Annotated in this window: 59 protein-coding genes, 3 tRNA genes and 2 pseudogenes (1 of these 64 running past the window's edge); 27 read left to right on the forward strand and 37 right to left on the reverse strand. The window is 43.0% G+C overall.

From position 1 onward, the window contains the following. Positions 1–100: 100 nt before the first annotated feature. The 11 genes from mrdA to DQN48_RS06095 are packed head-to-tail and all read right to left on the reverse strand — an operon-like array spanning position 101 to position 8349. The gene (gene mrdA, locus DQN48_RS06050) at positions 101–1879 is read right to left on the reverse strand and encodes a penicillin-binding protein 2 (protein ID WP_013023471.1); all 1779 of its coding nucleotides are present in this window, start codon (positions 1877–1879) and stop codon (positions 101–103) included. Continuing rightward, the gene (locus tag DQN48_RS06055) at positions 1876–2349 is read right to left on the reverse strand and encodes a hypothetical protein (protein ID WP_041913185.1); all 474 of its coding nucleotides are present in this window, start codon (positions 2347–2349) and stop codon (positions 1876–1878) included. The genes mrdA and DQN48_RS06055 overlap by 4 nt, the downstream gene beginning before the upstream one ends. Further along, positions 2298–2759 (reverse strand): N-acetyltransferase, encoded by a 462-nt coding sequence (locus DQN48_RS06060; protein WP_013023473.1) that lies wholly within the window; start codon positions 2757–2759, stop codon positions 2298–2300. The genes DQN48_RS06055 and DQN48_RS06060 overlap by 52 nt, the downstream gene beginning before the upstream one ends. Next, on the reverse strand, positions 2743–3360 hold the full coding sequence (gene yihA, locus DQN48_RS06065) for a ribosome biogenesis GTP-binding protein YihA/YsxC (protein ID WP_013023474.1): 618 nt from the start codon (positions 3358–3360) through the stop codon (positions 2743–2745). Before yihA ends, DQN48_RS06060 begins: the two co-directional genes overlap by 17 nt. Continuing rightward, on the reverse strand, positions 3357–3851 hold the full coding sequence (gene lptA, locus DQN48_RS06070; RefSeq protein WP_013023475.1) for a lipopolysaccharide transport periplasmic protein LptA: 495 nt from the start codon (positions 3849–3851) through the stop codon (positions 3357–3359). The genes yihA and lptA overlap by 4 nt, the downstream gene beginning before the upstream one ends. A gap of 2 nt (positions 3852–3853) precedes the next feature. Then, complete coding sequence (locus tag DQN48_RS06075) at positions 3854–4399, reverse strand: hypothetical protein (RefSeq protein WP_013023476.1); 546 nt, start codon at positions 4397–4399, stop codon at positions 3854–3856. Further along, positions 4380–4877 carry a KdsC family phosphatase gene (locus tag DQN48_RS06080; protein ID WP_013023477.1) on the reverse strand — a complete coding sequence of 166 codons (498 nt, stop codon included), beginning with the start codon at positions 4875–4877 and terminating at the stop codon, positions 4380–4382. The genes DQN48_RS06075 and DQN48_RS06080 overlap by 20 nt, the downstream gene beginning before the upstream one ends. Continuing rightward, positions 4874–5470, reverse strand: coding sequence for an imidazoleglycerol-phosphate dehydratase HisB (hisB, locus tag DQN48_RS07785; protein ID WP_013023478.1), 597 nt, complete (start codon positions 5468–5470; stop codon positions 4874–4876). Before hisB ends, DQN48_RS06080 begins: the two co-directional genes overlap by 4 nt. Next, positions 5471–6397 carry a septal ring lytic transglycosylase RlpA family protein gene (locus DQN48_RS07790; protein WP_049762236.1) on the reverse strand — a complete coding sequence of 309 codons (927 nt, stop codon included), beginning with the start codon at positions 6395–6397 and terminating at the stop codon, positions 5471–5473. Positions 6398–6429: 32 nt separating this feature from the next. Then, entirely contained in the window at positions 6430–7539 is a 1110-nt protein-coding gene (locus DQN48_RS06090; protein WP_013023480.1) for a lytic transglycosylase domain-containing protein, read from the reverse strand. Between the two features lie 45 nt (positions 7540–7584). After that, positions 7585–8349: a TatD family hydrolase gene (locus tag DQN48_RS06095; RefSeq protein WP_013023481.1), complete on the reverse strand. Its 765-nt coding sequence runs from the start codon at positions 8347–8349 to the stop codon at positions 7585–7587. 152 nt (positions 8350–8501) lie between these two features. Between DQN48_RS06095 and ribE the strand changes: the two genes are divergently transcribed. Beyond that, positions 8502–9113, forward strand: coding sequence for a riboflavin synthase (ribE, locus tag DQN48_RS06100; protein ID WP_013023482.1), 612 nt, complete (start codon positions 8502–8504; stop codon positions 9111–9113). A gap of 2 nt (positions 9114–9115) precedes the next feature. Beyond that, complete coding sequence (locus DQN48_RS06105; RefSeq protein WP_013023483.1) at positions 9116–9385, forward strand: EscU/YscU/HrcU family type III secretion system export apparatus switch protein; 270 nt, start codon at positions 9116–9118, stop codon at positions 9383–9385. 98 nt (positions 9386–9483) lie between these two features. Here the strand turns inward: DQN48_RS06105 and DQN48_RS06110 are convergent, their stop codons facing one another. Beyond that, positions 9484–10302, reverse strand: a complete 819-nt coding sequence (locus tag DQN48_RS06110) for a sulfite exporter TauE/SafE family protein (RefSeq protein WP_013023484.1) — start codon at positions 10300–10302, stop codon at positions 9484–9486. A 105-nt stretch (positions 10303–10407) separates the two neighbouring features. On the opposite strand from DQN48_RS06110, the gene DQN48_RS06115 reads away from it, so the two are divergent. From DQN48_RS06115 to DQN48_RS06130, 4 genes are read left to right on the forward strand one after another with little or no spacing between them, the layout of a single operon-like run. Continuing rightward, positions 10408–11244 (forward strand): NAD(+)/NADH kinase, encoded by an 837-nt coding sequence (locus tag DQN48_RS06115; RefSeq protein WP_041913380.1) that lies wholly within the window; start codon positions 10408–10410, stop codon positions 11242–11244. A gap of 25 nt (positions 11245–11269) precedes the next feature. Next, positions 11270–12778, forward strand: a complete 1509-nt coding sequence (locus DQN48_RS06120) for a DNA repair protein RecN (protein ID WP_013023486.1) — start codon at positions 11270–11272, stop codon at positions 12776–12778. 2 nt (positions 12779–12780) lie between these two features. Beyond that, positions 12781–14097, forward strand: a complete 1317-nt coding sequence (locus tag DQN48_RS06125) for an NFACT family protein (protein ID WP_013023487.1) — start codon at positions 12781–12783, stop codon at positions 14095–14097. Positions 14098–14110: 13 nt separating this feature from the next. Next, the gene (locus tag DQN48_RS06130) at positions 14111–14398 is read left to right on the forward strand and encodes a hypothetical protein (RefSeq protein ID WP_013023488.1); all 288 of its coding nucleotides are present in this window, start codon (positions 14111–14113) and stop codon (positions 14396–14398) included. Positions 14399–14668: 270 nt separating this feature from the next. On the opposite strand, the gene carA is transcribed toward DQN48_RS06130, so the two are convergent. From carA to DQN48_RS07910, 5 genes and pseudogenes are all read right to left on the reverse strand, one after another. Continuing rightward, positions 14669–15790, reverse strand: coding sequence for a glutamine-hydrolyzing carbamoyl-phosphate synthase small subunit (carA, locus tag DQN48_RS06135; RefSeq protein ID WP_013023489.1), 1122 nt, complete (start codon positions 15788–15790; stop codon positions 14669–14671). After that, complete coding sequence (locus DQN48_RS06140) at positions 15790–16338, reverse strand: DUF507 family protein (RefSeq protein ID WP_013023490.1); 549 nt, start codon at positions 16336–16338, stop codon at positions 15790–15792. Before DQN48_RS06140 ends, carA begins: the two co-directional genes overlap by 1 nt. A 63-nt stretch (positions 16339–16401) precedes the next feature. Next, the gene (locus DQN48_RS06145) at positions 16402–18321 is read right to left on the reverse strand and encodes a transglycosylase domain-containing protein (RefSeq protein ID WP_013023491.1); all 1920 of its coding nucleotides are present in this window, start codon (positions 18319–18321) and stop codon (positions 16402–16404) included. Beyond that, a complete protein-coding gene (locus DQN48_RS07905) occupies positions 18318–18866 on the reverse strand; it encodes a CZB domain-containing protein (RefSeq protein WP_373973438.1) in 549 nt (182 codons plus the stop codon). The genes DQN48_RS06145 and DQN48_RS07905 overlap by 4 nt, the downstream gene beginning before the upstream one ends. Next, positions 18843–19628 (reverse strand): annotated as a pseudogene (locus DQN48_RS07910) (methyl-accepting chemotaxis protein); the annotation flags it as partial. The gene DQN48_RS07905 and the pseudogene DQN48_RS07910, both read right to left, overlap by 24 nt. A gap of 135 nt (positions 19629–19763) precedes the next feature. Between DQN48_RS07910 and fur the strand changes: the two are divergent. After that, positions 19764–20216, forward strand: a complete 453-nt coding sequence (gene fur / locus DQN48_RS06155) for a ferric iron uptake transcriptional regulator (RefSeq protein ID WP_013023493.1) — start codon at positions 19764–19766, stop codon at positions 20214–20216. Here fur and pseI read toward each other — a convergent pair whose 3' ends face one another. The 5 genes from pseI to flgH all read right to left on the reverse strand — a co-directional run bounded on the left by pseI (position 20217) and on the right by flgH (position 24164). Further along, a complete protein-coding gene (gene pseI / locus DQN48_RS06160; RefSeq protein ID WP_013023494.1) occupies positions 20217–21248 on the reverse strand; it encodes a pseudaminic acid synthase in 1032 nt (343 codons plus the stop codon). Continuing rightward, complete coding sequence (gene pseH / locus DQN48_RS06165) at positions 21202–21744, reverse strand: UDP-4-amino-4,6-dideoxy-N-acetyl-beta-L-altrosamine N-acetyltransferase (protein ID WP_013023495.1); 543 nt, start codon at positions 21742–21744, stop codon at positions 21202–21204. The genes pseI and pseH overlap by 47 nt, the downstream gene beginning before the upstream one ends. 2 nt (positions 21745–21746) lie before the next feature. Next, complete coding sequence (locus tag DQN48_RS06170) at positions 21747–22592, reverse strand: hypothetical protein (protein ID WP_148213331.1); 846 nt, start codon at positions 22590–22592, stop codon at positions 21747–21749. 184 nt (positions 22593–22776) lie between these two features. Continuing rightward, on the reverse strand, positions 22777–23469 hold the full coding sequence (gene pseF / locus DQN48_RS06175) for a pseudaminic acid cytidylyltransferase (RefSeq protein WP_013023497.1): 693 nt from the start codon (positions 23467–23469) through the stop codon (positions 22777–22779). Next, entirely contained in the window at positions 23469–24164 is a 696-nt protein-coding gene (gene flgH / locus DQN48_RS06180) for a flagellar basal body L-ring protein FlgH (RefSeq protein WP_013023498.1), read from the reverse strand. The genes pseF and flgH overlap by 1 nt, the downstream gene beginning before the upstream one ends. A gap of 59 nt (positions 24165–24223) precedes the next feature. Here flgH and DQN48_RS06185 point away from each other — a divergent pair, with 59 nt between their 5' ends. The 9 genes from DQN48_RS06185 to purH all read left to right on the forward strand — a co-directional run bounded on the left by DQN48_RS06185 (position 24224) and on the right by purH (position 34388). Continuing rightward, the gene (locus DQN48_RS06185) at positions 24224–24667 is read left to right on the forward strand and encodes a GatB/YqeY domain-containing protein (RefSeq protein WP_013023499.1); all 444 of its coding nucleotides are present in this window, start codon (positions 24224–24226) and stop codon (positions 24665–24667) included. Positions 24668–24915: 248 nt separating this feature from the next. Beyond that, positions 24916–26598, forward strand: a complete 1683-nt coding sequence (ilvD, locus tag DQN48_RS06190; protein WP_013023500.1) for a dihydroxy-acid dehydratase — start codon at positions 24916–24918, stop codon at positions 26596–26598. Between the two features lie 8 nt (positions 26599–26606). After that, entirely contained in the window at positions 26607–28295 is a 1689-nt protein-coding gene (gene ilvB / locus DQN48_RS06195) for a biosynthetic-type acetolactate synthase large subunit (RefSeq protein WP_013023501.1), read from the forward strand. Beyond that, the gene (ilvN, locus tag DQN48_RS06200) at positions 28295–28768 is read left to right on the forward strand and encodes an acetolactate synthase small subunit (RefSeq protein WP_013023502.1); all 474 of its coding nucleotides are present in this window, start codon (positions 28295–28297) and stop codon (positions 28766–28768) included. Before ilvB ends, ilvN begins: the two co-directional genes overlap by 1 nt. Positions 28769–28792: 24 nt before the next feature. After that, entirely contained in the window at positions 28793–29788 is a 996-nt protein-coding gene (gene ilvC / locus DQN48_RS06205; protein WP_373973440.1) for a ketol-acid reductoisomerase, read from the forward strand. 8 nt (positions 29789–29796) lie between these two features. Further along, complete coding sequence (ilvA, locus tag DQN48_RS06210; protein ID WP_013023504.1) at positions 29797–31053, forward strand: threonine ammonia-lyase IlvA; 1257 nt, start codon at positions 29797–29799, stop codon at positions 31051–31053. A gap of 66 nt (positions 31054–31119) precedes the next feature. Continuing rightward, on the forward strand, positions 31120–31953 hold the full coding sequence (locus DQN48_RS06215) for a flagellar hook-basal body protein (protein ID WP_041913381.1): 834 nt from the start codon (positions 31120–31122) through the stop codon (positions 31951–31953). Beyond that, on the forward strand, positions 31953–32852 hold the full coding sequence (gene miaA, locus DQN48_RS06220) for a tRNA (adenosine(37)-N6)-dimethylallyltransferase MiaA (RefSeq protein WP_013023506.1): 900 nt from the start codon (positions 31953–31955) through the stop codon (positions 32850–32852). The genes DQN48_RS06215 and miaA overlap by 1 nt, the downstream gene beginning before the upstream one ends. A 3-nt stretch (positions 32853–32855) precedes the next feature. Then, complete coding sequence (purH, locus tag DQN48_RS06225; RefSeq protein WP_013023507.1) at positions 32856–34388, forward strand: bifunctional phosphoribosylaminoimidazolecarboxamide formyltransferase/IMP cyclohydrolase; 1533 nt, start codon at positions 32856–32858, stop codon at positions 34386–34388. An 18-nt stretch (positions 34389–34406) separates the two neighbouring features. On the opposite strand, the gene dxs is transcribed toward purH, so the two are convergent. From dxs to nikR, 9 genes are read right to left on the reverse strand one after another with little or no spacing between them, the layout of a single operon-like run. Next, a complete protein-coding gene (dxs, locus tag DQN48_RS06230) occupies positions 34407–36293 on the reverse strand; it encodes a 1-deoxy-D-xylulose-5-phosphate synthase (protein ID WP_013023508.1) in 1887 nt (628 codons plus the stop codon). Further along, positions 36290–37072, reverse strand: coding sequence for a flagellar assembly protein FliH (gene fliH / locus DQN48_RS06235; protein ID WP_013023509.1), 783 nt, complete (start codon positions 37070–37072; stop codon positions 36290–36292). The genes dxs and fliH overlap by 4 nt, the downstream gene beginning before the upstream one ends. Continuing rightward, on the reverse strand, positions 37056–38087 hold the full coding sequence (gene fliG / locus DQN48_RS06240; RefSeq protein WP_013023510.1) for a flagellar motor switch protein FliG: 1032 nt from the start codon (positions 38085–38087) through the stop codon (positions 37056–37058). The genes fliH and fliG overlap by 17 nt, the downstream gene beginning before the upstream one ends. Before the next feature lie 18 nt (positions 38088–38105). Next, positions 38106–39806, reverse strand: a complete 1701-nt coding sequence (fliF, locus tag DQN48_RS06245; protein WP_013023511.1) for a flagellar basal-body MS-ring/collar protein FliF — start codon at positions 39804–39806, stop codon at positions 38106–38108. 30 nt (positions 39807–39836) lie between these two features. Next, complete coding sequence (gene hisC, locus DQN48_RS06250; RefSeq protein WP_013023512.1) at positions 39837–40934, reverse strand: histidinol-phosphate transaminase; 1098 nt, start codon at positions 40932–40934, stop codon at positions 39837–39839. A 9-nt stretch (positions 40935–40943) separates the two neighbouring features. Continuing rightward, positions 40944–41735, reverse strand: coding sequence for a histidinol-phosphatase (locus DQN48_RS06255; protein ID WP_013023513.1), 792 nt, complete (start codon positions 41733–41735; stop codon positions 40944–40946). Then, positions 41732–42061, reverse strand: a complete 330-nt coding sequence (gene rsfS / locus DQN48_RS06260; RefSeq protein WP_013023514.1) for a ribosome silencing factor — start codon at positions 42059–42061, stop codon at positions 41732–41734. The genes DQN48_RS06255 and rsfS overlap by 4 nt, the downstream gene beginning before the upstream one ends. Continuing rightward, entirely contained in the window at positions 42058–42612 is a 555-nt protein-coding gene (gene nadD / locus DQN48_RS06265; protein WP_013023515.1) for a nicotinate (nicotinamide) nucleotide adenylyltransferase, read from the reverse strand. The genes rsfS and nadD overlap by 4 nt, the downstream gene beginning before the upstream one ends. Then, entirely contained in the window at positions 42612–43058 is a 447-nt protein-coding gene (nikR, locus tag DQN48_RS06270) for a nickel-responsive transcriptional regulator NikR (protein ID WP_013023516.1), read from the reverse strand. Before nikR ends, nadD begins: the two co-directional genes overlap by 1 nt. Before the next feature lie 493 nt (positions 43059–43551). On the opposite strand from nikR, the gene DQN48_RS06280 reads away from it, so the two are divergent. Then, complete coding sequence (locus DQN48_RS06280; RefSeq protein ID WP_148213332.1) at positions 43552–44040, forward strand: hypothetical protein; 489 nt, start codon at positions 43552–43554, stop codon at positions 44038–44040. On the opposite strand, the gene DQN48_RS06285 is transcribed toward DQN48_RS06280, so the two are convergent. The 4 genes from DQN48_RS06285 to DQN48_RS06300 all read right to left on the reverse strand — a co-directional run bounded on the left by DQN48_RS06285 (position 44018) and on the right by DQN48_RS06300 (position 46293). After that, positions 44018–44962 (reverse strand): alpha/beta fold hydrolase, encoded by a 945-nt coding sequence (locus DQN48_RS06285; RefSeq protein WP_013023518.1) that lies wholly within the window; start codon positions 44960–44962, stop codon positions 44018–44020. The genes DQN48_RS06280 and DQN48_RS06285 overlap by 23 nt on opposite strands. A 48-nt stretch (positions 44963–45010) precedes the next feature. Continuing rightward, on the reverse strand, positions 45011–45424 hold the full coding sequence (locus DQN48_RS06290; protein WP_013023519.1) for a hypothetical protein: 414 nt from the start codon (positions 45422–45424) through the stop codon (positions 45011–45013). A gap of 151 nt (positions 45425–45575) precedes the next feature. Further along, positions 45576–46187 (reverse strand): phosphatase PAP2 family protein, encoded by a 612-nt coding sequence (locus DQN48_RS06295; RefSeq protein WP_013023520.1) that lies wholly within the window; start codon positions 46185–46187, stop codon positions 45576–45578. A gap of 29 nt (positions 46188–46216) precedes the next feature. Next, a tRNA-Arg gene (locus tag DQN48_RS06300) sits at positions 46217–46293 on the reverse strand. A 123-nt stretch (positions 46294–46416) separates the two neighbouring features. Between DQN48_RS06300 and rpsU the strand changes: the two genes are divergently transcribed. The 7 genes and pseudogenes from rpsU (at position 46417) to fic (ending at position 54591) form a co-directional block, all read left to right on the forward strand. Next, positions 46417–46629 (forward strand): 30S ribosomal protein S21, encoded by a 213-nt coding sequence (gene rpsU, locus DQN48_RS06305; protein WP_013023521.1) that lies wholly within the window; start codon positions 46417–46419, stop codon positions 46627–46629. An 81-nt stretch (positions 46630–46710) separates the two neighbouring features. Next, complete coding sequence (gene fabG / locus DQN48_RS06310; protein WP_013023522.1) at positions 46711–47454, forward strand: 3-oxoacyl-ACP reductase FabG; 744 nt, start codon at positions 46711–46713, stop codon at positions 47452–47454. Positions 47455–47791: 337 nt separating this feature from the next. Beyond that, positions 47792–51314: pseudogene (locus tag DQN48_RS06315) on the forward strand (DUF7149 domain-containing protein); the annotation flags it as partial. A gap of 410 nt (positions 51315–51724) precedes the next feature. Beyond that, positions 51725–53137, forward strand: coding sequence for a TaqI-like C-terminal specificity domain-containing protein (locus DQN48_RS07845; protein ID WP_425348501.1), 1413 nt, complete (start codon positions 51725–51727; stop codon positions 53135–53137). Further along, a complete protein-coding gene (locus tag DQN48_RS06320) occupies positions 53130–53405 on the forward strand; it encodes a hypothetical protein (protein ID WP_041913188.1) in 276 nt (91 codons plus the stop codon). Before DQN48_RS07845 ends, DQN48_RS06320 begins: the two co-directional genes overlap by 8 nt. Before the next feature lie 167 nt (positions 53406–53572). Continuing rightward, the gene (locus DQN48_RS06325; protein ID WP_013023525.1) at positions 53573–53986 is read left to right on the forward strand and encodes a hypothetical protein; all 414 of its coding nucleotides are present in this window, start codon (positions 53573–53575) and stop codon (positions 53984–53986) included. 71 nt (positions 53987–54057) lie between these two features. Next, positions 54058–54591 (forward strand): protein adenylyltransferase Fic, encoded by a 534-nt coding sequence (fic, locus tag DQN48_RS06330; protein ID WP_013023526.1) that lies wholly within the window; start codon positions 54058–54060, stop codon positions 54589–54591. Between the two features lie 20 nt (positions 54592–54611). Here fic and DQN48_RS06335 read toward each other — a convergent pair whose 3' ends face one another. Next, entirely contained in the window at positions 54612–55640 is a 1029-nt protein-coding gene (locus tag DQN48_RS06335) for a bifunctional 3,4-dihydroxy-2-butanone 4-phosphate synthase/GTP cyclohydrolase II (protein WP_013023527.1), read from the reverse strand. 469 nt (positions 55641–56109) lie between these two features. On the opposite strand from DQN48_RS06335, the gene DQN48_RS07705 reads away from it, so the two are divergent. The 3 genes from DQN48_RS07705 (at position 56110) to DQN48_RS06350 (ending at position 56592) form a co-directional block, all read left to right on the forward strand. Continuing rightward, entirely contained in the window at positions 56110–56286 is a 177-nt protein-coding gene (locus DQN48_RS07705) for a hypothetical protein (protein ID WP_158303474.1), read from the forward strand. A gap of 148 nt (positions 56287–56434) precedes the next feature. Then, a tRNA-Gln gene (locus DQN48_RS06345) sits at positions 56435–56509 on the forward strand. 6 nt (positions 56510–56515) lie between these two features. After that, a tRNA-Met gene (locus DQN48_RS06350) sits at positions 56516–56592 on the forward strand. Between the two features lie 207 nt (positions 56593–56799). On the opposite strand, the gene DQN48_RS06360 is transcribed toward DQN48_RS06350, so the two are convergent. Beyond that, positions 56800–57384, reverse strand: the 3' portion of a protein-coding gene (locus DQN48_RS06360) for a family 6 glucosyltransferase (RefSeq protein ID WP_081441298.1). 339 nt of this gene lie beyond the right edge of the window; only the last 585 of its 924 coding nucleotides appear in the window; the start codon falls outside the window, past its right edge; the stop codon is at positions 56800–56802.

Below are 57384 nucleotides of genomic sequence, written 5' to 3' on the forward strand. Positions count from 1 at the left end.
TTAAACACAATCCAAAGCCCCATAAGCCAAAGCACTTGATTCAAATAAGCAAAATCCTCACATCACCCCCCAAAAGCTCAAATCATTCCAAATAGCAGATTTAATTCAAATAACCCAATTCTTTGAGGGCATTTGCCATGCGGGCCAAAATCACCCCCGCCTTCCCGCCGGCTTCTCCATGCTCGATAAAAACCGTGATGGCATACTTGGGTTTTTTATAAGGGACATAGCCCGTGATCCATGCATGTGAGCGGTGGTAATAGGGCATGTCACTTTCCTTGATGCGCACCTTGATATTTTGGGGGATGGAGACCACCTGCGCAGTGCCAGTTTTGCACGCCAATGGCATGAGAGCGCTTTGGGTGCCTTTGTGCGCTGTCCCTCTCTCAGAGCTGCAGGCCTGATACATCCCCTCTTGAATGAAGCGCAGTTTGGATTTTTGGAAGTCATTGAAGACATTTTTGCTAGTAAAATCACTTTCCTTGTCTTGGAAGATTTTGGCAAAATGCGGAGTGGGCAGCTCTCCTCCAGCAATGAGGGCTGTGTAGCGCACAATCTGCATGGGCGTGACAAGAAAGGACCCTTGGCCAATGGAGGTGATGACCGTATCGCCAAGATACCAGGGCTGGCCTTTGGACATCTTCCATTCTGGGCTTGGCAAGATCCCGACAAATTCATTGGGCAAATCCACCCCTGTTTTTTCTCCAAATCCCATGATGGAAAGCGTGTTTGCGATGTTTGTCATGCCTGCTTGCTGGGAAAGCTTATAAAAATACACATCCACTGATTCTCTAAGAGCCTTAATCACATCGGTTTTGCCATGTCCATCAGATTTCCAATCTCGAAATCTCCTGCCACCAAGCTCAATATAACCTGGTGCATCAATAAGAGTGTGTTCATTGATGCCCGCATGCTCCAAAAGTGCTAGGGCCATCCCCATCTTAATGACAGAGCCTGGGGCATACAATCCATTAATAAGCTTGTTTAGCAGGGGATTACTTAGATCTTCTTGCAGGGAATTCCATTTAGCATAGCTAATCCCGCCTACAAAATCATTGAGATCATATTCAGGATAACTCCCTGCCACAAGTAGCTCGCCGCTTTCTATATTCATCACAAGCACCGCACCATTCTTGCCACTAAAGGCCTCATCTGCGATTTTTTGGAGGCGCATGTCAAGTGTGGTAGTGAGATCATTGCGATTCACGCTATCATTTTCATAGCGTACAGAAATCATACGATTGTGCGAATCCACAATGACGATGCGCTCTCCAATCCTGCCCTGCAAAAAAGTATTATACTTGCGCTCAAGGCCTGTTTTTCCCACGATGCCCGTGTATTTACTCACCATATTTTTGCTGATATCACCCTCATCACTAGCCCCCACATAGCCAATCACATGAGATGCACTGCTAGCATAGGGATAATAACGCTTGCTTGCAGGCTCAATAAAGATTTTGCTATTTTGCACAAGGAAGGGATATTTTTTTTGCATCAGATTATAATCCACAAATTTCACCACCTTAATAGGAATGTGATTGTAGGCAGATTTTTCTTTGTTGTAGATTTTGGTGATTTCAGAGGCATTGAGGCTAGGGAGATATTTTTGCAAAAAATCAATCTGCCCCTCAAGCTGGGTAGGACTTAGATGAGGGTCTAGTGCGATGGAAAACCCCATCTGATTCATGGCCACCAATGCTCCATTGCGATCTTTGATTAGGCCGCGAAAGGGCACATCAATATCCTTGCGGGTGATGTTTTTTTGCGCGAGCTGGGTGTAGTATTGGTTGGACTGGATGCTGATGGCAAAAATGCGCATAAGCAGCACCATCCAGACTGCCACAAAGCCAATGACAATAATCTTGATGCGAAAATTCATCTTTTCCATAATATAATCACGCTTTCGGCGAAAAAATACCAAAAAATGACAAAATCAATACTAATGGGTCGATGACCACTGAGCACAGAAAAAGCCTGCAAAAAGAAAAAATAAAAAACATAGGGCAAAAACACATAAATGAGATTGAAAAAATACCCCTCTTCATGCAAAACCAGCTTCAATCGATGGACCAAATAAAACAAAAAAACAAAAAGCAAAAACAAAACACCAAGAAGGCTGGATTTTTCTACTTCAAAAAATAAAGTACATACAAATACACAAAAAAGGCCGATAAGATTTCTTTGCCTGGTATCTTGGATATATTTGGCAAATAGCACTCCAAGCAGGGGGGGCAGAATGGTATCAATGCTACTAAGCGTGATATAAAACACATAAAACAACAAAAAGGCAAGATTTTTTAGCAGGTTTTTAATAATGCTATTTCGTGACATGTGGGAAAATGTTTGCATGCTACACAGTCCATCCAGATTTTTTGATAGGGGATTTTTTCCTTGGCGATTTCTTCAAATCCCATTCTTTTAAAGAGATTGGGACGATAGGTCAAGACCAAAAAATCTTGAATCCCAAGGCTTTTCCCCTCTGCGATATTTCTTGCCACAAGTCCTTGTGCGATGCCTTGATTGCGATAATCTTGTGCTACAACAAGACTTCGAATCTCTGCAAGGCGCGGGGTGTAGATATGCAGCGCGCAAAAGCCAATGATTTTGTCATTATCTAGCGCTAGATAATAAGAGCGGATATTCTGTGCCATCTCTTCTGGGGATCTTGGCAAAATCAAACCCTGCTTGACCTCATCGCCGACTAGGTCTTGCATCTCTTGCAAATGAGATAAGAGTGGCTTTTTATAGATGATATTCATAATCAAAAACCCTCTTAAAGATTTCTTGCATCACCCTCTCTCTGCCACCTTGACTAGAGCGAAGCAGGGTAGAATCTGTGCTCATCAATAAGCCCCTTTGAGCTAGTCTTGTGCGCTCATTGGCATTGAGCTTGTCGCATTTGGTATAGATTTTTAGCACGCTCTGATCCCCGCGGCATCTCTGCTCTAGGATCTGGGAGACAGACTCATCGATGGGCAAATCCACATGACGACCATCAATGAGATGGAGAAAAAGCTTGATGGAGCTTCGATATTGCAAAAAATCCCATAGATTTTTTTCCCATTCCCTTTTGAGATCCTTGCAGACCTTGGCATAGCCAAATCCAGGCAAATCCACAAAACGAAAAAAAAACTCCCGCCCCTCATGCTCGCATCGCATCAAAAAAAAATTAATCAACTGCGTCTTTCCGGGTGTGGAGGAGCATTTAGCAAGTTTTGCATGATTTGCCATGAGATTGATAAAGGTGCTTTTGCCCACATTGCTGCGCCCCAAAAATGCGATCTCTGCAAGATCCTCTGGCGGGCAATCCTGGAGCTTTTTTGCGGAGGTAAGAAATGTTGCTTGCTTGATTTTTATCACGGCTTTTTGCCACTATCTTGTTTATTTTTTTGCAGCTCATCAAGATCAAAAACCAACTTGGCTGGCTTATTTTTGCTCCCCACTACATTCATAGAGCCGCTTTGATTATTGATCTTTATCTCATCCCCAGCTATACTGCTTTCCTTGCCCTCTTCTCTGGCCTTGGCGTTGCCGATGAGATGATACTCTTGGCTTTGGGCATTGTAGCGCAGGGAATTTGCCCTACCCCTAATCTTCCTGCCATCAGGAGTGGTGATGAAAAAATCCACATCCCCCTGCGCAAAAACCTCTTTGAGCTTATTGTCTTTGGTGGTGTAAATAGTGACCTTTTGGGCCTTGAGATGATCCTGACCCTTTTTCACATCCACATTCCCCTCTACCACACTAATCCCCTTTTGATTGTCTGCCATGAAATGATCAGCCACCACTTCTAGCTTCTCTGCAGCCACGCAAGAAAGCAGGGACAGAAAAATTCCTATCAACCTCTTCATGTTTATCTTTTCTCTTCTAGATGGATCTTTGCTCTGATGTTTTGAGCCAAAAGCTTTTCATTTTTCTTATCAAAAACAATATCCCTACCCCGCACGACACCCTGAGAATCGCGCAGCAAGAAATCCCCCTTGCCATGAAACACCTCTGTTTTGGCATTCAAAACCCCTTTGGCAGAAAAAAATGAAATTCCATCGCTACGCTTATAATCCACTCCATTATCAAAGCTATAGACATCTTGCTTACGGATGATATGCTTTGCTGCAAGATCCTCAAAAAGCCCCTTTTCTAGACTGCGGGAAATGGATACATTATTAAAGCTCTCATGATCCTTATACTGGGTACCCTGCTCACCCATGATGATGGCATCAGTGATATCTTTTTTGATCTGATACATCTTAAAACCCTTCACTTCAATCTTTGCGATGTCTACATTATCGGTGTCCATAAACACATCTCCACGCGGATCAAAAGAAAGTAGAGCAATGATGACAAGCAACAAAATCCCCACAAAAAACAGCGAAATGGAATTATTTTTTAAAAAACTCAAGCACCTTATCCTCTAAATTTTCCTGCACAATCAGCCAATCAATCATCTCGCGCACCGCGCCGCTGCCACCCTCTCTAGATAAGATTTTGTGCGCATGCTTTTTGAGGATCTCAGAGGCATTAGCAGGCACAAAACAAAATCCGCAAGCAAGAAACATGGGCAAATCATTCAAATCATCTCCCATGCAAGCAATCTGCTCTTTTTTGAGCTGGTATTTTTGCTGCAGGGATGCAACTACATTGCGCTTATCTTCCACCCCCAAGTGGCACTCCTGGATGCCAAGCTCCCTAGCACGCTGCTCCACAGCCCTACTCTCCCTCCCAGAGATCAAAGCTACTTGGCGCCCGAGCTTAAGCCAGCAAGCAATGCCAAGTCCATCTTTGACACAAAATGCCTTGCTCTCTTTGTTATCATTCCCATAGTAGAGCCTCCCATCTGTGAGGGTGCCATCCACATCCAAGCAGATCATTGTAATCATAGCGCACCTTTTGTACTGGGGATGAGGATGCGCTCATTTTTGCTCATCGCTCTGCGCAAAGCCAGGGCAAATGCCTTGAATCCTGCCTCGATGATGTGATGGAGATTGTGTCCACGCTTGAGAGCGAGATGCATGCTGATACGGCTCTGCATGGCCAACGCACGGAAAAACTCCTCAATAAGCTCGACATTAAAATCCCTGATATTCCCCTGCAGGATTTGCTCGCCTAGATTTTTGCGTGCAAGATCAAAATGCAAAAATGCTCGATTGCTCAAATCCAGATCACATTCCACACAGGCCTCATCCATCACCACGCTAGCATTACCAAAGCGCTCCACCCCGCTCAAAGGGTACAGGCATTCCCCAAGCAATGTACCAATAACAATCCCACAATCCTCTATGCTATGATGATAATCCACCCCAAGATCGCCGATACATTGCAATTCCAGATCCATTAAAGAATGCTTAGCTAAGGCCTCAAGCATATGATCAAAAAATGCAATATCTGTAGCAATGCGCGCTTGACCGCTGCCATAGATCCTAAGCCCTGCTTTGATTTTTGTCTCTTTTGTGTTGCGCTCTAAATACTTCATTTATTCCCTTATTATGATTGGATTTTCCAATCCATTGCTCAAACCAAAATCCATGGCCTCATCCTCACTCTTGAAACCTCGCACAAACACGCGGTAAAGTCCGCTATCAAGTCTGGCATCAGCTTGATAGTTTTTGGAATTTCCTAGCAGCTTTGCATAATGCTCTTGGGTCTGCTTTGCACCGCTTTCCTTGCGAAATACCCCCACTTGCAACGCAAAAAGCCCGCCTTCAACGGTTTCCTTGCTATCCCCAACCTTAAATTCTTTCTCCAGCGTGCTAGAGGATTTTTTCAAATCTTTTTGGAAGTTTTTCTCATAATTCTTAGCCACCAGCCCACCAAAGCCAATGACCTCTAGGCGCACCTGCGCAGTGCCTTTGTTGACCATGCCAATATCATGTGCTGCTGCATTGCTCAAATCAATAATCCTGCCATCCACAAAGGGGCCGCGATCATTGATTCTAACAATGGTGATTTTACCATTTTCTTTATTGTAAACCTTGACAATTGTATTCATGGGCAGGGTTTTGCTTGCGGCCGTATGTGCATACATATTGTAAGTTTCCCCATTGGAGGTTTTTTTTTCATGGAAATTAGGACCATACCAGCTAGCGATTCCATCAAAGATATCTCCTACATCCACACGACTGGGATAATACCATCTGCCAGCGATTTTGTAAGGCATCATGGTGGCGCGCTGGATTGCTGGGGATTCCCTCATGCCCACCATCATCGAAGAATTTTTCTCAAACATCTCAACAGGAATATTTCCACCCCCAAAGCTAGCGCTATAATCCCCATAGGACTGATTGGCAAAATTTGCAGTATAGCCCTTTTTCTTCCACTCCTTATAATCCTCAAAATCACTAAAAGCCCCCACCCCACCTTTGTAAGAACTTTGTGGCGCACAACCTAGAAAAAAAACCATCCCCACAAAAATCCACAAAGCAGATTTTTTCACTAGAGCCCCTTATTGGCAAGCTTTTTATATTCTTCTCTCACAACAGGGATGATAATTTTTTGATTTACCTTCAAAAAGACTTTTTCCATTTGGTTGGCAAGCTTAATTTCTTGCACACTGACTTTGTATTTTTTGCTAAGTCGATTTAATGTATCGCCCTTTTTGATTTTGTGCAACACAAAGATGCGATTGGGATTTTCATCAGGCGTATAGGCCTGCTTGAAATAAGAAAGCTTCTCATAGGGGATGTAGACGGTATAATCTCCCTTGCCTGGGGGAAGAAAGTTGTAGCGAAATTGGCGATTGTATTTTTTTAGCTCAAGGAGTGACATATCTAGCTGGCTGGCGATGTATTCTAGCATCGTTCCAGATTTGATCTGCACACCCACAATGCTATCTGCTGCACCGCGATTGAGTAGGTATTTCTTATCGCTATTTTGCAGGCGCTCATAATTATTAAATGCCAAAGACATCTCCAAAATCATGCGGATGTACTCGCGCGTCTCCCTGGGGAGGTATTTTTTTTCTTCGCTAAGCAGTGTCTCAATGTCTGTGGTCCCTGCTTTTTTAATCGCCTTTCGCAGATTACCGATGCCACAATTATATGCCATCGCTGCCAAATACCACTCGCCCGTATTTTTGTAAAGATAGCGCAAATACCTTGCCGCAGCCTGGGTGCTCTTGATGGGATCGCGACGCTCATCTAGATAGTCATTGATCTCTAAGCCCAAGATCTTGGCAGTCTTTGGCATGATCTGCCAGATTCCTGCGGCCTTTTTAGAGCTATATGCGCGCAAGGAAAATCCAGATTCTGCCATTGCTAGAAATAAAAATTCTTGGGGAATTCCTGATTCAACCATGATGGAGCGCAACACAGGGATGAACTCATAACCATTGTCAAATTGTTCCAGAAAAAAATCCCACTTGGTATGCAGGCGATTAGAGGTAGAAAAACTCTTCTCCTGCAACTTGGTTAGATACGCTCCACTCACACCAAAAGAATTGAGCACTCCCTCGCTATAGCGATCATAGCTGATGCGATTAAAATCCGCAAAAACCCCGCTAGATGCTAGGCAGAATAAAACAAAGATTCTTGAAAATTTCCTCATAGAACTCCTTGAAATGAAGCCAGCATTTTAACGGTTTTTTGCTAACTAGGAACCAAGGCCAAAAATTCTTTGTGCATTTTGCGTGCTAATTTGCTCTAGCTCTGCAAGACAAATGCCCCTCACTTCTGCGATTTTTTGGGCGATAATGGGGATGAGAGAAGGCTCGTTGCGCTTGCCTCTAAATGGTACTGGAGCCAGATAGGGTGCATCTGTTTCTAACAAAATCCTATCTTCTGGGATCTTTGGCAGCACTGCAGTGATTTTCTTGGCATTTCCAAAGGTGCAAATCCCCCCAATGCCATAATAAAAATTCTTGCTAAGATTTAGCAAAATCTCATCGGCATTGTAGCAATGCAGCACCCCACGCGCATCCTCATACTCCCTCAAAATCTCATACACATCCTCGCTTGCCTCGCGAACATGCAAAATCAAGGGCTTATCTAGCTCTAATGCAAGCTTTATGTGTGCACAAAAAAGCTCTTTTTGTGCATTTTTATAAGCCTCTACCCCCTCTTCTGGCACTCGGAAATAATCCAGCCCGCATTCTCCAATAGCTAGACATTTGGGATGCTTGGCATATCCTATGAGATCCCCTAGCTCCCCTTTGTTTATGTCGCAGGGATGAATGCCCACTGCAAAAAATACACAATCATATCGCTCTGAGAGCGCCAAGGCTTGGGGCAGCTCTAGGGGATTGGCCCCTGGGATGAGGAAGCGCTCCACCCCCTTACTCCTAGCCCTAGCAATCACCTCATCCACATCAGGCACAAAGCACACATCATTGAGGTGGCAATGCGTATCCACAAACATATCTCTTCTCTCCTTTCTTGCTTAAAAGCCCTCTTATCTACGCCCTCTGATATTAGCCCCAGATTTCTTCGTAGAGGAAATCCCTAAAGCCAAGGGGTTTAATTTTCTTTATTTTGGTTAAAATGCCCAGCAATTGTAACAGAAGAGTAAGAATGTTTAATGGACTCATCCAAGAGATTGCTAAAGTCAAGGAATTCAAAAATAACATCCTCAAATTAGAAGCAGCCCATCAGCCAGGAATTGGGGATTCCATCGCAGTAAATGGGGTGTGCCTCACTGTCATAGAATGCTTTGAAAAAGGCTTTGCATTAGAACTTAGCGCGCATACCCAAAAGACAATCGCGCTAGAAAATTACCAAAAACAAGTGCATATCGAGCCAGCGCTAAGCCTGCATACAAGGATTGATGGGCATCTTGTGCAGGGGCATGTTGATGGGGTGGGAAGCATCAAAAAAATCACCAAAAAAGCCAATCAAATAGAGATGCAAATTAAGGCCCCAAAAGAAATCCTAGCCCTTTGCATTCCCAAGGGATCCATTTGCATCGATGGGGTGAGCCTCACCATCGCGGGGATTTCAGAGGATTTTTTTGAACTTGTCCTCATCCCTCACACCTTCTCCCAGACACTTTTTCATACCTACAAAATAGGAAGGCGCGTGAACATAGAAACCGATATGATTGTGCGCAGTATTGCCACGCTTATGCAAGGCAAGACAAAGACCACAACCTGGGATGCCCTAGATTCGTTTTTGCTAAGTTACTAGCCATGAAAAAAGCTGCTGCACTCGCCTATGCCCCCTATCAAAATTCCGCTCCCAAGGTCGTGGCCTCAGGCAAGGGAACCATCGCAGAGCAAATCATCCAAAAAGCCAGAGAATATGATGTGCCACTATTTAGTAATACAGCATTGGTAGATTCCCTCATTGGCATAGAGATTGATAGCCAAATCCCTCCAGAACTCTATCAGGGCGTGGTAGAGGTATTTATCTGGCTGGAGCATTGCGAGAAAAAAGCTCAAGCAAGCCATAATCCCTGATGGAGCCACTGGGTTTTTGAGGGAGAGTGTTTTAGCGCAGGGAGCTTGGTGGATTCCTCTGCCTTGACCCAAGCAAATCCCAGCACAAGCGCAACAAATCAAGTAGAGAGTTTTTGGAGGAAGGGGAGGTTTTTTTGGATGAGCGGGGAGGCTTTTTGGAGGAAATGCGAGCCCGTGACTAGGATCGAAAAAATATAAATGAGTGTCAATATGACCTTATGAGATTTTGATGAGATTTTTTGGATGAGATGAATCCCGATGCTCACTCCCACCATGGCACTGATGCCAACGACCATCCCAATATGCAAAACCTCCTCATCAATCACGCCATGGCGGAAAAAAGAAATCGCTCCAGAAACAGAAGAACAAATGATAAAAAACAAAGACAATACGCTAATTTTTTTGGCATCAAATCCTAGAAAATACATCAAAATCGGAATCAAAATCAGCCCTCCGCCAATGCCAAGAGAAATGGCAAAGACCCCAGTGAATGCCCCTGCAAAAATCATCACACTGGCATAGCGAAGTTTTTGATCGCGGAATTCTGTTTCTTTGAGCTTGTGACTGGATTTTTTTGTGAGGAATTTATAAAGGGAGATACACATCAAACACAAAAAAATAAAAGTCAGTAAGACTTCGCTCAAAACCTGCAGCACCAAGCCGCTAAAACTCGCACCAATCATGCCCCCAATGCCCAAAAAAATACCATCACGCAGAGAAAATAGGCGTTTTTTGTAGTTGATAATAGACCCAAAAGTAGAGGCAAAAATCATCTGAAATACAGAAATTGCCACAGCATGATGCATGCTAAAACCAAGGCTCGTCATCACCGGCACAATCACCGTCCCACCCCCCAATCCAAAAAGCCCAGAAGTGATTCCAGAAAACACCCCCACAAGCATGTACAAAAAATCCATATTTCCTCGCTTCCTGGTATAAAAAACGCGCGAGATGTACTATAGTGATTGTTTTTGAATGGATGGCATAATTTGCTACAATTGCACAAAAATTCTTGGATCAAGATGCAAAAAAGTATTCGCATAATTGGCGTGGTTTTACGGCCCAATACCCCCCATATCATCGATTTGTTTTCCCAAATCCAAAAAGCCTTTGAAAAAGAGGGGATAAAGGTACTGCTAGAGCGTACAGAGATTAGCAAAAATGTCGCTTCGCTGCCATTTTCTGAGATGGTGAAGCAAGTGGATGCAATGTCTTCTCTTGGCGGGGATGGGACACTCATCTCGCTAATGCGCAGGCTCTATGGCTGCAACCTCCCTGCCTTTGGCATCAATATCGGGAATCTTGGCTTTTTGACAGCGACCAATCCTGATAGCATCTCTTCCTTTGCCAAAATCTTGAAGAATGGGGATTATAAAATCAATGCCCATATGCTGCTAGAGGCACAAATTGGCACACATCACAGCATTGCTGTGAATGAATTTTTGATTTCCAAAAATAATTTTCTTGGGGGGTGCTTAAGAATCCATGCCTTCATTGATGAACAGCAATTCAATACCTATCGCGCAGATTCCCTAATCATCGCCACTCCCACAGGATCCACTGCCTATAATATCAGCTCTGGAGGGTCAATTGCTTATCCTTTGTGCAAAAACATCCTCCTCACTCCCGTCGCAGCCCACACACTCACCCAGCGCCCCATGGTATTGCATGATAGCTGCAATCTCAATTTTAGGATCGATCCACAGGGCTCACTCATCACTGATGGCCAAGAAAAAATCCCCCTTACCAAAGAAGACACTCTCTCCATCCACGCTGCAAAGCATCCAGGCTATCTCATCCAGGCTCATGACTACAATTATTTCCAAATCCTCAAAGAAAAATTCCAATGGGGGCAATAAATGGGACAACAAATAAGAAAAACCAATGATTGAATACATCAAAATCAAAGAAAATATAGTGTTTGAAAACGTGGAGCTAGAGCTCTTTGCAGGGCTCAATGTCTTTAGCGGAGCTAGCGGGAGTGGAAAGTCGGTTTTTATGGAGTCACTGCTGGGGGTTTTTGGACTTAGGGAGAGCAATGCCAAAAGCATCCAAACCCTCATCTCTGGGATTCCTTGGGAGGGTGAGGAAGAGCTGGTTTTGCACATCCAAAAAAACCCAAAAACCAGATACAACCTCAATGGCAACATCATCGCAAAAAAAACCCTACAAAACATCCTAGCTCCAGCAATCAAACATATTTCGCTCAAAAATGCCGCAGAATTGCGAGCGCAAAATCTACTAAAAACACTAGATTGCCTCATCATCCATCACCAAAAAGGCTACAAAGAATTGCTAGATTGCCTAAAGAAAAGCTTTTGTGCGTATAAAAATTGTCAGAGTGAGTATCAAGATTTGCTAAAAAAAGAGCAAAATCTGCAGGAATTAAGGGAATTAGCATCCTTTGAGATCCAAAAAATCTCATCCATCAACCCTAAAATTGGAGAATACGAAAAACTCATGGAGCTAAAGAAATCCCTCTCCAAAAAAGAAAAACTCCAAGATAAGATCGCCTATGCACTGCAGGCTTTTGATCATCTAGATTGCATCCATGATGCGCTGCAGGCCTGTGAGATAGAACTTCCTCATTTTAGTGATTCCCTGCTTGAGGCAAAAGAAATTCTGCAAGAGCAAAATAACAAACTCCAAGATCTTGAAGGCATAGAGCCCGAAGAGCTTTTAGAGCGTATCTCAAATCTCGCCTCTCTCAATCAGCGCTATGGAAGCATAGAGGGTGCACTTGCACATCTAAAAACTCAAAAAGAAAAACTCAAAGATTATGAAAATCTAAGCTTCCACAAAGAAGAGCTAGAAAAACAATGCCAAGAGCTAGAAAAACAATGCCAGCAAACTGCCAAAGAAATCACAAAATGGCGGGGGCAGTTTCTAGAGCTTTTCAAAAAAGAGCTTGAAAAAAACTGCCAAACCCTAAAGCTCCAACACCTAGCAGTCTCCCTCATCCCCTGTGCCATAACAGAAAATGGGACTGAAGAGCTAGAAATCAAGCTCAAAGAGAGTCCTGTGCAGAATCTAAGCATGGGAGAGTACAACCGCCTGCGCCTAGCCCTAATCTGCCTAGATTGTGCCTATAATCAAAATACTGGGATCTTGGTGCTTGATGAGATCGATGCCAATCTTAGCGGAGAAGAGAGCGAGGGCGTGGCAAAAATCCTAAAAATTCTTTCCCAAAGCTATCAGGTCTTTGCAATCTCCCATCAGCCGCATTTGCCCGCCCTTGCCAATCATCACTATCTGGTGTACAAAACACCAAAAGGAAGTCAAATCAAAGAGTTAAATCTAAAAGAAAGAATCCAAGAGGTGGCTAGGATGATTAGCGGGACAAATATCACAAAAGAGGCACTAGATTTTGCTAAAAAGCACCTGGGGGGCTAGGGATGCAGCTCTCTTGGCTCAAAAATATCGCAAGGCTTTTCAAAGAATATCAAGAAATCACACATATTAGGCGCATTGAAGATAATTTTTTTTATATAAAACTTGATGGAGAGGGTTTTTATTTTGATCTTAGCAAGCAGAAAAATCAGATTTTTCTAGCGCCTGAAATCTTGAGCAAAAAAGTCTATCAGGCCCCTTTTGACATCCTGCTCCAAAAGCTTTGCACGCATGCAAAGCTAAAGGATTGCTCTATTGATGGGAATAATCGAATCTTGATTTTTTCCTGTGTGCAAAATAATGCTTACAAGAGCTTTGCTTTTTTTCTGCATTTTGAATTCACTGGCAAGCACACCAATGCCATCATCACAGACCAAAATCACAAAATCCTAGAGGCATTGCGCCACATCAACCCCTCCAAAAGCTCACGCGAAATCAAAGTGGGACAAATCCTAGAACCCCTCTTCCAAAGAGAGGGACATTTCCCAGATCTCCCCTATGATAAGGACTCTCTTTTTGAGCAATTGAGGCAAAATTACGCACAGATGCTAGAAAAACAACTAACAAGCAAAAAACAGACACTCTTAGGGCAACTCACCAAAAAAAGCACCAAGCTAAAAGATTTGCTAAGCACACTCCCAGAAAAATCTACACTTTTAGAAACCGCAAAAAAACTTAGCGATGAGGCTACGCTGCTGCTTGCAAATCTCCACAAAATCCCCCCCTATGCCACAGAAATAACCCTGCAAGATTTCTGCCAAAATCCCATCACCATCACCATAGAAAAACCCTATGCCTCACCTCAAGACCTGGTGAATGCAAGATTTTCCCAGAGCAAAAAAATCACACAAAAAGCAAAAGGAATTGCCATCCAGCGCCAAAATCTTGAGGATAAGATAAGGTTTTTGGAGCGTGAGATTGATTTCATCACACACACCAATGCACTAGAAAATCTCCTCATCCTCAAACCACAAAAGCAAAACAAAAAGAAAGAACACAAGTTTGAGAGTTTTTTCATCCAGAATTTCAAGATTTCTTTGGGGAAGAATCAAGCAGAAAATCAAGAACTCCTAGAAACTGCCAGGGCAAATGACATTTGGCTACATATCAGAGACATCCCATCCTCACATATGATCATCCACTGTGGCAAAACAAAAGTGCCCCCACATGTCATCAAAAAAGCCGGAGAAATCCTTGTGGGGCTTGATTGTGTTGGAAAAGGGAATTTTGAAGTCGATTATACCTTGAGGAAATTTGTAAAAATCAAAGAAAGGGCCAATGTGGTGTATGCAAAACACCAAACCCTGAGTTACAAAAAATAATCAAGGAGTTCCCATGGCAATCTCTCCGATTGGAAACATCACCTACATCAACCAAAATACTCAAGCCACTGCCGCAACAATCCGCCATGATATCACACCTGGGGTTTCACAAGAATTTGAAGACAAGCTAAAAAATATCGAGGAAACCCGCCCAACTGAAGATGCAAACAAGATTGACAAAGACACCCAGAGACAAAATCAGCAAAGCTTCCAAGAGCAAGGCAAGGGTGAAAAAAATCCATCAGAAGAAGAGACACAGACCTCCTCCCACACCTCTCATCTCCTAGATGTCAAGGCCTAACCCATCTCTGATGGAAATGTGCAGGCTCAGTGAGGGGGGCACTCAAGACATGAAAATCAAGCGTGGGGAAACAGGTGGCAGCATAAAGCCTCAAGTGCTAGTGGGGCGATAGCATCAGGCGCAATAAAATTGCAAAAAGACCCGATAGCAAAGTCAAAAATACCTAGTGTCACACAAAAAAAGTATCACACAAAAAAAACTAGGGACAAAACCAAAGAGAGTAAAAAACTCAGTGTAATTTGTGATTGGTAAAATCGCTGTGCTACAGGGTTAGCTCATCATGTTGGCAAATTTCAAAAAGAGCTTTCTGGCTTCCTTGGGGCCAGGGCTTGATTCTGGATGGTATTGCACAGAAAAAATGGGTGCATCTCTATATGCGATGCCCTCAATCGTGCCATCAAAAAGATTGCGATGTGTAATCTCTGCGACCTCCTTAATACTCTCTGGCACAGAATAATTGTGATTTTGTGATGTGATTTCTACCTCGCCAGTTTGCATGTTTTTGACAGGATGGTTGCCACCGTGATGCCCAAACTTGAGCTTATAAGTCTCATAGCCATGTGCGATGGAGAGCAATTGATGGCCCAGACAAATCCCAAACATGGGGATTTTTGCAACGATGAGTTTTTGGATCTCTTGAATCTCTTTGCGCAATATCATGGGATCCCCCGGTCCATTAGAGAGAAATACTCCCTGAATCTGACCAGAGGCAAAACGAGCAATGATATCTTCTGCCAAAAAGCTATGAGGCAGGATCTCCACCTCAAGCCCCGCTGCAGTGAGTTCATTGAGGATATTTGTCTTGATTCCAAAATCAATGGCGATGATGTTTTTCTTGGTTTTTGAGGGCTCATAGTCCCATGTCTCAAAATCAAAAACACCCCTTTGGTGTTTGTAGGAGGATTTGGTAGAAACAAGATTGATGTAATTTATCTCCTCGATGCGTTGGGATTTTTTTAGCATCTGGCGCAACTCTTGCTTGTCAGAGATCTCAGTAGAGGCAATCATCATCATGGAGCCTTCCTGGCGCACTGTTTTGATGAGATCTCTGGTATTCACCCTAGCTATCCCCATGATATTAGACCGCCTTAGCAACAAGTCTAGACTCTCTTTGGCACGGAAATTAGAAAAATACTCATTATACTCTCGCACCAAAATCCCCTTGCAATGCGGAGTCTTTGACTCTGCATCCTGGGGATTGGCCCCCACTATGCCAATCTCTGGCATGCTAAAAACCACAAACTGCCCTGCATAACTGGGGTCTGTGATGATCTCTTGATATCCACTCATCGAGGTATTAAAGACGATCTCGCCCACGCTGCTACCCTGCGCGCCAAAAGAGGAGGCCTCAAAAAACATCCCATTTTCTAAATAAACCCAAGCCTCTTGCACTAAAAACCTCTTCTCTTTAGTTCCTCTTGATACATCTTCTCAAAGACGAGCTCATATTCCTCTGTGCCCACAATCAATTTTCGCTTATAATTTTTTAACTTATCAAATACTGCACTTTCGACATCTTCATACACCTTGGCATACAGGTCAATGGATTTGAAGATGAGATTTTTCACAAGATTTTCACTCACCCTTACTTTGATAAACCCCTCCAAGATCAATTCATCCAAGAGCTTATGAGAGAGTTCATTATAGCGATCCTCCCAGGAGAGAGAAAAATTCTCATCATTGGCGATCTGGCGCTTAATCATCCAAAAAAGCTGTTTTTCATCTGCGCGCATGAACTCAATATTTTCTAGATTCTCCTCGATAAGCTGCTTTGCTTTTGCATCAATCTGCATTTCTTTTTTGATTCCCTCCTCCAAAACCTCCCCAGCGATTTTTGCAATATTTTCTAGAGAAGTTTTGACCTCCAAAAGATTTGAACCTGCAATGTCAATGGCAATTTTATTGGCCACATAAGGAACATGAGTTGTTTTCAATTTCATTGCGCACCCCTTTGATTGAATGGCTCATTTTAACGAGTTTTCCATAAATCTTTTATAAAAATCCTAAAAGATTAACTGATTTTCCTCTTCTGTAATCTTCTTCTCTGGCAGCTTAGAAATATCAGTATAAAAATACTTGGTTCCATCAATAGTCTTTTGATAAACACCATCAGGAATGCGGAAATTCCTCCCAAGTGCTGGGTCAATTTTTAGAACATGATTGATAAAATCTGAAAACACAGGCGCCACGATACTAGCCCCGCCACCCACGCGCCCAATGGAGCCATTATTGTCATTGCCAAACCAAATCACAATCTGGATATCTGGAGTGAAACCACAAAACCATGCATCATTATTATTGTTTGTCGTGCCTGTTTTGCCAGCCACATCCATCCCTCGCACCCTGGCTCTGCGCGCAGTTCCATTTTTCACGACTTCTTCCAAGATTGAAGTCACTAGATATGCTTGCTGGGGAGAGGTGATGTCTTCTTGATTGGGGTGGAAATATTCTTTGACACCACTTGGCTTGATGACTTCTTTGATGAGATTTGGCTCAATCATGGTCCCATGATTAGAAAAAATCGAATAGGCACGCGCCAAATCAATGGGAGTGACAATTAAGCTGCCCAGAATAATCGTGAGATTTTTTGTGGCAGGATGGAAGCCATAGCGCTCTAGGGCATTATAGGTTTTCTCAAATCCCACCGTGTCTACGAGATTGATGGTAGCAAGATTGAGGGAGTGAATGAGCGCATAACGCAAGCTCACGATCCCATTGAAGGAATTTGCCGCATTCTTGGGGCGCCAGTACTCATCATCCTTGCCAAAACTCCGTGCCACATCTGGGATCATGGTAGCAGGAGAATATCCCATGTCAAAGGCATTGAGGTAGATAAAGGGCTTGATGGTGCTGCCAATTTGTCGACGAGCTTGAGTGGCTCGATTAAATGAGGTTTTATTATAATCAATGCCGCCAATGAGCGCTAAAATCTCACCAGTTTTTGCCTGCGTGACGACCATTGCTCCATTGAGCATATTTCCTTTTTCTAACTTATTAATCTTGATTGCATGTTCATAGCCCCGCTCCATCACCTTTTGGGCGATATTTTGATAATCCAAATCAATGCCCACTTTGATCACATAACCCCCAGTCCTAAGATCTTGGATGTAATCTAGCTGTTTTAAAACCATATCCACGACATAGGGAGCTTGATTTTGAGCTAGGGTCTGATTATAAACCTCTGGGATCTCCACCAATGCACTACGATACTCACTCTCCCCAATCCATCCAAGGTTATACATTCTCTCCAAGATATTATTGGCACGTGCAAGGGAAAAATCCATATTTTTGGTGGGGTCATAATAGCTTGGTGCGCGCGGCAGGCCCGCGATCATGGTGATTTCTTTGAGAGTGAGCTGATCGAGGGATTTTTTGAAATATCCAAGGGCCGCTGCCTTGACTCCAAAATAACCATGTCCCAAAAATGTATCATTCAAATAACGCTCCAAAATCTCTTCTTTGCTTAGTATCGATTCAATCTCAATGGCTAACATAGCCTCTTTAATCTTGCGATAGAGCGTCTTGTCGCGTGTGAGGATTGTATTTTTGATTAATTGTTGGGTGAGAGTGCTGCCTCCCTCAGAATATTTGCCATGACGCAGATTTTTGATGGAAGCACGCAAAATCGCATCATAATTGATGCCATGATGCTCAAAAAACAGTGTATCTTCCACAGCCAAAAGCGCTTCAATCATCCTCGGGGGGATTTCATCAAAGCGCGCATAAAATCGGAACTGGCTGCCAAAAACATTGGCTACCAGCCGATCTTTTCGATCAAGAATCTGCGTGGTAAGCTGTGGTTTATAATTTTTTAGCTTTTTGACATCCTCCTGCAGGCTCACCCACACGATGAATAGCCAAAACAACAATCCCCCAGACAAAATCAAAAATAAAACAAACCATGTCTTTTTTTTGAAAATCAATGCTTTTCCTCTAACTTGCGCTTTTCTTCAGCAAAATACGCATGCTTTTGGGCATACATTTCATTGATGCATTCCATGACCCCATTGCTTGCTTGCTCCATTGTCTGGATTTTTTCATCAATAATCTCTTGGATGTTTTCTGTCTTTTGCTTAATGGATCGCACCAGCGAATTAGCGCTATTATGCACCTGCATATGATAGGAATCGAGTTTTTTATAGCCCTGTGTATCAGAAAAGTCCCTTTTGCCCTCACCCTCAAAATACCATTTGCCCAGGCGACACTGCGTATGATCGACTTGATTGAAGGTATCACTAAGCTTGAAGACAAACGCATAGAGATTGTTTTTATAAATGACATGATCGAGTTTTGCAAGGGTGCAAAAGACTTGGTTATTGGAATTTTGCACAGCATACTTTGCAAATGTGGAGCGGGTTTTAAAATCATTGACTGCATCATGGAGTTTTTCGATTCGTACCTTCATATCGCCTGCGACCTTGTTGGTGATCTCGATGCCAGATTGGATGTCGCTGGATTCTTGCTGCATGGATTTGACCACGATGGCAATCTCCTTGGTAGCCTTTTGGGTCTTTTCTGCAAGCTTCCTCACCTCATCTGCCACCACAGCAAATCCCCTGCCATGAGCCCCGGCACGCGCAGCTTCAATGGCGGCATTGAGTGCTAGGAGATTGGTTTGTTCTGCGATGTCATCAATCAAAGAAATCACACTGGTAATGTCATTGCTGCGCTGCATCAAGGAATGCGCTAGAGACATCACGCCTTGCATTTTTACATAGAGCTCTTTCATATCTCCTAGAGTCTCCTCGCTAAGACCCAGTCCCTCCAAGCCGATTTTTTGCCCATTTTGGGCCTCCGTTAGAATTTCTTTAAGCTCTTGCAAGATATTTTGCAAAGAAATCTGGGTCTCAGAAAATCCCTCCTTTAGGGAAGCAAAATAGCCAAGGAACAAATCTCTTTTGCCAGATTGAGGGAGGAATCCCTGCTGCCCATCTTTGAGTATATAGCAGATGCAATCACCAATCCTATGCTGGTGCACATGATAGTTCCTCTCTCTTAACATCACTTCCTGCTTGGAAAAATCAAGCCTCAAAAGCTCATCTTCTCCAAATGTCTGAGCTTCTTTGTTGCGAAAAATCACCCTCCCATCCTGCAGCAAAAGCACAATCCCCTCTGTATACAAAAAGGCCATCTCCCTGTATTGCGCAAGCTCTTGATTCAACGCCTCAATTTCTGAATTTTTCTGCGCAATGCGCAACGCGATTTCCTTAGAATTTCCAAACACTTTCATCTCCTAGTCATTTTTAGGTGGAATTATAGCCTTTATTCTTGAGGTTTTGCATGCTTTTTTGTTCCCATCCATAATGAGAATATATGCTATAATACGCATCAAAAATGCTAATCATAGCTGATCCAAGGAACAAAAATGCAAAATAGACTTGAGACATTAGAATCGATTCTAGAGCGATTAAGGGTTTCTATCAAAAAAAATGGCCTGAAAAATTCCAAGCAAAGAGAAGAAATCCTTAGTGTGCTTTATAAAAATCGTAGGCATCTAAGCCCAGAGGAAATCGCAAATGAAATCCGCATTAAAGACAAAAATACAAGCATCTCTTCCATCTATCGAATCCTAAACTTCCTAGAAAAGGAGCATTTCATCACCACTCTTGAAATGGACAAAAATGGCAAACGCTATGAAATCGCAGCAAAAAGCCATCATGATCACATCATTTGTCTTGAATGTGGGGGTATCACAGAATTTGTAGACTCTAAAATCGAAGAGAGACAGCTAAAAATTGCTGCGGCAAATGAATGCAGGCTCATTAGCCATGATATGCGACTTTTTGTCGTATGCAAAAAATGCCAAAAACAAACATAATTAATCCTTGCAAATATCTTGAGTAAGTAAAGGCTTGGCAAATTCCAAATCCCTGCTTGCCCTCCTCCCCAAAATATCAGAGAAAAATCTTGGATGCATCCCATGATTAGGACGAAAAGAGCCGATATTCTCGCGCGTGAAGCGCTCTCCTTTTTTGATGGGTTTTTTCACAAAGAGACTGCGTGCAAAAACACGTTTTCCCCTCAATTCTTCTAAGGTTTTTTTATGATGAGGATCCCCCAGGGCTAAAATGCTATCCTGGATCTGCGCAGCCATTTGGGCAAACTCCTCTGCCTCCATACTAAAGCTACTATCCACCCCGCCAAGACTACGCTCTAAAATAAAATGCTTCTCAATCATGCTTGCTCCTAGTACTGCAGCAATGATGGCACACAGCGAGCCTAAGGTATGATCAGACAATCCAAATTTCACACCATATTCTCCAAAGCGCTGCATTGCCAATAAATTTGCCTCTTTTAGCGGCGCGGGATAGGAGCTTGTGCATTGCAAAAGCGTGATGTCAGAATTGCCCGCTTTCTCACACATCTCCAAAGCCTCTTTGATCTCCTCTTCTAGCGCAATGCCAGTGGAGAGGACGATGGGCTTTTTGGTAGATGCCACCTCATAGATGAAGAGGGGATCGATGCATTCAAAGCTTGCGATTTTGTAGCGCGGGCAGTTTAGAGATTCCAAAAGCTCCAATGCCTCTAGACTAAAAGGCGAGCTAAAAAGCTCAATCCCTATTTCTTTTGCATAGGCAAAGAGCTCTCCATGCCATTCCCAGGGCAGGCATGCCTCTGCATAAAGATCATAGAGATATCTTCCCTCCCAAGGAGAGTCTCCCTCAATCCTAAAAATAACATCCCTGCTATCCAAGGTGAGGCAAGAGGGGCGATAGGTTTGGATCTTTATGGCATGTGCGCCTGCATGTTTAGCCGCTTGCATATGACGCTTGGCAAGAAGGAGATCTTGCTTATGATTGGCACTAATCTCTGCTACAAGAAGGGGAATGCTGGGGGTTAATTTTTCCATAGATAAACACATCCTGATATTGTTGATTAACAAAGACATATTCTTGCAATGTCCCTGTGCGTACAAAGCCATTGCGCTCATAGCAGGCAATGGCCCTTTGATTTTCTTCCATCACCTCTAGCACCACAGAGTGCAAGCCTAGGTGGTCAAAGGCAATATGCTCCAAAAATTGCAAAATCCCATCACCAGCGCGCCTCTCATTGGGATTTTTGTAAAGCCCAAAATGCGCGGATTTATGCGAGAAATTCCTGCGAGTAATGGACCCCACTCCAAGGGCTTGGCCTTCTTTTTTGAACAACCAATAACAAGAAGAAGCGCTGTGTTTGAGATTTTCCAAAAATTGCAAATGCCTCTGCAAGGAGATGGGGCTAGCATCATACATCCATCGTGAGATCTCTGGATGATTGCGAAATGCTAGCACCTGGAAAATTTCTTCCTCACTCAAATCAATGAAGTTGATCGCATCCATGCCAGCAAAACAAAAAATTTTAGCCATCCTCACCCCCTTAGAATTTCTAGCAAGCAATCTTTGAGCCTGCTTCCAAATTGCATCCTAGCACAATTTCGCGCCATTGCCTCTCTGGTGGCAAAATCAAGGAGAGGGATTTTTTGGGCCAAATCCTCTAAAGAAGTTTTTTGCACCAGATGCATCGCATCATAAATCCCCACTTGGTGTTCTTGATTCTTTGCGATGGGCAGCACCAAGGTGGGCACTTGGGAGAGAATGGCCTCATTGACCATCCTCCCCCCTGATACAATCGCCAAATCCACCTCCGCAAAAAGCCAGGCCAGTTTTTTGGCATCGATATTTCGCAAAACCTCAAAATGCGTGGAGAGATGATGGACATAATGCGCTCCAAGCACGATAATTACATCATACTCCAGCTTTTCTAGGATTTTTGTCACCCTTTGGGTGTAATTCCCCTCATCACTCCCCCCAAAACATAGCAAAATTCTTTGGATCTTGGGGGCAATGATTTTATTTTGGCAAAAGGTTTTGTCATAAATCATATATTCCAATCCCGCATAAACAGGGCCCAAATGCCCTGCATAAAGCTCTTTTGTGTGGATTCCACCATTGAGAATCACGCTGCCAGGCGGAAAAGAAATCCTTGCAACATCATCAATAATCATAAGCCTCCTGACCCTGTGGGCAATCTCTAAAAACTGCGAGCTAGAAATCTCATAGCTATCAATGATAGCCACATCTAACCCCTCTAATAGAGGCAAAATCCCCTCTGCTAGAGGCATCTTGGCGCTATCATCATAATGATAAAATTCCACACAAACCCCAAGACTCTTTAATAAATCCACCAGCAAAACACAGCGACTAAAATGCCCCATCCCCACCCTAGCCCCAGACTGGCAAAAAACTCCAACATTTGGCGCGCTAGAATTTTGAGATTTTGGGTGGGATCTTGGGAGATTTTCCCAGGCTGGCATGGCAATGATGGGGGATTTTGGCCTGATTTCAGAGAATTGGCTCGAGGATTTGCGACAATGCTTTGGTATTTTCAAAAAAGATTTTTTAGAGGGTTTTGGCATGCTTCATTTTATACTTGATTTCTGCAAGATTCCAATCATCCATCGTGTCAATATCCTGCACCATCATTTTGGGCAGGAGGATGGGCAGGGAGTGAGCACCAAAAATCCACCTTTGCTCCAAAAAACTCTGCGCATAGCCCCAGTAAAATGCCCCAGCATCATGATAGATTTTTTGCAAATCCTGCGAGCGCACAAACTGATACTGGGGGAATAACAACTCAATTACCTCTTCTTGGATAAAGAATCCTCGCAGTGGGGAGTTTGCAAATTCTGCCACACCAAAAGCATAGTTTTTACTGGGATTTTGCAAAAGAGCCTCCATGCCCTGCAATACATATTTTTGTTCCAAAAGAGGTGCCGTGGCATAGATGCAGCAAACCAAATCCCTCAATCCTAGCCCCAGACTCTCTACTGCATGGGCCATCACTGGCAAAGTAGCAGCAGTATCATTGCTCAAATCTTGGGGGCGCTGCAGGGGATTGGCACCATAATTCTTGGCCACCTCCAAAATCTCTGCATCATCACTGCTCACCACCACGCAATCAAAGACCCCAGTCTCTTGGGCCAAAAGAATCGAATAGGCAAGAATGGGCTTGCCACAAAAATCCTTGATATTTTTCTTAAAGATTCTTTTGCTTCCCCCGCGTGCTGGGATGATTGCTACTTTTTTCATCATCAATACGGATATTCTGTATCCATCGCATCCGTGGCAAATTTTTTCTTGCTGGTATTACTCAAATCTCCGACATTTGCATACTGGATCTTAGCATCTGCTAGATATTTGGACTCTACAGTGTTGTCACGATTGATGTCATAGGGGCGTACCACACCACTGACCTCTATCATTTGTTTTTCCCCATCCACAAGAATGTCTTTTTTACCATAAATAAAATAATTCCCATTTTCTAGTACCTTAACAATGCGTGCTGTGATCACAAGGCTAAGACTTTCACTCTTGCTCTGCGTCCCACCACCTTTGAATGTGGAATTACTGCTAGGTTTTGTCATTGTGTAATTGGTGCGATCATCGAGATCTTGAGTCTGACGAAGCCTATTGGGATCGGTGCCATTGTATTGCAGTCTAGGGGAGGTGGAATTGCCACTGGAATTGTTGTTATAAGATTTGGAAGAAGAATAATTAGCGCTAGAATTCTCATTGATGATCACAGTGATGAGATCATAGGGGCGCATGGCACGCCTATCAGAAAATAGCGGCTTATCCCCCTGGCCAAAGAGGCTGCCAGGCTTAGCAAAATCAGGGACAAAATCCCTTGCAGGCATTTCTTCTACATACTCAGGGGGGTTCATCTCAATCTCAGGCTGATAGGCCAAAAGCACAGAACCTGCGAGTAAAAAGTGTAAAAATTTCATTTTCGTCCTTCATTCTTTGCTATAATAAAGCAAGTTTTATTCCAGAAATAAGGACTTCCATGAGCAAGATCAAAGGACAAATCCAAGAAGACCTCAAAGAGGCAATGAAAAGCGGTGATCATTTCAAGCGCGATACCCTGCGCCTACTAAATAGCGCATTCAAGCAAGTAGAGGTAGATCAGAGGATTATTTTAAGGGATGAAGATGTCATAAAGATCCTAAAAACTGCCTACAAACAGCGCCAGGATGCAGCCAGCGCATATCAAAATGGAGGCAGGGAGGATCTCTTTGCCAAAGAGAGCAAGGAAATGGAGATTATTGCCTCCTATCTACCAAGACAGCTAGATGACCAAGAGATTAAAGACGCTCTGCAAATCATCATAAAAAATACTGGAGCCAATGGGCCAAAGGACATGGGCAAGGTGATGCAGGAGACAAAAAATCTGAGTGCTGATGGCAGGAGAATCTCTGCCATCTTAAAAGATCTTTTGGCAGAAAAATAAGCCTCACTATTCCTAGTACTGTGCACATGGCTGCACCAAATTCTAGGAGCATCACAGTGCTGCGCTAAAAATCAAGTCGGATTTACACCAGGATTCCCACCAAACTTCATTATTTTTCGCGCAAGTTTTTGGAGTTTGCTTTTTTAAGAAAGTTCTGTAGCCTTTTTCTTTTTCTGCAATATTTGAGAAAAATATAATACAATAATTACACTGGTGGCAGAAGCCACAAGCCCCATAAGGAGACAAGGATGCGCAGCGATAAAATCAAGCAAGGGATCCATGCAGGACCTGCAAGGAGTCTACTCTATGCCACAGGAAAAGTGAAAAACCAAGAAGATATGAACAAGCCCTTTATTGCTATTTGCAATTCCCATATTGATATTGTGCCAGGACACACCCATCTAAGAGAGCTTGCAGACATCGCAAAAGAGGCGATTATAGAAGCCGGAGGAATTCCTTTTGAATTTAACACCATTGGGGTGGATGATGGCATTGCTATGGGGCATATTGGCATGCGCTATTCCCTTCCTAGTCGAGAGCTTATTGCTGATAGCGCAGAAACCGTAATTCATGCACATTGGTTTGATGGGGTTTTTTACCTTCCAAACTGCGACAAAATCACTCCTGGGATGGTCATGGCAGCAGTGCGCACTAATGTTCCTGCCATCTTTTGCTCAGGTGGGCCCATGCAAGCAGGCAAGGATTCTCATGGCAATACGATTACACTTTCTAGCATGTTTGAGGCTGTAGGAGCATACCAACAGGGCAAGATCAGCAAAGAGGAATTTGATTTCATGGAGCAAAATGCTTGCCCAAGCTGTGGATCTTGTGCAGGAATGTTTACTGCAAATTCCATGAATTGCCTACTTGAAATCCTAGGGCTTGCACTGCCAGGAAATGGCACCATCCTAGCAACCTCAAAAGAGCGCAAGGATCTTGTGCGAACTTCTGCGCTGCGCCTCATGGAACTTGTCAAAAAGGACATCAAGCCTCGTGATATCATCACCAAAGAGGCAATTGATGATGCCTTTGCACTTGATATGGCCATGGGAGGATCGACCAATACGGTGTTACACACTCTAGCAATTGCCAATGAGGCGGGCATTGCCTATGATCAAAATCGCATCAATGAAATTGCTAAGCACATCCCCTATTTGTCTAAAATCGCCCCCTCTTCCATCTATTCGATGCATGATGTGCATGAGGCAGGCGGGGTTTCTGCGATTATTAAGGAATTGCTGTCTTTGCCCAATGCCATCCATGGGGATCGAATCACTGTGAGCGGGAAGAGCATAGCCCAAAATGTCGCAAATGCCAGCATCAAAAATAAGCAAGTCATTCGCACCAAAGAGGATCCCTACAGCCATTGTGGGGGACTCTCCATCCTCTATGGGAACATCGCACCAGAGGGCAGCGTGATCAAGGTGGGTGGCGTGGATCCAGATATCCAGATTTTCCAAGGGAGAGCCATTTGCTTTGACTCTCATGATGAGGCCATTGAGGCAATTGATGGGGGCATTATCAAAAAAGGGCATGTCGTAGTGATTCGCTATGAAGGTCCCAAGGGAGGACCAGGGATGCCAGAGATGCTTGCCCCTACTTCTAGCATTGTAGGCAGGGGACTGGGCAGAGATGTCGCATTGATCACTGATGGGAGATTTTCTGGTGCGACAAGAGGAATCGCTGTAGGGCATATTTCTCCAGAAGCAGCCTCTGGAGGGCCTATTGGGCTTATCAAAGATGGGGATGAGATTCTCATCAATCTCCTAGAGCGAACCATTCACCTCAATCTGAGCGAACAAGAACTTGCAGAAAGACAAAAAGGAAGGAAGGAATTCACACCCAAGGTAAAGACAGGCTGGTTAGCAAGATATAGCGCATTAGTTACCTCTGCACATACAGGAGGGATTATGCAGCTCCCTAAAAATTAGGAGAGAGTATGGAAACAGAGAAAATATCAGGGGTTGGCATATTGCTCAAATGCCTCCAAGATCAGGGAGTGGAGTTAATATTTGGCTACCCAGGTGGTGCTGTATTGCCTCTATATGATGGCTTATATGATTGCAAGATCCCCAACATCCTCACCCGTCACGAACAAGGAGCAGTGCATGCTGCCCAAGGCTATGCAAAATCCACCGGGAAACCAGGAGTCGTCGTTGTTACCAGCGGTCCAGGCGCAACCAATGCCATCACAGGAATTGCAGATGCAATGAGTGACTCTGTCCCCATCATCATTTTCACGGGGCAGGTGGGCACTGCAGGCATCGGCAAAGATGCTTTTCAAGAAGCCGATGTGCTAGGCATGACACTGCCCATCACCAAACACAACTATCAAGTACGCGATGTTGCCATGCTAAAACGCGTTGTTGATGAGGCCTTTCACATCGCCACAACTGGGAGAATGGGGCCTGTGCTCATTGACTTACCCAAAAATATCACCTTGCAAGAACTACCCCTCTCAAGACTAGAAAAATCTGGGAATGCCATAAATATGCCAAGCTATCAGCCCACGCTCACTCCCTCCCATCAACAAGTCCAAAAGCTCATGCAAAAGCTTGCATACTCTCATAAGCCTCTCTTGCTTGTAGGGGCTGGTGCAATTCCCGCGGGTGCAGAAATATTTTTATTTGCCAAGCGCTATGGGTTGCCTGTGGTTTCTACGCTTTTGGGACTTGGGGTGATTCCTAGTGATTATGAATACTTTTTGGGCATGGGTGGCATGCATGGGAGCTTTAGTGCCAACATGGCGTTGTGTGAATGCGACTTACTCATCAACATTGGAAGCAGGTTTGATGATCGCCTAGCTAGCTCGCCTAGTCATTTCGCTCCCCATGCCTGCATTGCGCATATTGATATCGATCCTGCGGAAATTGGCAAGATCATCTCCACGGATATTCCCATCGTCGGGGATAGCAAAAATGCCATCAAGCAAATGCTAGAAGCAGAGATCCCCCCATCAGAGATTGAACAATGGCAAAAGCTCTGCCTTATGCGAAAGCAGCGCCATCCCTTTGGATACAAAGATAGCACAGAGGTCATCAAGCCTCAAAAGGTCATTGAGATTATTGGGAAAATCACCAAAAACCGCGCATATGTAGCCACGGATGTGGGACAGCACCAAATGTGGGTCGCGCAATTTTATCCCTTTAGCTTCCCGCGTCAATTGGTTACTAGCGGCGGGCTTGGCACGATGGGCTATGGGATCCCTGCGGGCATTGGCATAGCCTTTGCTCACAGGGATGCGGATGTGGTTGTATTTGTAGGAGATGGAGGATTCCAGATGACCAACCAGGAATTGGCCATTCTCAATGAAAATGAGCTCAATGTGAAATTTGTACTTTTTAACAATAAAGTACTTGGCATGGTGCATCAGTGGCAGGGGGAATTTCACAATAAGCGCTATTCTGCCTCAGAATTTAGCACGCAGCCAGATTTCATGCTCCTAGCAAAAGCCTATGGAATCGCTGGAGTGCGAATAGAAAATCCCCTCACGCTAGAAGAAGACCTTGCGCGTGCGTTTGCGCACAAGGGCTCCATTGTCATCGAGGTGCTCATCCCCAGAGATGAGAGTGTGCTGCCCATGGTACCCTCTGGCATGCCAAATGACAAAATGATAGGGGTGCAATAATGAAGCGCATAATTACTGCAATAGTTTATAATCACGCAGGGGTTTTGAATCGCATTATCAGCGTCTTGAATCGGCGCCAATTCAATATTGAGAGCATCACAGTGGGTGAGGCTGAAAAAGACATTTCGCACATGACCATTGTCATTCAAATCGAAAACCTTGCAGAGGCAGAGCAGGTCATCAAGCAAATTCACAAGCAAATCGAAGTGCTCAAGGCCTCTGACATCACAGAAGAGCCCCACATCGAGCGCGAGCTGGCACTCATCAAAATCCATGCGCCCCCATCCATGCGCACAGAGATCCACTCGCTCATTTTGCCCTTTCGGGCAGATATCGTGGATGTGGGACAAAAGACCCTAACCATTCAGGTGGTAGGAACACAGGAGAAAATCCGTGCCTGCATCGAGATCCTGCGCCCCTATGGGATCAAAAAGATCGCACGCACAGGGATTACAAGTCTAAAGAGAGGATAACCTCAAAATAAAATTAAGGAGAAAATTATGGCAAAAGTTTATTATCAAGATTCTGTTGAAAAAAATGTACTAGAAGGAAAAACCATCGCAATCATTGGCTATGGATCCCAGGGTCATGCGCATGCACAAAATCTGCGCGATCAAGGGCATAGGGTCATCATCGGGCTTCGCGAAGGGAAATCCGCCCAAAGTGCACGTGAAGATGGTTTTGAGGTTTTGAGCGTGAGTGAGGCAACAAAAAAAGCAGATCTCATCATGCTTTTGGCTCCTGATGAACTCCAAGGAGAGATCTATCAAAAAGAAATCGCGCCCTCTTTGCAGCCAGGAAAGGCGCTAGTCTTTGCCCATGGGTTTAATATCCATTATGAAGTCATCAACCCGCCAAAGGATGTGGATGTGTTTTTGGTAGCACCCAAGGGACCCGGTCATTTGGTGCGCCGCACATTTACCGAGGGCTTTGGCGTGCCAGCACTTTTTGCCATCCATCAAGATGCTAGTGGCAATGCAAAATCCCTGGCACTATCTTATGCACAAGGCATTGGCGCTACTCGCGTGGGAGTTTTGGAAACAAGCTTTAAAGAAGAAACAGAAACCGATCTCTTTGGGGAGCAGGCAGTGCTCTGCGGTGGGGTCACTAAGCTCATGGAGGCGGGATTTGAGACATTGATCGAAGCGGGATATCAGCCAGAAATTGCTTATTTTGAGGTTTGTCATGAGCTAAAACTCATCGTAGATCTCATCTATGAGGGAGGCTTTCATGCCATGCGTGAGAGCATCTCCAATACCGCAGAATATGGAGACTATCTCTCAGGCAAACGCGTCATCACAAAAGACACCAAAGCGCATATGAAGGAGGTTTTACAAGACATCCAAAATGCAAAGTTTGCCAAGGGATTCATCGCAGATAACAAAGCAGGTTTCCCAGAATTTAAACAGATGCGCCAAGCTGAGGCAAATCATCCGATGCAAAAAGTCGGCACAATGCTGCGCGAAATGATGCCCTTTGTAAAAAGAAAATAGGAATCTTCATGGAGCTTGTTAGCAAAGCACAAATCCAAAAAGCCTATGAAGTCCTAGCTCCCATCATCACGCACACTCCCCTGCAATACGATCGCCATCTCTCAGAAAAATACCAGGCCACAATCCTGCTAAAACGTGAGGATTTGCAAAGGGTGCGATCTTTTAAATTGCGAGGGGCTTATTATGCGATTTCTCAAAAAAACCCAAAAGAGCTTCATAGGGGAGTGGTCTGTGCGAGCGCTGGCAATCACGCACAGGGGATTGCCTACACCTGTCATGAATTGGGCATTAAAGCAGTGATTTTCATGCCTAGCACCACTCCTGCTCAGAAGGTCGAGCAAGTGGCCTTTTTTGGTGGTAAAAATATAGAGATTCGATTGATAGGAGACACCTTTGATGCCTCAGCCAATCACGCCACTACCTATGCCCACACCCATCAGATGCCCTTCATCAATCCCTTTGATGATCCTGACATCATCGCAGGACAAGGCAGCATAGGCATAGAGATCGAAGAGGATCTAAAAAATCTAGGCTTGCAAGCAGACATGATCCTCTGTGCCATTGGAGGGGGAGGGCTCATTAGCGGAGTGGCAAGCTATTTCAAAAACACCACTCCAAGCACCAAAATCATCGGTGTGGAGCCAACTGGCGCAAGCTCCATGGCACTAGCATTTGAACACAATGAACCAACAGCATTGCCCTATGTGGACAAATTCGTAGATGGTGCAGCTGTGCAAAAGGTGGGAATTTTGAATTTTCATCACGCAAAGGCTTATGTGGATTCTCTCATCCATGTTGATGAGGGATTGGTTTGTCAGAGCATCCTAGAGCTTTATAACAAACAAGCCATCATAGCAGAGCCAGCGGGCGCGCTTAGTGTTGCAGCGCTAGAGACCTTGGGCAAAGAGATTTGTGGCAAAGTGGTGGTGTGCATTATTAGCGGAGGGAATAATGACATTCAAAGGATGGCAGAGATTGAGGAGCGCTCTTTAATCTATCAAGGATTAATGAATTATTTCCTCATCAATTTCCCCCAGCGCCCTGGCGCACTCAAGGAATTTGTCAATGAAGTGCTGGGTCCAAATGATGACATCACGCGCTTTGAATACACCAAAAAAGTCCATCGTGGCACGGGCCCCGTGATGCTAGGCATACTCTCCAAACACAAGCAAGACACCATCGGGCTCTTAGAGCGCATCCAAAATTTTGACCCCAGCTACATCGCACTCAAAGATCATCAAAGTCTCTACACACTCCTTGTGTAGATCCTAGTCTCATCAAAGGGGGAATGTTTTTTGCTTGGATTTTTGCGTTCTTTCAAGGAGCGCGGAATGCAAAATGGTTATTATAATGCTGTAGGTGGCATGGTGACACAATTCAATCGCTTGGATGCGATTTCTAATAATCTGGCCAATCTCAACACCAATGCCTTTAAGCGCGATGATGTTGTGATTGGGGATTATTTACGATTGTATGAGACTTACCAACAGGAATTACCCCTAAAAAACAACACAAAAGAAGCCGCAAAATTTATTAATCGTGCACTCGATCGTGTGCCCATTATCTCAGACTCTTATAGCGATCAGAGTCTTGGGGCAATGATGCAGACAGATAATCCCCTAGACTTTGCCCTCAGCAAAGAAAATCTCTACTTTGCCATCCAAACTCCTCAAGGGGTGCGATACACCAGGGACGGAAGCTTTGTTGTAGGGGAGGATGGCATGCTCTCTACCAAAGAGGGATATCATGTCCTAAGCCGCACGGGATTGGAGAATGAAGAAGGGATAGCCATCAATGTGCAATCCCAAATCGAAGCAGACAAGAATGGAAATATCTATTTTCGCGTGAGCGACAATGAGGCAGTGGGAGAAGCAGAACAAAACAATGCCATAGCAGTCGTGAGTTTTGTAAATCCCCGCCTACTCAAAAAAGAGGGCAAGAATCTCTACTCCTATCCCGAAGACAAAAAAAGCGATCGCCAAAATCTCGCAACTACAGAATCTGTGCGGCAGAGCTTTTTAGAAAAAAGCAATGTCAATGCCGTGATTGAGATGACCAATCTCATTGAAACCAACCGCCTAGTAGATATGTACTCCAAAGTACTCAAAACTCACATGGATGATCTTAATACCGAAGCCATCAGCAAGCTTGCCACAAGAGCATAATGCAAATCCCAAAACTCCTGGCAATTCTTGGGCCCACTGGTTGTGGCAAAAGTGACCTGGCCATAGAATTGGCACTGCGGCTGGATGCAGAGATTTTTTCTCTGGATTCTTTAAGCATTTATAAACACATCAACATTCTCTCAGCCAAACCCTCCCAGGTAGAACTTACAAAAGTGCATCATTATGGGATTGATATTCTAGAAATCTCCCAAGAAAACAATGCCATGCTCTTCAAAAAACTGCTTTTAGAAGCAATCAAAACCACAAAAAAGAAAATTTTAATCCTTGTAGGAGGCAGCAGCTTTTATCTCAAGGCCATTTGTGAGGGGTTAAGCATCCTGCCAAATATTACCAAAGAGATCCGCGAGCAAGTCTCTAGCATCCCCACTCCCTATGCCTTCTTGCAAAGTATCGACCCCATCTATGCTGCGCGCCTCAAACCCAAAGATCCTTATCGCATCACCAAAGCCCTAGAAATTTATTTTTCTTCAAAAATGATTCCTAGCGCATATTTTCAAGCACATCCCCCCCTGCCCTTTCCCTATAAGATAGAGCATTTTTGCATTGCCATCAAGCGAGAATTTTTGCGAGAAAAAATCACTCTGCGCACCCAAAAAATGCTAGATCTTGGCGGCATAGAAGAAATAGAAACTCTGCTTAGACTCTACCCCAAAAGCTCACAACCCTTTAGGGCGATCGGCCCAAAAGAGTGCATCGCCTATCTCAACAAAGAAATTAACAAAGAAGAATTAAAAACCCTCATCACCACCCACACCATGCAACTTGCCAAACGTCAACAGACCTTTAACCGCACCCAATTTTCCTCCATGACTTTTTTAGAAAAACCCCTGCTTTTTGATAAAATCCTAAAGCACTATGAAAACTCCAATCAAAGGTAAAATATGTATGCATTATTAAGCGTCAGCGATAAGGAAGGAATTGTAGAATTTGCAAAAGGGCTCATTGACCTAAATTATCAAATCCTTAGCACAGGTGGCACGCTAAAACTGCTCCAAAGCCATGGGGTTGAGGTCTTGGATGTAGCAGAATACACACAAAGTGAAGAAATGTTTGAGGGACGCGTGAAAACCCTGCATCCCAAAATCCATGGGGGCATCCTTTATCGAAGGGATAAAAGCGAGGATGTCGCCACTGCCAAGCAAAAAAACATCGCCCCTATTGATTTGGTTTGCGTCAATCTCTATCCCTTCAAAGCCACCACGCAAAGAACGCAAGATTTTGATGAAATCATAGAAAACATCGATATTGGTGGCCCCTCCATGCTGCGATCTGCTGCCAAAAACTACAAAAGCGTATTGGTAATCACAGACAAAAATGACTATGCAGAGATCTTGCAAAAATTACAAAGCAAGCAAAATACTCTAGAGTTGCGCACAAAAATGATGATCAAGGCCTTTGAGCATACTGCAGAATATGATAGCACCATCGCCAATTATATGAACAAGCGCTTGGAACAAGGCTTTGGGAATAGGATTTTTATCAGTGCAAAAAAGCTTTTCCAAACAAGATATGGGGAAAATCCTCATCAAAAAGGAGCATTTTATGAATTTGAGAATCATTTCAAAGAACATTTTAAAATCCTCAAAGGTGAGCCAAGCTTTAATAATATGACAGACATCAATGCAGCAATCAAGCTTGCCACAAGCTTTCAAGAACGTAAGGCAGTAAGCATCATCAAGCATGGAAATCCCTGTGGCTTTGCCATCAAAGAGAGCCTATTAGAAAGTTATAAACATGCACTATTATGCGATAGTTTGAGTGCCTATGGGGGTGTGGTGGCCATAAATGGCAAAGTAGATCTCACCCTCGCTCAAGAAATTTCTAAAACTTTTATTGAGGTGCTAGTGAGTGCAGATATCACTCAAGATGCCCTAGAGGTATTTGCGGCAAAAAAACGCATGAAAATTTTTACATATGGAGGGGAATTTTTACACAGACATAGCGATGCTTATGATTTTAAGCATATTGAGGGGGGATTGGTATATCAAGAAAATGATCAAGTATTGGCCACAGAAATCAAAAATGCCAAACAAATGGGCAAGGTGGGTGCAGACAAAAACAAAATACAAGACCTAGAGATTGCCTATATCATCGCAGCCATCACCAAATCTAATTGTGTAGCCTATGTGAAAGATAGCACCTTAGTAGCAATTGGAATGGGGATGACAAGCCGTGTGGATGCCTCACGTGCAGCCATTGTCAAGGCAGAAGAGATGGGCTTGAGCTTAGAGGGATCCGTGCTAGCCTCTGAAGCATTTTTTCCCTTCAAAGACAGTATAGAAATGGCTGCAAGCAAGGGTGTAGTAGCCATCATAGAGCCAGGAGGAAGCATTAGGGATGATGAGGTCATCGCCTGTGCAGATGCTCATAATATCGCTTTGTATTTCACGGGTGTGCGCCATTTTTATCACTGATTTGAGTATCACAAAAGCCTAATCAAAGCCTTTTGCTTTCCTATCAAAGAGATCCTCCAAAGCCTCTTTTGAGAGATCTTGTAAGATCTCTTTGGCAAATTCTTGAAATCCCAGCCATTGCTCTACCCTAGCAGCATTCCCATGAGGCACAAATATATCCTTGATTTCAAAGCTCTTTAGCTCTGTATTTAACCCATTTGCGTTCATGAATTCCAGCAAAGCACTGCCCACGCCACCAAGCAAATAGCTATCACTAAAAACATAGATTTTTTGATAATGAGAGAAAATCTCCTTCAATTTCAAATCCAGAGGTTTCACAAAGCGCAGATCCAATAGCCCCGCATTCAAACCAGATTCTCTCAATTCCCTTGCAACCCTCCAAGCCCTCCCCACTCCATTGCCATAACCTACAAGCAAAATCCCCTCTCCCTCATGCAAGACCTCACTCTGCCCCAGCACAAAAGGCATAGGAGCAAATTCCCCCTCCTCTAGCGCAAAACTTCCACGAGGAAAACGAAAGGCACATGGCGAAGCATCAAAATCCCTAGCAAATGCAACCGCATGAGACAAAGTCCCATGATCCCTAGGGGCAAACAATACCATGTTGGGAATTGTTCGCAAATAAGCAATATCCAATAGCCCTTGATGCGTCTCTCCATCTTCTCCCACAATCCCCGCGCGATCAATGGCAAATTTTACAGGCAATCCCATGATGCTTACATCATGAACAATCTGATCATAGGCGCGCTGCAGAAATGTCGAATAAATTGCCACAAAAGGCTTGAAACCCTCTTTTGCCATGGCAGCCATGGAGGTCACTGCATGTTGCTCTGCGATGGCCACATCCCAGAAGCGCTGTGGAAAATTTTCCATCAATAGCTCCATGCCTGTGCCACTGGGCATCGCGGCAGTTACCCCTACAATCTTTTCGTCATTTCTGGCAAGCTCTAATAATGCATTTGCAAACACCTGCGTGGGAGTCTGTTTCTTTGATTTTTTGAGACTCTCTCCTGTTTTGACATCAAAGGGCCCCACTCCATGCCATTTTTCAAAATGCCCCTCAGCGATCTGATATCCCTTGCCCTTGATGGTCTGGGCATGAATAATCACAGGGACTCGCATCTCTGCTGCCATCTTGAGTGTCTGGATAATAAGCTCTAAATCATGCCCATCAATGGGGCCGATGTAGTGAATCCCCATCTCTTCAAACAAAATTCCAGGGGTAATAAGCTTGAAAGATTCTTCAAAACGCCTGGCAAGATATGTCGCACTCTCAGGCATCTTGCCCAAAATCTTTTTAAGCTTGGCTTTGAATCCTTGATAAAAAGGGCTGCTCATAATACTAGAGAGATAACGACTGATTGCGCCAATAGGCTTTGCGATACTCATTTCATTATCATTCAAAATAATAATCATGGGATATTTGCGATCCCCTAGTTCATTAAGCGCTTCATAAACAAGCCCTGCACTCATGCTACCATCACCAATGAGTGCTAATGGCATGCCTTTTTGGCCAGAAAGCGCAAAAGCCTTTGCCACCCCTACTCCCAGAGAAATGGAAGTAGAGCTATGTCCTGCAATAAAATAATCATCTAAAGATTCTTGGGGATTGATAAATCCACTGATTCCCTGAAATTGACGCAGTGTAGAAAAGCTCTCCCAACGGCCTGTGAGAAGTTTGTGTGCATATGCTTGATGGCTTACATCATAGATGAAGGGATTTTTTCTGCAATCAAAAATATGATGCATCGCCACAATCAACTCCACCGCCCCCAGGGTCGAGCTTAGATGGCCACCATTATGACTCACCACCTCCAAGATTCTCGTGCGGATCTGCGCGCACACCTCCTGCAATTGTACAACATCCATTTCTTTGAGCGCAGGCAGAGGCGGGGGGAAATTCATGATTCTGGATTGTCTAATACATTTTGCTTTAATACTCGAAAGCGTGTCATCACATTGCCATCGATATTCCCAGCCTTAGAAGAGATTACCACTCCTCCTTTTGCGATGTTGTCATCTGCTTGTAGCTGGATATTTTTGAGATCCAGATTCTCCCGCAAATAGGGATAATCCAGCGTATTTACGCGCAACTCTACTTGCGTGATATCCTTCATACTTTCCATGAGATTATGGCAAAGGGAGAGGGCGATTTTTTGGTGATTTTCCTCAATTTCCTTGACAATCACCTCGCGCGCGATGTCTAGAGCAATCTGTGCTAAATCCTTCTCAAGCTCTTGAACCTTATTCTCAGAAAGCTTTAGAGATTTTTCCAGCGTGACCACAGCGTTGATGAGGGATTGACGCTCTTTTTGCACAGATTCTAGCATCTCTTGCCTAGCCTTCTCCTCTCCTTCTCGCAACCCCTCTTTGTATCCATCATTACGAGAAATTGCCACACGCTCCTCTAGATCGCTTTGCTGTTTTTCTACCTGCAACTGCATTTTGGCAAGCGAGGAGGCAAGCTCATCGGTTTTTTGGAGCAAGCGCTCAATAAGCTCTTTTTCAAAGCTATTTGCAGGCGTGCTTTGCATCTGCTGTGCCGGAGCAGCAGGGGAAGGAGTGATGTCATCTGTAGGCATTTCTTTGCCAATGGTTTTGAATTGGTATTTCTGGATATTGTGATTTTCCATTTTGGATTGATAAATTAGGTCTTGCTGACTGGAATCATTCGACAATATCATCTTCATCTCCTATTTGGATTAATCCTTGATCTGAGAGATTTTGTACAATCTCTACGATCTTTCTCTGCGCCGCCTCAATATCACGTACCTTGACAGCACCCAAAAACTGCATTTCCTCAACAAATTGCTCACTTGCCCTTGTGCTCATATTGTCCAAAAATCTTTGCTTCAGCTCATCTGGAGCAGTCTTGAGCGCAAGGGTGAGTTCGCGCTTGTCCACGACTTTCAAAATCTCGCGAATGGCATTTTTGTCAAGCTTGGTGATATCTTCAAAAGTAAACATCATTTCTTTAATCTCACTAGCAAGCTGGGGTTCGAGTTGCTCGATATAAGAAATCGTAGTTTTTGCAGCCTTTTGTCCCAGACGATTGAACATCTCTGCCACCGCGCGCGGCCCACCGACCTCAACCTTATAGCTGGTAAGAGATTCGAGTTTGCCCTCTAAGACTGTAGAGACTCTCTTGATGACTTGTGGAGGGATATCTCCTAGATTTGCCATGCGCACAGAAATTTTTGCCTTCATGTCATCCTGGAAATACCCCAGGGTCTCTGCAGCTGCCAAAGGTTCCATATGCGCTAGGATCAATGCAATGGTTTGAGGATGCTCATTGACAATAAAATCTGCGAGCTGCTGAGGGCGAACTTTTGAGAGATAGGAGAAATTTTTAGCAGACTGCATGGACTTACTAAGCTTTTCTAACACCTTCTTTGCTCCGTCTGTCCCAAGAGTGCGAATGAGCAACTCTTTAGCATATTCCAATCCACCATTATTGATATATTGATTGCTCTCTAATATCACATAAAATTCCTCCAAGACCTCTGCTCCGATAGCCTTGTCGGTGCCATTGAGCTGGATGATATGCTTGCTAATTTCTGAAATGCTCTCCACATCCAAATGTCGGAAAATCTCTGCTGTGAGATCTTCGCCAATCTGTATCAAAAGAATCGCAATCTTTTCTGCCATAGAAAACTCATCATATTGAGCCTTCTGTTTAGGATTTAAGTTCACTGCCATCTTCTCTCCTTGGACGGATTATTTCATATCTGGATTGATTTCATCTTTGATCAGCGTTTTAAATAGCATGGCAATTTCCTCGGGCTTCTTCTCGATGATGTTTTTTGTCTTTTCTAGCAAAACATCATACCGCACTTCCTCTTCATTGAAATTCTTGCCAATACCAAGCTGCTCTTCCACTCTCTTCCTCATTTCGCTAAATTTATTGACGTCCTCATCTTCGTCGTCAGTGGCCTCAAATAAAGACTCCACCTTCTCCTCTTCGTTGTTCTGTGTCTCTAGCATGCGCTCTGCAAAGGGAACGATGATCTTGCGATAAAAAATAAAAATAATGAGTGCCACAATGAGATATTTTAACAGCGGCGTAAAGGGCTTTAGATACATTTCCAATTTGCTAGCAAATCGATCCATCTTGCCCTCTGGCACAAAGGTCTGGCTCTTAGCATTAAATTCAAAATTACTCACTGTGACATCATCACCACGCTTTTGATTATAGCCAATGGCCTGTTTGACTAGGAGGTTGATTTTTTCCATTTCTGCTTCACTCAAAGGGACAAATTCCATATGCTCTAGCCCATCTTCTTTATTGAGCACGCGCTTATAGCGTCCATCCACCACGACCGCAGCAGAGAGCCTTGTGAGCACGCCAAATTCTCCCTTAATCTCATTGACAGTTTTTCCCACTTCATAATTTGTAGTATTTTGGGTTTTTTCGTATTTCTCTCTACCATTTTGGCTATCTAGGCCCTGCACAGGCCCAATGTTACTCACCGCCCCTGGTACACCGCCAATCTGCTTCTCTTGGGCCCCCTCTCTTTTTTCTTCCAAGTTTTGCTCGCTGCGCACAACATTATTGGGGTCATAGATCTCTTGCAGGCTCTTACGCTGGGAAAAGTCAAAATCTGCATTGACCTTAGCCACCACCTTATCCTCGCCACCCACTACTGGAGAGAGGATGTTCAAAATCTTTGCCTCCAAGGCACGTTCGATATTTTGCTTGTATTTCAATTGCGCAGCAGCCACTTCTTTGGAAGATGTGATCTCATCATCCTCTCCTAGCGGCTCACCATTCTGGCTTACCAATTTGACATTTTCCACCGTGAGATTGGGAATGGCTGCAGCCACGAGATTTTTGATTCCAAAGATCTGGGCGCTAGTTAGTGCTGCACCCTGTCTGATACCAAGCATGACCGAGGCTGTGGGAGGAGTTTGTTGGCTGACAAATACCGAGCTTTTTGGCATGGCAATCAATACATTTGCTTTTTGGATGGGAGCTAGGGATTCGATGGTACGGGAAAGCTCCCCTTCGATGGCACGCAGGAATTTGACACGATGCTCCTCATCTGTCATGCCAAAATCCTTGGTATCAAAAATCTCAAATCCCACCTTGCTATTTTTGGGGATCCCTTGAGAAGCAAGCTCAATGCGCTGCTCATAGACCTTGTCTCTGGGGATGAGAATCGTCTCTTCATTGGGGATTTTATAAGGGATTTGGTTTTGTTGAAGATGCTGGATGATGAGGGCATTATCTCCTGGGGTGAGTCCCTCAAAAAGTACTGAATAGCCATCGCTGCGGCTTTTTCCATTGGTGGCAAATACGATCAGAAACACAAAAAACGCAATGGCTGCAATCACGCCCCCAATCACGATAACGCGCTGCTTCTTGCTAAAGCGCTGGAAAAAATTTAATATTTGAGAAAAAACCGCCCTTAGATCCAAAAATTACCTCAGACAAAAATGTGTGCTATTTTACGATAAAAATGCTTGCAAAAAACTAAAAACCTTGAGATTTTGCTCCTCTGTGCCGATGGTGATTCTCACTGCATTCATCCCATAAGAGGCCAGATCTCTGATGATGATCCCTTTTTGCATGAAGGCCTCTGCAAGCGCGCTGCTATTTAGCCTTTTTCCCTCGCAAAAAAATACGATGAAATTGCTCCAAGAATCCAGATATTCAATACCATGAGCATCGGCAAAATCCTTGTATTTCTGCATTTCTGTGAAATTCTTTGCGATACATTCTCTCACAAATACCTCATCACCAAGTGCAGCACAGGCAGCCTCCAAGCTCAAAGTCCCCACATTAAAGGGCGGGCGCATCTTATAGAGCTGAGAAATCAAGGATTTTTCTGCGATGCCATATCCCATGCGCATCCCCCCTAATCCATAAGCCTTAGAAAAAGTCCGCAGCAAAATCACATTGCCAAAGCGCTCAAAAAGCTTGGGATCTAGTGCTTTTTTTGGATCCTTGTAGCTAGCATATTCCTGATAGGCTCCATCTAAAATCACCAAACACTCCTTATCAATGTTTTCCAAAAACTCCTCCACCGCCTTTGCATCTAGACACTCTCCTAGAGGATTATTGGGGGTGCACAAAAAAATAATCTCTGGTTTATGCGCAGCATAGAGGTCTAGAAATTCCTCCAAATCATGCTCATGGCTAGTAGTTTTTAGCACCTGGGCACCAACTTGCTTGGCATAGATCTCATACATCGCAAAGGTAATCCCTGCCATCAAAACCTTGCTTTTCTCATTGCATTTGGCGCGCACGCAAAACTCAAGGATCTGATCACTCCCCGCTCCGATGATGAGATTCTCTGGACTGATGTGAAATTTTTGTGAGAGCAAGGCTTTGAGCGCACTCATAGAATCATCAGGATAAAGATTAATGAAAGAGAGTTTTTTTTGCAATGCCTCTAATACGAGTTTTGAGCAGCCATAGGGATTTTCATTGCTGGCTAGCTTGATGACCTCTTGGGGTTTAATTCCATATTTTTCTACCACTTCCTCGATGGGGCGCCCAGCCTGATAGGTTTTTATGGCATTGAGACAAGGATTGAAATGCATGAGAAGCTCCTAAAATTCATAGATTTGTTTTTGCTTTTGCACAAAAAACACACCCTGCTTGTAACCTGCTTGATACGCAAGATCTAAGCAGATCTCATAGCCATAGCCAATATGCTCTATTTGATGAGCATCCGAACCAAAGGTGATCTCCACGCCTAGCTCATGGGCTAAGCGCAAAATCTCAAGGCTTGGGTATTGCTCTGCGATAGGTTTGCGAAGGCCCGAGGCATTGATCTCTAAGGCAAGCCCATTGGCAGCGATGGCATGCAAGGTAGAGGCAATCTTATCCCAAACTTCAGGGGGAGGCTGGTGATGGAAAACCTTTAGCAAATCCAAATGCCCCACCACCTGGAACAATCCGCTTTGAGCCATTTGCGCAATGGCATCCAAATACTCCTGCCAACACTGCAGCATGTCGCGCTTTTTGTACTCGCCCATAAATTCTGGATTATCAAAACCCCAATCACCCAAAAAATGCACCGAGCCAATCAGATAATCCAGCCTAGCAGAAAAAATCTCTTTTGGCACAAGCTCTTTTCGCGCTGGGAAAAAATCCACCTCCAAGCCCAGCAAAACCTCAATTTTACCTTGATATTTTTCTTTGAGCGCCAAGATCTCTGCGCAGTAATCTTGAAATTCACAAATCCCCATGCGATAATCCCTATCAAAATCCATAGGGTTGTGACAGGAAAAGCCAAACACATCAATCTTTTTAGCAATGGCTTTTTGTACATATTCTTCTGGGGTGCCGCTGGCATGTTTGCAGCGAGGGGTGTGATTGTGAAGATCAACTCGCATCATCTTTGTGCTAGCTCTTGCTTCAAAAACTCTTCGAGATTAAATTTTTTGCGATGATTTTGGGTGAAAAGGTGGATCATGATATCCCCTAAATCCACCACAATCCAATCTTCGCTCTCCTCATCCACAGAGTAAAAATGCTCCCCTCTTGGCTTGAGCTCGGTTTTAAGCAGGTCTAGCAAGGCATAGGTATGCCTCCCTGCCATGGATGTAGCAATAATGACATAATCTACGATATAGTCCTTTTCTCGCACATCAATGCATTCAATGTCTTCTGCCTTCTTGCTTCCAAGGATCTCTATGATAAAATCCAGTCTCTCTTGTCTCAAATTTGCTCCTTAAAATTTTCCAATACTTCTTGCAAGATCAAAGATGGAATCCACGCTCTCTCCAATCCCTTGCTCGCGCGAATCTGCGTGGAAGAAATGGGAACAGTGATATTTTTAAGGCAGATCTCCTGCCCCACTTTGGAGGGGAATTCAAACCCCTCGCGCCGCACCATAATAAATCGTACCTTTTTTTTGAGCTCATCAACTCTATGCCATTGATGCAATGTAGCAAAATTATCCTCACCCAAGATCACATCGATTTGGCTGGGCTTATAGCGATCTTCTAAATACTCTATAGTCTGTATGGTATAGGTAATCTTGTGAGTAATTTCATAATCACTCACCAATACCTTATCCCATTCTCCACAAATCTTCCTCATCCATTTGAGTCGAAGCTTCTCGCTGAAGATACAGGGGAATTTCAATGGATTGTGATAGGCCACCATCACGACGAGCAAATCCATGGGGATGGATTTGGACACCTCTTTGATAATCTCAATATGAGCAATATGCGGAGGATCAAAGCTCCCCCCATACAGGACTAAATGCATCAAAGATCTTTGGGGAAATGACCAGTTTGCGTGAGTTTGGAGAATTTCACTCCCTTGAGTCCAGCAATCTCCAAAGCAATCTGATGAATGTCTGCACTCTTGCCTCGGAAGATGATGGTCTCCAAGCAATTGTGATGATCTAAGTGGACATGCGTGGTACATAGAATCTCAGTATCTGCGCTATGCTGGATGTCAATCATGCGCTGATTGAGCTCCCTTTGGTGGTGATCATACACAATCACAAACACCGCCACCTTATCCTCGCTATTGTCATCTTTTTCCCAACTTTCCTGGACAATCTTCTCTCGAATCAAATCGCGTATCACCTCTGATCGAGAGGCATAACCTTGATTGGTGAGGCGAGCATCCAAATTGTCCAAGAGGTTTTTCTGCAGTGACACAGAAAAACGCATAAGGGAGTTTTTTTCCTTTTCCATAGTCCGCATTGAGAATCCTTTTTCTTTGAATTCTAGCAAAATTCAAGGAAAAAAACAGTCAAAATTACACAAAAATATGAAAAATGAAACCCATTTCTATGAAAATTTCACCACTGCTTTGCATATGCAAAATTCACGCGCCAGTCACCGCCCTGATGCAAACATGAGTCAGGAATAGACTACCTGCACACTAGGCGGGGTTGTTTGAGTCCAGCAATCTCCAATTATTGGCAAATTCACAGAGGCCAATACAAAAAGCATCAAATAGACCCAAAAAATACTCGCCGCCAATGCCAAAAACACACTAACAAAAAAAGCACTATCCAAAATGATTACCAGCTTTGGAGGGTCATGGAAATATTCCAAAGTCTTAGCACAAATTATGAGAAACTTTCCCAGAAATGTGCTAGAATTTAAGAAAAACGATGAAATAAAAACAATGAAAAAAATCAGGCACTTTTTTAGAAAATTCCATATTTATGCAAGCATATTTTTTCTTCCCATGGCGCTGCTTTATACCATCACTGGCATTTTGTACATCTCTGGAATCCGCCAAGACCACAATCTAGGGCAGCAGAAATTTAGTATCTTTGCCAAGGATCCCATACAAGATCTAAGAAGCTTTACTCTAGATTTTCTCAAAGAAAATCACCTAGCCATTCCCTCAGACACTGCGCTCAAAAAAGACTCTCGAGGCAAGGGTTTTGTGATGGGAAGTGCGGGATATTTCATCACCATTGAAAAGAAGGAAAAAAGCATCAATATAACCACCAATAAGCGCAGCTTTATTGGTAATAGCATCATGCTTCACAAAGCCAAGGTCGCAAAACCCTTTGTCATCTTTAGCATCGTTTTTAGCGCCATGCTCTTGCTCTTTTATTTCAGTGCCTTTGTCATGACTTCTTGGTGTTCTCAAAATCGCAAGGCCAGTTTATTATTTTTCTTACTGGGACTACTTACTACCATAACTACAGCGCTTGCGAGTCTTTAGGCTTGTGGGCGTGGAACCACTCCAAAAAATCTGCAAAATATTTTTCTTTTCCCACTTCGTTAAATACCTCATGACGACAATGGGCATAGAGCTTGAGATCCACATCCACAAACCCCTGATCACGCAGATGGTTATAGGCCTTTTTTACCCCCCTGCCAAAGGCACCACAAGCATCCTCCAACCCACTCATCATCAAGATAGGGAGTCTGGGACAGGGCAGAGGCTTAGGATAATCAGAAAAGACTCTATCTAACCCCTGGAAGAGATTGCCAAAGCTATTGAGCGTAAAGAGAAAATGCGCCTTCCTATCTTCATCATAGGCCTCCACCACAGAAATATCACTGCAGATCCAATGAGACTTACTATAGGGCTTGGTTTTCCTGAAATGTCTATTAAATTTTCCTAGAGAAAATCTAAAGATGAGCTGTTGTGCAAGGGCGGAGAGATCCCTTTTAAGATGAATCTTTTGCAGAGAAAAACAAAGCCTAGCGCCAAAAGAGGCAAGGAAAACTGGAGAGGGGCTGCCTGTGAGCACCAACATCGCGATGCTTGGCGCATAGATTTGTATATAGCGACGCGCTAGCAAGGATCCCATGCTATGGCCAATCATGATGACTTTGGCATTGGGATTCTCTTCATGGATGAGGTCATTTAGATTTTTCATGTCTTGCATAGCTTTTTCAAAGCCATCCCCTCCCATCTCTCCTAGATACACAGGCCCGCCGATACTCTCTCCATGCCCGCGATGATCATTGATATAGACACGAAAGCCCTCGCGTGTAAGGCTTTGGCATAGCCATACATAGCGTTTCCTATGCTCGATCATACCATGTGCGATCTGCACAACATAGCCATTGAAATGCTCTGGCTCATACACATCAAAAATAACATTTCCAAAATCACTTTGTAGTTTTCGCATCATCTCTCGCTTATGTTTGGGATTTTTTGGGTTTTTTGATCCCTAGCCTGGCTAGGGATTCTCCAGCTGCCCTGGATCATAGGATTCCAAAAAAATGGCCTGAGACTGGAGGTGAAAGACTCTTTGGGTGGTGTTTGGATTTTGGATAATATACAAAAAGACAGAATCCAGGGAGTTATTATAAGGAGTGGCGGGGAGGTCTTGGAATGCCCCACTCTCATATCTACGCACAAGAATCGCCCTCCCCAAGCTATCAAAAACACTAAAATTACAGATGCCCTTGAAACATTTGGCATTCAAGATCATAGGCTTTTGATTGGCGCGCTTTAAGAGAAAATTCCTCTGTGAAAAATCTTTGACCTGCACTGCGAGGGCATTTTTTGGAGTTTTTGGTCCCTTAGGGCGGCAAGCCTCCAAAAATAACACCATGACAATGAGCACGATGCTTGTAAAAAAACCTCTCATTCCCATCCTTACGACTGACTTTGGAATTCTACAAGAAATTCTTGTTTTTTTGGAAATGACAACATTTTGCTAGAAAATTTAGTAAAAAGTGCAGCTCAAATCTCGCAGTTTGCAAAAATCCCTGCACAAAAAACCAAAAATCAAATAGGCATCAAAATCGATGATAGATAGATAGGGCCATATAATTATCAACCGCGCCATTCTCAAGCGTTCTGCTATCCACATCCACACTCACGACTGTATTGGGATTGTAGCGTCTGGCAAAGAGATAAGAAAGCCCATATCCCAACAAGGCCCCAGCAATCACCTGGGTGATGGTGTGACGCCTAGCATATATGCGCGAAATCCCAACAAGTCCTGCAAGTATTGTCACTGGCACACCCAGCTTCCAGCCATAGCGTCTCTGCATGAAGCCTGCTGCAGAAAATGCTGAGGCAGTATGACCTGAGGGGAACCCATTATAACCTGTGCCATCTGGTCTCTTGCTAATCGCAGCCCAGTCAGGATGCGTTTTAGCGATGGCTGCAAATGCAAGTTTGCTTGCATAAGTCACCACCAAGGTGCTTCCCACGCCGATTGCAAGATAGCCCAAACCTTTGTAATCCCTGATTGCAAGAGAATAGGACGCTGCAAGAACAGGCAAAAACTGAAAAATATCTCCATAAATCTGAAATGCTGATTCTTCTTTAGCGCGGATGGTATTTGGCACCAATAAACAAAACACAAGGCAGAGGATGCAAAAATGTTTCTTTGTGATTTTCATAATGGGAAACCTCAAGAATCTCAGGAAAGTGGTATGCCCAGAGGGATTCAAACCCCCGACCTACAGGACCGCAACCTGTTGCTCTATTCAGCTGAGCTATGGACACATCTCATGTTGTAGAGCGCAATTGTAGCCAAAAAAACTTTAAATTTATTTGAAAATTTGAAAAAATATCATAGAATTCCAAGGCAAGATTTTCTTGCTAAATTTTTAGAAAGTGGGTGATTTTATGCCTGGGATCAAAGTTCGCGAGAATGAATCATTTGATGAAGCATATCGCAAGTTCAAAAAGCAAACCGATCGCAATCTTGTAGCCACAGAATGTCGCGCAAGAAGATTTTTTGAATCCGCAACCGAAAGACGCAAAAAACAAAAAATCAATGCGAAGAAAAAAATGCTCAAAAGACTCTATATACTTCGCAGATACGAATCTAGGTTGTAACCTATCATATTTATTTTAATTGGGGCTAAGGCCCCGTGCCACACTATAAATTATTTCTAGTTATTTTTGGAGGTTTTGTCGATGCAATTTAGTGGAAAAAATGTCCTAATTACTGGGGCAAGCAAGTCAATTGGAGCGGATATTGCTAGAGTACTTGCAGGATATGGAATCAAAGTATGGATCAATTATCGGAGCAAACCAGAGCTTGCAGAAAATCTCAAAAGAGAGATTGAGGCAGATGGCGGCAGAGCAGCGCTAATTCCATTTGATGCCACGGATGAGACAACATTCACAGAGGCCATAAAAATTATTCTTGAGAGTGATGGTGAATTGGCCTATCTTGTCAACAATGCTGGGATTACCAACGACAAATTAGCCCTAAGGATGAAAACAGAGGAATTTATGGGAGTAATTGATGCCAATCTAAAATCTTGCTTTTTGGGATGCAGAGAAGCTTTGAAAATCATGAGCAAGCAGAGAATGGGAAGTGTAGTTAATATTGCTTCAATCATCGGAGAAAGAGGTAACGCGGGACAAACAAACTATGCGGCGAGCAAGGGCGGGATGATTGCCATGAGCAAGTCTTTTGCTTATGAAGGAGCGCCAAGAAATGTGCGCTTTAATTGCGTCACTCCAGGGTTTGTGCAGACAGACATGACAGATGGACTCAGCGAAGAAATCAAAGACACCTACAAAAAAAGCATTCCACTTGGGCGCATGGCAAGCGGAAGGGAGATCGCCAATGCTGTGGCATTTTTGCTGAGTGATAACGCTAGCTATATCACCGGGGAAGTATTAAAGGTAAATGGTGGACTTTATATGTAATTTCATCATAGGGGATGGAGTGACAAAAGATCCATCACCTCTTGTTTGAATTTCACAGCATTCAATAAAAAATAACAGAACACTAAGCAGCAAGATACCACCTCCCAGAACCCACAAAAAACAAATCTGCAAGAAAGACAAAAATGCAAATAAGGAATTCCTTAAGAAATAAAAAATTCTTCCGACCCTATTGCCAGCACTCTTGCATTTTCCCTTGCTTAGCTTTGTAAATATACAAGACACGAACAAGAGCTTCTCTTATACACAAACTCACTCTCTTTCAATACCCCATTGGTGGTATAATGGAATCTATTTTTCCTAGATTCAAGGGCATTTTATGATCACTTTTTCTCACATACCACTAGAGGATTTCCTCGCTCCTCACAATCCAAAAGCACCCCAAAAGCAAACCATAGAGGATTTTGAAAAAGAACTAAAAACCTTCCTAGAAAAGGCACAAACTAGAGAGGATGAAGAATACCAAAAAAATGAAATCAATAAATTCCTAAACAAAGTCTATGGATATGACTGCAATACCAAGGGGAATATTGATAGCGCAATCTATGTCGATAATGAAGCCCAGGTCTTAATTGAAGTCAAGGCGCTCAAAAATAAAGCAGAATTTCCCAAAGATAAAGAAAACCCCCTAAGCAAAGCCCTTTGTGAGGGGATTCTCTATTTTTTAAGAGAAAGAGAAAAACATAACAACAACTCCATCAGGCACATCATCCTCTGCAACCCTTGTGAATTCTATGTCTTTGATGCCAGGAGATTTCATGTCTTCCTCAAAGATGCAAAAATCAAAAAGCTCTATGAGAACTGCGAGCACAAAAATGGCACAGACTCCTCGACGCAGAAATTCTACGCAGACCTAGAAAAAACCCTGAAAGAAGACTTTAAAGGCGAGCTTGCCTTTACCTATTTCGCACTAAAAGATGATTTCACCACAGAGGGGCTCTCCCTCATCTACCAGCTTCTAAGCCCGGAGGTGCTTCTCAAAGCAAGAAAGACGCTGGACGCCAATACACTCAATCAAGGCTTTTATGAAGAGCTGCTCTATCTCTTGGGGCTAGAAGAGATTAGCGAGGGTGGCAAGATCCTCATCAAGCCTAGCAAAGTAGAAAACACCCTCTCAAATGCCATCACCAAGGCCTATGAGCTCAACGAGGAAGAGATCTTCACACTTCTCACCACTTGGAATAATCGCATTTTATTTCTTAGGCTTTTAGAATCCATGCTTTTAGGATTTAAGCATATTCATAAGCCATTTTTGGATGCCTCCATTATCAAAGACTTTGGCACCCTGCAAAATCTCTTTTTTGAAGTGCTGGCTAAAGAGCCTGATGCCCGCTCCCCCTCGCTCATCCCTGAATTTGCCGCCATCCCCTATCTCAATTCCAGCCTCTTTGATCGCATTTCTTTGGAGAGAGAGGGCAAGATGATCGGAGGGCTCTATCCCAGTGAGCTGGTTTTATTCCCCCAATCCATCCTCAAAAAAGACAAAAGATTAAAAGACACGCACTCCCTCCCCTGGCTTGCCTATCTCTTTGAGTTTTTGCATGCCTATGACTTCACCACCACAGCCAAAGACATCACAGAGGGAGTCAAACAAAACCATGACAGGCTTATCAACTCAGCCGTCCTAGGCCTAGTCTTTGAAAAGCTCAATGGCTACAAAGAAGGATCCTTCTATACCCCAAGCTTTATCACTAGCTATATGTGCAAAGAAGTCATCACACAAGCACTCCTTGATAAACTCAACTCTACTTATTCTTGGAAATGCAAAAACTTAAAGGAGCTTAGAGAGGAGATGGGAATCAAAGGATTTCGTGAGCATAAAGAAGAGTTTTTTCAAACTTTTCTCTCTCTAAAGATCTGTGATCCTGCTGTGGGAAGTGGGCATTTCCTAGTCTCAGCACTCAATGAGATGATACAAATCGCCTACACACTCAAACTCATTCCCGCGCTCTATGAATCCACCCTAGAGCTAGAAAATGATGAAATCCTTATCAAAACTAACAATGAGCTCCATCAATACACCAAACCCAGCTCTCCTATCCAAAAATCTCATCAAATCCAAGTCGAACTCTTTACTCTCAAAAAACAAATCATTGAAAACTGCCTCTTTGGTGTGGATATCAATCCCAACTCCTGTGAGATCACAAAGCTAAGGCTCTGGATAGAACTGCTCAAATATAGCCACTATCTCTTTGATGCAGAGGGAAAAAACACAGGCACACTAGAAACCCTGCCCAATATTGACATCAATATCAAATGCGGGAATTCTCTCATCTCTTATTTCCCTCTAGATTCCAAACTTTCCATAGGCCAGACTCTAAGCTTTTCCAAAAATCTCAAAACCCAAATCCAAAGCTACAAAGATTCTGTAATGCTTTATAAAGAAGGCCTAGGAGAAAAGAATAAAATCCTGCAAGATATCACAAATATCCAATCCCTCCTCATCTCCTATCTCATCGAGCAAAAGCCTGAAAAACTTGAGCTTTTAAAAATGCTAGAGAGCTTTGTGGAGGATTATGGCGACTCTAGCTTTGATATAAGCAGTGACTTTGGCATGGAGATGCTAAGGCTTATAAGAAGCAAAAATTTTAGATTTACCCCTACACTCACAAGCCTAGAGCCAGCCCCCATAGATTCAAGGGCAGAGAAACTACTAGCTAGAATCAAAGAATGCTATGAAGTACTAGAGAATCTTAAAACTTCCCATGCCTTTGAGTGGCGCTTTGCATTCCCTGAAGTGCTAGATGAGGAGGGGAATTTCCTAGGCTTTGATGCTGTGATTGGCAACCCGCCGTATATCCGCCAAGAACTCATAAAAGATCTCAAACCTCATCTTTCCAAAAATTATAAGATCTATAAGGGCACCAGTGACATCTATACCTATTTTTTTGAAAGAGGGGCAAGCTTGCTGAGAAAAAATGAAAACGCAATCCTCTCTTTTATCACCAGCAATAAATGGGCAAGAGCTGGCTATGGAGAACTCTTAAGAAAATGGATCCTTGAGCAAATGACCCTAAAAACTTATATTGACTTCAATGGAGAAAAAATCTTTGAAAGTGCTAGCGTAGATACTTCCATCACCACACTCATCAATGCTAAATCAGAAAAAAATCATATGCTAAGCTTTCTAGCCTGTGACTCTCTAGACAAACTTCATCCTAAAAACTTCCAATCCCTCTGTATAAATTCCCTAAGTAGTGAGAGCTTTAGCTTCCAAGATCCCAAAAGTCTGGCCATCAAAGCAAAGATGGAGAGCATCGGCACACCGCTAAAGGATTGGGATATTTCTATCAATTATGGAATCAAAACAGGCTATAATGAAGCCTTTATCATCACTACAGAAAAAAGAGGGGAGATTTTAGGGGCTTGTGATGATAGTGAGAAGAGCCATATCAATGGCTTGAGTGAAAGAGAGCGCACAAGGGAATTAATCAAACCGATTTTGCGCGGGAGAGATATTAAGCGATATGGCTATGAATGGGCGGGGTTGTGGCTCATTAATACCCACAATGGTTATATAGACAATTCGTCTCTTGGCGGCTTTTGCGGGAGCTTGCATTTGTCTCACTGCGAAGCACAGACAAGTGCGTCTCATTCCTCAAATCCTACGCAACCCACAAAATCCACTCAAGATACTAGAATTGCAAATGCTTCCGCCAAAGAATCTCAAAAAATTAAAATTCCACCAATAGATATTAATCAATATCCAGCACTCAAAGCCCATCTTGATTTGCATTGGGATAAAATTGCAAAGCGTCTTGATAAGGGAATAACTCCCTATAATCTTAGAAATTGTGCGTATTTACCCGAATTTGCCAAACCTAAAATTGTCTATAGCGAAATCGTGCGTGAGCCACAATTTTATTTAGACAATGGCGAATTTAAGTTTGGAGCTTTCTATGCAGAGGCGACAAGCTTTATTTTGAGTGGAAATGAGAGTTTTGAGAGTTCTTTAGAATATCTTTTAGGGATTTTGCATTCCAAACTTGCTACTTTTGCATTTAAGAGTTTTTATGCAGGAGGAGGATTAGGTGAGAGTGGCTATCGCTACAAAAAGGCATTTTTAGAGCGGCTTCCCATCCCAAAGATTAGCAAGAGTCAAGAATATGATTTTGTAGAACTTGTCAAAGAAATAATACAAATCAAGCAAGATGCGGCAGGAGACACACAAAATAACCAAATGAGTGCGACTAAAGTCGCACATCCAAGCAAAGCCGATGCTTACAAAATTTTAGAATCTAAACTAGATTCTATGGTCTATGCACTCTATGGCTTAAGCAGCGAAGAGATAGCAATTATTGGGGGGGGGCAATATATAGTCTTTGCGCTGTTGCTTGTGGGCGCTATCCACTCAAAGCTGCTTGATTTACTCAAGCTTTTGTGCGAGCATTTTGCATCTGAACTCAAAGAGGCTTTTTATTTCTGTGAGGGATTGAGCGTGCCGAATTATCAGTATGAAGGCAAAATTATCTATCCAAATATGGCAAAAGAATTTATTGCCCATCTTGATACACAAGGATTTTTTACCAATCAAAAATGCTTTATTTTAACGGATAATGTCAGGGATAAAGATAGATTACTCTATCTCACTGCGATTCTAAACTCTAAGACAAATTTTTGGTATTTTAAGCAAATCGGAGCAACTTTGGGGGCAAGTGGCTATGAGATGAGTAAAATTTTTGTAGAAAAACTCCCTATTCCCAAAAATCCAGATGCAAAAATCCTTACACAAATTGAGGATTTGGCAAGCAGAATCATAGAATTACGCAAATCTCTTGAAGAAATGCTAAATACACAAAAGTCAAAAGCAGAAAACAAAATAGAGACAAAAGAGGAAATCCAATCAAAAGAGCTAGAGCAAAATCTAGATTCTCTGATCTATAAGCTTTATGGATTGGATGAAGAGGAGATAAAAATCATCGAATCAGAATTCAGCAGCAAGAGAGAGAGAGAGAGATCTGAAATAATTGATAAAGTCTATCAATTAGTCCTACTCTTTATCCAATCAAGATTTGCTAGCACTGATTTCAAAATCCTAAATCCTGCGGAATCTAGTAAAACTGCTCAAAATTTAGAATCTAACAAAGTAGCACAAATTCAGCAAAATTTCTCAAGACTCCTGCAAGATCCAATTTCTGATAGAGTGTATCAGGGCAAGATTGTGTGGAATAGAATTTCGCAAGAACTTTGCTTTAGTTACGATAATAAGGGGTATATGATTTTAGATTCTATGTTCATGATAACATGCTCAAAAGATATTTTTATCAAATATCTTTTGGCTTTACTTAATTCCAGTCTTTCAAAATATTGGATAAAAAATAATGCTGCGACTTTGGGTGATGGTATTTATGGGGCAAAAATTTATATAGAAAAACTCCCTATTCCAAAAATCACACAAACCAATCAAAAAATAGTAGAACAAATCACAAGCCTAGTAGATGAGATTCTCGTAATCAAGGCAAATTGTCATTCTGAACCTGCGTTAGCAAGTGAAGAATCTCTAGGCAAAAAATCAAGGGGTTCTCAGGGCGATGTTTCGGGCATTCGCCCTCAACATGACAAATCCGACACAAGCACCTTAGAATTCTATGTTGACTCTTTGGTGTACCAACTATATAATCTCACAGACGAAGAAATCAAAATCATAGGAGGCAACAATGGCTAATATCGAATATAAGCTTTTTGGCGATATTAATTTGCAAGATACTTTTTTTGATTCCTTGAGGCAGGATTATCAAGGTTTTAATGTTGGTATGAGAAGAAAGCCTTGCAAGGTGAAAAAGCCTATATTCTGTACGAAAAAGATGAGTTGGTTTGTTTTCTGTATCTCAAAGAGGAAAACCCCCATCGACAACACAGGCATCACACACCGCCTTTGGATTCAACTAAAACTTGGATATTTTTATCAAAGCACAATTAAAACAATATTATAAAAGTAGGCAATATCCAAAAATCATCAAAATGACTTATAATGTTTCTTTTAAAAAGAGGGTGGTTTTAGGTACATTGCGCATGATTCTTGGTATAAAGCCCAACTATTGGGGATTCGTATCCCTAAATGATGATGAATTCCAGCAAACTCTAAAAGCTGGAGAGGTGAATGAAAGTATTATTATCCATTAAGCCTGAATTTGCCAAAGCCATTTTCAATGGCAAGAAAAAATTTGAATATCGTAAGGTGCTTTTTAAAAAAGAAGTTAAAACCATACAAGTCTATGTAACAAAACGAAGTTTCTTTAGAAAACAGGTGCCGCGCAGTTTCTGCAGTCAAACCTGTGGAAAAATCATCGGGGAATTTGAGATAGAGGAAATCATAGAAGGCAATCCCGCAGAAGTTTGGGAAAAGACAAAAAGACATTCAGGCATTAAAAAATCTTTTTATATGCAATATTTTCAAGATAAGCAAGTAGCCTATGCAATAAAAATCAAAAATATCAACAAATACAAAGAGCCTCTATGCCCTTATAAGGAATATGAGAATTTCACCGCCCCGCAATCTTTTAGATATATCTAAGAAATAGAAGTAGATGAAAATATTTATTCTTATTTATTCTGAAATAAAATAAACTACAACAAGGGTAGAAAATGAAAGAGCTTGACAAAAAAAGTCTAGAAAATGCAAAAATGCTCTTTGAAAGCGGAATGATAAATACCCTAGAAGTTGGTACGCTTAAGGGTTTACAAGATATTCATTATCATTTATTTAAAAATCTCTATGATTTTGCAGGGAAAATTCGAGACAAAAATATCTCAAAAGGCAACTTTCGCTTTGCAAACGCAATGTATCTCAAGGAAGTTTTAGCAGTCATTGAAACTATGCCACAAAATAGCTTTGAAGAGATTATAAGTAAATATGTAGAAATGAATATTGCTCATCCATTTATGGAAGGGAATGGAAGAAGTATGAGAATTTGGCTTGATAGAATTCTCCAAAAGCAAATCAAGCATATTGTGGATTGGCAAAATGTTGATAAATGGAAATATTTGCAGGCAATGGAGAGAAGCCCTATTAATGATTTGGAATTAAGAGTATTGATTAAAGAAAATTTGAGCAATAAGATTCATGATAAATCCCTCATTTTTAAAGGAATTGAACAATCTTATTTTTATGAAGTTTAGCACAGGATATGATAAAAATCTCAAACTTCGATACTCTCCTCAATCTTGAGATCAAAACCTCCCAGCGCATTGTATTCCCTAGAAGAAGAAGTAATTAATCGAAATCTTTTGATATTGAGGCATTTTAGCAGTTGCGCTCCGATGCCAAAATTTTTGGCCACCCCATCCCTGCTGCCTCCATCGCGCAAAAATATCAAATACCCTCCCTCTTTTCTGAGTCTCTCCACTGTGCGAAGCAAGAAATCCAGATTCTCTTTTTGCGCAAGCAGCAAATAATCATCCTGAATAATATGGAATCGCACCAAAGGTACTTCCAACTGTTCCCCATCAAAGCAAAATGCAATATGCTCCCTTGCAAAATGATCACAAAATGTCTGCTTTTGACAAGCAAGATCCATAAAGCTTGACTTTTGGCTATCTAGGAGCTGCAAAAGATTTTCATTGCGCATACGATGAGCGACAAGATCTGAGACATAGAGGATTTTGAGATTGTGTTTTTGTGCAAAATCTAACAAAAATTTATCTCCCCTGCGTGCCATGGACCCATCTTCCTTCATGATCTCACAAATCACACTTACAGGCTTTAGTCCTGCGATCTTGCACAGATCTACGCCTGCTTCTGTGTGGCCGGTGCGCACAAGCACGCCGCCTTCTTTGGCGATCAATGGGAAGATATGGCCAGGACGTACAAAATCACTAGGCACAGTATTTTCCCCACACAAGAGGCCAATGGTCATATCTCGCTCAAATGCAGAAATCCCGGTTTTTGCTGCTTTGGCATCAATAGAGACGGTGAAGGCAGTGGTGTGATTGGAGTCATTATTGGCCACCATGGGTGGCAAGTCCAGCTTTTGGGCAAGCTCCTTTGTGATACACACACAAATCAATCCCCGTGCTTCTTGTGCCATGAAATTGATTTTCTCTGGAGTGCTAAAAATCCCAGCTAGTACGAGATCTCCCTCATTTTCCCTATCCTCATCATCCATCACAATGATCATTTCTCCATTACGAAATGCCTGTATTGCCTCTTCTACCCTTTCTTGATACATCTCCTACTCCTATCTTTGGTTGATTATATTTATCTTTTTCTCGCCTTTGCCTTCCTGGCTTTTTTAGACTCTTTGACTTTTATGACTCCTTTAGTTTTTCAGGGCCATGCGTTTCTAGTCCCTTGGGGCCTTTGTGTTTTATTTACCAAGCTTGGTTTTTAGCCTATTTGAGATTTTTTGGGCCTGGCTTCTAAAACTCCCCCTGCCCCACTCCTGATTCTTTTTTGATTCTTGATGTAGTTTTTGCATTTTGGTTCGCGTTTTCCTATTTTCAAAACCCCTTAAACTTTTTCCAAGCCCCTTACTTGTTGGAATTGGCTTATGTTTTTATCTTTCAAATCCTTCTGCCAAATCACTCCTCATTTTTTCACCTAATTCTCCAAGAATTCTAGGTCTTGCATCTATTTTGATATTACCTCTTAATTCCATTTTTCATCATTTTTTTCTGAAGTGATTGTATGCAAAAAATTTGAATTTTTCCTTAATCCAGGAAAATTCGGGCTTTAGGGGAAGTTGGATTTTGCGAGAATTTGCAGGGAATGGGTCTACCAGGATTATTAAGTTGGCATTTTTTGGAAATGCGAGTTTTGGAGACGTGATAGGAAGAAATCCTAGCTATGACATGAATAATTTTGCTAGACCTTAATGCGCAAGATTTGATTGTGCCAAGATACTCAACAAACAACAAAACCCTGCAAAAGGATGCAATAGAAGAGTTTGGAGAATTTTAGCGGACTTCTTGACAAAGCTACAAAAAAATAATATACTTGCGCTTCCTTAGTACGCTAAATTATTGGGGTATCGCCAAGCGGTAAGGCAGCTGGTTTTGGTCCAGCCATTCAGAGGTTCGAATCCTTTTACCCCAGCCAACATATCGCGGGATAGAGCAGCCCGGTAGCTCGTTGGGCTCATAACCCAAAGGTCGGTGGTTCAAATCCGCCTCCCGCAACCATCTCAACACATCCCAAAAATCAAAGACTCTGAAAATTCCACGACTTCAAAAAACCTTGAAAATCTAAAATTCCACCCACGTTTAAACCCGGAAGCCTCACACTCGCAATCCAGCAAGCCCGCGCCAACAAAATCCCAAAATGCCCGCACTTAAAAAATTCTACCTGCGCATAAAAACCACCCAAAAATCCCCTCCCAAACTCCAAAATTAGCGTCCTAGAAGACGCTTTGAAAAATGCTTTAGTTTTCTCAAAGCATTTTTCAGCCTTCTGTTAGCAGGACTGCCCATCCCCTTGATTGCATTGACATCAATGACTCTGCTCTTGTCTCTCAAAAAGATATATACCCCTCCCCCTGGCACGCGCCCATAGCCTTCTGGGAAACCATAGCCATAGTCCAGCATTTTATAATTTGGATGATCAATAATGTATGCGTTGAGATGGCTTTCATCATGCCATATGGCAATGATGCCCCGGGAGAGGTCTTCTTGGATGCGTTCCTGCAATGTGCGTGCCAATGCCAAAAATGCGCCAGCCTTCCCGCCATTTGTCGAACCATACACATAAGCCTTCCCCTTGCCAAATGGCACATACGCTAAGCTTTTAGGATTGCGCTCATAGGTGAAGCATTCTGGTGATGCATCCCTAAATCCATAGTGCTGGGTCACCAAAATATCCTCTTCTATAGGCAGGAATTCATCGCCGATATGCTGGAAAAAAAGGCAGTTTGCATTGAAGAAAAAGACAAAATCAAATTCCCTCAAGGCCTCTTCTTGGCCTAAGAACATCTCAAA

This window comes from Helicobacter mustelae, from assembly GCF_900476215.1.
Classification (GTDB): domain Bacteria; phylum Campylobacterota; class Campylobacteria; order Campylobacterales; family Helicobacteraceae; genus Helicobacter_H; species Helicobacter_H mustelae.

Excerpts from the sequence above, each read along its gene's own strand:
- rpsU (WP_013023521.1), top strand. The coding sequence starts at position 46,417 with ATGCCTGGGATCAAAGTTCGCGAGAATGAATCATTTGATGAAGCATAT.
- DQN48_RS06170 (WP_148213331.1), bottom strand. The coding sequence starts at position 22,592 with ATGGGGCATTTTAGTCGCTGTGTTTTGCTGGTGGATTTATTAAAGAGT.
- DQN48_RS07905 (WP_373973438.1), bottom strand. The coding sequence starts at position 18,866 with ATGCAGCAAGAATCCAGCGACATCCAATCTGGCATCGAGATCACCAAC.
- DQN48_RS06125 (WP_013023487.1), top strand. The coding sequence starts at position 12,781 with ATGCAGCTCTCTTGGCTCAAAAATATCGCAAGGCTTTTCAAAGAATAT.
- DQN48_RS07845 (WP_425348501.1), top strand. The coding sequence starts at position 51,725 with ATGGTCTATGCACTCTATGGCTTAAGCAGCGAAGAGATAGCAATTATT.
- DQN48_RS06320 (WP_041913188.1), top strand. The coding sequence starts at position 53,130 with ATGGCTAATATCGAATATAAGCTTTTTGGCGATATTAATTTGCAAGAT.
- DQN48_RS06055 (WP_041913185.1), bottom strand. The coding sequence starts at position 2,349 with ATGCAAACATTTTCCCACATGTCACGAAATAGCATTATTAAAAACCTG.
- DQN48_RS06060 (WP_013023473.1), bottom strand. The coding sequence starts at position 2,759 with ATGAATATCATCTATAAAAAGCCACTCTTATCTCATTTGCAAGAGATG.
- DQN48_RS06215 (WP_041913381.1), top strand. The coding sequence starts at position 31,120 with ATGCAAAATGGTTATTATAATGCTGTAGGTGGCATGGTGACACAATTC.
- DQN48_RS06080 (WP_013023477.1), bottom strand. The coding sequence starts at position 4,877 with ATGATTACAATGATCTGCTTGGATGTGGATGGCACCCTCACAGATGGG.
- DQN48_RS06290 (WP_013023519.1), bottom strand. The coding sequence starts at position 45,424 with ATGAGAGGTTTTTTTACAAGCATCGTGCTCATTGTCATGGTGTTATTT.
- DQN48_RS06115 (WP_041913380.1), top strand. The coding sequence starts at position 10,408 with ATGCAAAAAAGTATTCGCATAATTGGCGTGGTTTTACGGCCCAATACC.
- DQN48_RS06335 (WP_013023527.1), bottom strand. The coding sequence starts at position 55,640 with ATGTATCAAGAAAGGGTAGAAGAGGCAATACAGGCATTTCGTAATGGA.
- DQN48_RS06110 (WP_013023484.1), bottom strand. The coding sequence starts at position 10,302 with ATGGATTTTTTGTACATGCTTGTGGGGGTGTTTTCTGGAATCACTTCT.
- DQN48_RS07790 (WP_049762236.1), bottom strand. The coding sequence starts at position 6,397 with ATGGTTTTTTTTCTAGGTTGTGCGCCACAAAGTTCTTACAAAGGTGGG.
- DQN48_RS06325 (WP_013023525.1), top strand. The coding sequence starts at position 53,573 with ATGAAAGTATTATTATCCATTAAGCCTGAATTTGCCAAAGCCATTTTC.
- flgH (WP_013023498.1), bottom strand. The coding sequence starts at position 24,164 with ATGAAATTTTTACACTTTTTACTCGCAGGTTCTGTGCTTTTGGCCTAT.
- miaA (WP_013023506.1), top strand. The coding sequence starts at position 31,953 with ATGCAAATCCCAAAACTCCTGGCAATTCTTGGGCCCACTGGTTGTGGC.
- DQN48_RS06295 (WP_013023520.1), bottom strand. The coding sequence starts at position 46,187 with ATGAAAATCACAAAGAAACATTTTTGCATCCTCTGCCTTGTGTTTTGT.
- mrdA (WP_013023471.1), bottom strand. The coding sequence starts at position 1,879 with ATGAATTTTCGCATCAAGATTATTGTCATTGGCTTTGTGGCAGTCTGG.
- hisC (WP_013023512.1), bottom strand. The coding sequence starts at position 40,934 with ATGCATTTCAATCCTTGTCTCAATGCCATAAAAACCTATCAGGCTGGG.
- fabG (WP_013023522.1), top strand. The coding sequence starts at position 46,711 with ATGCAATTTAGTGGAAAAAATGTCCTAATTACTGGGGCAAGCAAGTCA.
- fliG (WP_013023510.1), bottom strand. The coding sequence starts at position 38,087 with ATGGCAGTGAACTTAAATCCTAAACAGAAGGCTCAATATGATGAGTTT.
- DQN48_RS06120 (WP_013023486.1), top strand. The coding sequence starts at position 11,270 with ATGATTGAATACATCAAAATCAAAGAAAATATAGTGTTTGAAAACGTG.
- DQN48_RS06140 (WP_013023490.1), bottom strand. The coding sequence starts at position 16,338 with ATGAAATTGAAAACAACTCATGTTCCTTATGTGGCCAATAAAATTGCC.
- lptA (WP_013023475.1), bottom strand. The coding sequence starts at position 3,851 with ATGAAGAGGTTGATAGGAATTTTTCTGTCCCTGCTTTCTTGCGTGGCT.
- DQN48_RS06285 (WP_013023518.1), bottom strand. The coding sequence starts at position 44,962 with ATGATGCGAAAACTACAAAGTGATTTTGGAAATGTTATTTTTGATGTG.
- DQN48_RS06130 (WP_013023488.1), top strand. The coding sequence starts at position 14,111 with ATGGCAATCTCTCCGATTGGAAACATCACCTACATCAACCAAAATACT.
- DQN48_RS06185 (WP_013023499.1), top strand. The coding sequence starts at position 24,224 with ATGAGCAAGATCAAAGGACAAATCCAAGAAGACCTCAAAGAGGCAATG.
- DQN48_RS06255 (WP_013023513.1), bottom strand. The coding sequence starts at position 41,735 with ATGATGCGAGTTGATCTTCACAATCACACCCCTCGCTGCAAACATGCC.
- ilvB (WP_013023501.1), top strand. The coding sequence starts at position 26,607 with ATGGAAACAGAGAAAATATCAGGGGTTGGCATATTGCTCAAATGCCTC.
- pseI (WP_013023494.1), bottom strand. The coding sequence starts at position 21,248 with ATGGAAAAATTAACCCCCAGCATTCCCCTTCTTGTAGCAGAGATTAGT.
- fic (WP_013023526.1), top strand. The coding sequence starts at position 54,058 with ATGAAAGAGCTTGACAAAAAAAGTCTAGAAAATGCAAAAATGCTCTTT.
- DQN48_RS06280 (WP_148213332.1), top strand. The coding sequence starts at position 43,552 with ATGGCGCTGCTTTATACCATCACTGGCATTTTGTACATCTCTGGAATC.
- nadD (WP_013023515.1), bottom strand. The coding sequence starts at position 42,612 with ATGCATTTAGTCCTGTATGGGGGGAGCTTTGATCCTCCGCATATTGCT.
- pseF (WP_013023497.1), bottom strand. The coding sequence starts at position 23,469 with ATGATGAAAAAAGTAGCAATCATCCCAGCACGCGGGGGAAGCAAAAGA.
- purH (WP_013023507.1), top strand. The coding sequence starts at position 32,856 with ATGTATGCATTATTAAGCGTCAGCGATAAGGAAGGAATTGTAGAATTT.
- ilvN (WP_013023502.1), top strand. The coding sequence starts at position 28,295 with ATGAAGCGCATAATTACTGCAATAGTTTATAATCACGCAGGGGTTTTG.
- nikR (WP_013023516.1), bottom strand. The coding sequence starts at position 43,058 with ATGCGGACTATGGAAAAGGAAAAAAACTCCCTTATGCGTTTTTCTGTG.
- fliH (WP_013023509.1), bottom strand. The coding sequence starts at position 37,072 with ATGATATTGTCGAATGATTCCAGTCAGCAAGACCTAATTTATCAATCC.
- ilvA (WP_013023504.1), top strand. The coding sequence starts at position 29,797 with ATGGAGCTTGTTAGCAAAGCACAAATCCAAAAAGCCTATGAAGTCCTA.
- dxs (WP_013023508.1), bottom strand. The coding sequence starts at position 36,293 with ATGAATTTCCCCCCGCCTCTGCCTGCGCTCAAAGAAATGGATGTTGTA.
- DQN48_RS06090 (WP_013023480.1), bottom strand. The coding sequence starts at position 7,539 with ATGAGGAAATTTTCAAGAATCTTTGTTTTATTCTGCCTAGCATCTAGC.
- DQN48_RS06105 (WP_013023483.1), top strand. The coding sequence starts at position 9,116 with ATGAAAAAAGCTGCTGCACTCGCCTATGCCCCCTATCAAAATTCCGCT.
- DQN48_RS06095 (WP_013023481.1), bottom strand. The coding sequence starts at position 8,349 with ATGTTTGTGGATACGCATTGCCACCTCAATGATGTGTGCTTTGTGCCT.
- ribE (WP_013023482.1), top strand. The coding sequence starts at position 8,502 with ATGTTTAATGGACTCATCCAAGAGATTGCTAAAGTCAAGGAATTCAAA.
- ilvD (WP_013023500.1), top strand. The coding sequence starts at position 24,916 with ATGCGCAGCGATAAAATCAAGCAAGGGATCCATGCAGGACCTGCAAGG.
- pseH (WP_013023495.1), bottom strand. The coding sequence starts at position 21,744 with ATGGCTAAAATTTTTTGTTTTGCTGGCATGGATGCGATCAACTTCATT.
- hisB (WP_013023478.1), bottom strand. The coding sequence starts at position 5,470 with ATGAAGTATTTAGAGCGCAACACAAAAGAGACAAAAATCAAAGCAGGG.
- fur (WP_013023493.1), top strand. The coding sequence starts at position 19,764 with ATGCAAAATAGACTTGAGACATTAGAATCGATTCTAGAGCGATTAAGG.